Source organism: Paraburkholderia sp. J69-1 (assembly GCF_905220255.1).
In the GTDB taxonomy this organism is placed as follows: domain Bacteria; phylum Pseudomonadota; class Gammaproteobacteria; order Burkholderiales; family Burkholderiaceae; genus Paraburkholderia.
In genome coordinates this window covers 230687-287783 of sequence record NZ_CAJMZG010000006.1, presented here as the reverse complement: position 1 = coordinate 287783, position 57097 = coordinate 230687, and the positions used below count along the sequence as shown (strand labels likewise).

53 protein-coding genes, 1 tRNA gene, 1 pseudogene and 1 riboswitch (2 of these 56 cut by a window edge) are annotated in these 57097 nt (G+C 61.8%); of the genes and pseudogenes, 23 read left to right on the top strand and 32 right to left on the bottom strand.

What is annotated here, in order from left to right; all coding sequences use genetic code 11:
* Positions 1-1221, top strand: the 3' end of a protein-coding gene (gene ligD, locus U5A67_RS13440) for a DNA ligase D (RefSeq protein WP_321814766.1). The gene continues 1335 nt to the left of window position 1, outside the view; 1221 of the gene's 2556 nt are visible here — the last part of the coding sequence; its start codon lies off the left edge, out of view; it ends in the stop codon at positions 1219-1221.
* A gap of 27 nt (positions 1222-1248) precedes the next feature.
* On the opposite strand, the gene U5A67_RS13435 is transcribed toward ligD, so the two are convergent.
* Positions 1249-1719: an Lrp/AsnC family transcriptional regulator gene (locus tag U5A67_RS13435; protein ID WP_205986752.1), complete on the bottom strand. Its 471-nt coding sequence runs from the start codon at positions 1717-1719 to the stop codon at positions 1249-1251.
* A 120-nt stretch (positions 1720-1839) separates the two neighbouring features.
* Between U5A67_RS13435 and U5A67_RS13430 the strand changes: the two genes are divergently transcribed.
* The 5 genes from U5A67_RS13430 (at position 1840) to U5A67_RS13410 (ending at position 4296) form a co-directional block, all read left to right on the top strand.
* Positions 1840-2571, top strand: a complete 732-nt coding sequence (locus U5A67_RS13430; protein WP_321814767.1) for an AzlC family ABC transporter permease — start codon at positions 1840-1842, stop codon at positions 2569-2571.
* On the top strand, positions 2564-2872 hold the full coding sequence (locus U5A67_RS13425; protein WP_205986738.1) for an AzlD family protein: 309 nt from the start codon (positions 2564-2566) through the stop codon (positions 2870-2872). The genes U5A67_RS13430 and U5A67_RS13425 overlap by 8 nt, the downstream gene beginning before the upstream one ends.
* A gap of 44 nt (positions 2873-2916) precedes the next feature.
* Complete coding sequence (locus U5A67_RS13420) at positions 2917-3732, top strand: alpha/beta hydrolase (RefSeq protein WP_321814768.1); 816 nt, start codon at positions 2917-2919, stop codon at positions 3730-3732.
* A gap of 118 nt (positions 3733-3850) precedes the next feature.
* Positions 3851-3935: transfer RNA gene (locus U5A67_RS13415), tRNA-Leu, on the top strand.
* Positions 3936-4026: 91 nt separating this feature from the next.
* The gene (locus U5A67_RS13410; protein WP_321814769.1) at positions 4027-4296 is read left to right on the top strand and encodes a hypothetical protein; all 270 of its coding nucleotides are present in this window, start codon (positions 4027-4029) and stop codon (positions 4294-4296) included.
* Between the two features lie 96 nt (positions 4297-4392).
* On the opposite strand, the gene U5A67_RS13405 is transcribed toward U5A67_RS13410, so the two are convergent.
* The gene (locus U5A67_RS13405) at positions 4393-4707 is read right to left on the bottom strand and encodes a hypothetical protein (RefSeq protein ID WP_321814770.1); all 315 of its coding nucleotides are present in this window, start codon (positions 4705-4707) and stop codon (positions 4393-4395) included.
* 230 nt (positions 4708-4937) lie between these two features.
* Positions 4938-6356 (bottom strand): aldehyde dehydrogenase family protein, encoded by a 1419-nt coding sequence (locus U5A67_RS13400; protein WP_321814974.1) that lies wholly within the window; start codon positions 6354-6356, stop codon positions 4938-4940.
* 100 nt (positions 6357-6456) lie between these two features.
* Between U5A67_RS13400 and U5A67_RS13395 the strand changes: the two genes are divergently transcribed.
* The 3 genes from U5A67_RS13395 (at position 6457) to U5A67_RS13385 (ending at position 9582) form a co-directional block, all read left to right on the top strand.
* Positions 6457-7404, top strand: coding sequence for a LysR family transcriptional regulator (locus U5A67_RS13395; protein WP_321814771.1), 948 nt, complete (start codon positions 6457-6459; stop codon positions 7402-7404).
* A 165-nt stretch (positions 7405-7569) separates the two neighbouring features.
* Positions 7570-8253: a DUF2325 domain-containing protein gene (locus U5A67_RS13390; RefSeq protein WP_321814772.1), complete on the top strand. Its 684-nt coding sequence runs from the start codon at positions 7570-7572 to the stop codon at positions 8251-8253.
* A gap of 270 nt (positions 8254-8523) precedes the next feature.
* On the top strand, positions 8524-9582 hold the full coding sequence (locus U5A67_RS13385; protein ID WP_415767824.1) for a fatty acid desaturase: 1059 nt from the start codon (positions 8524-8526) through the stop codon (positions 9580-9582).
* Positions 9583-9618: 36 nt separating this feature from the next.
* Here the strand turns inward: U5A67_RS13385 and U5A67_RS13380 are convergent, their stop codons facing one another.
* From U5A67_RS13380 to U5A67_RS13370, 3 genes are all read right to left on the bottom strand, one after another.
* On the bottom strand, positions 9619-10932 hold the full coding sequence (locus tag U5A67_RS13380; RefSeq protein WP_321814773.1) for an Nramp family divalent metal transporter: 1314 nt from the start codon (positions 10930-10932) through the stop codon (positions 9619-9621).
* Between the two features lie 102 nt (positions 10933-11034).
* Positions 11035-11658: a superoxide dismutase gene (locus U5A67_RS13375; RefSeq protein WP_321814774.1), complete on the bottom strand. Its 624-nt coding sequence runs from the start codon at positions 11656-11658 to the stop codon at positions 11035-11037.
* Between the two features lie 45 nt (positions 11659-11703).
* Positions 11704-12192 carry a DUF2753 family protein gene (locus U5A67_RS13370; protein ID WP_321814775.1) on the bottom strand — a complete coding sequence of 163 codons (489 nt, stop codon included), beginning with the start codon at positions 12190-12192 and terminating at the stop codon, positions 11704-11706.
* A 451-nt stretch (positions 12193-12643) separates the two neighbouring features.
* Between U5A67_RS13370 and U5A67_RS13365 the strand changes: the two genes are divergently transcribed.
* Positions 12644-13555 carry a lipid A biosynthesis lauroyl acyltransferase gene (locus U5A67_RS13365; protein ID WP_321814776.1) on the top strand — a complete coding sequence of 304 codons (912 nt, stop codon included), beginning with the start codon at positions 12644-12646 and terminating at the stop codon, positions 13553-13555.
* A gap of 42 nt (positions 13556-13597) precedes the next feature.
* Here U5A67_RS13365 and U5A67_RS13360 read toward each other — a convergent pair whose 3' ends face one another.
* The 9 genes and pseudogenes from U5A67_RS13360 to U5A67_RS13320 all read right to left on the bottom strand — a co-directional run bounded on the left by U5A67_RS13360 (position 13598) and on the right by U5A67_RS13320 (position 22265).
* On the bottom strand, positions 13598-14347 hold the full coding sequence (locus tag U5A67_RS13360; protein WP_321814777.1) for a cation transporter: 750 nt from the start codon (positions 14345-14347) through the stop codon (positions 13598-13600).
* A 175-nt stretch (positions 14348-14522) separates the two neighbouring features.
* A pseudogene (locus U5A67_RS13355) lies at positions 14523-15887 on the bottom strand (alkaline phosphatase family protein); the annotation flags it as partial.
* 130 nt (positions 15888-16017) lie between these two features.
* Positions 16018-17598 carry an isocitrate lyase gene (locus U5A67_RS13350; protein ID WP_321814778.1) on the bottom strand — a complete coding sequence of 527 codons (1581 nt, stop codon included), beginning with the start codon at positions 17596-17598 and terminating at the stop codon, positions 16018-16020.
* Between the two features lie 295 nt (positions 17599-17893).
* Positions 17894-18061: a hypothetical protein gene (locus U5A67_RS13345; RefSeq protein ID WP_321814779.1), complete on the bottom strand. Its 168-nt coding sequence runs from the start codon at positions 18059-18061 to the stop codon at positions 17894-17896.
* Positions 18058-18777: an SDR family NAD(P)-dependent oxidoreductase gene (locus tag U5A67_RS13340; protein WP_321814780.1), complete on the bottom strand. Its 720-nt coding sequence runs from the start codon at positions 18775-18777 to the stop codon at positions 18058-18060. Before U5A67_RS13340 ends, U5A67_RS13345 begins: the two co-directional genes overlap by 4 nt.
* Before the next feature lie 172 nt (positions 18778-18949).
* Positions 18950-19069 carry a 3-hydroxyacyl-CoA dehydrogenase NAD-binding domain-containing protein gene (locus U5A67_RS13335; protein WP_415767830.1) on the bottom strand — a complete coding sequence of 40 codons (120 nt, stop codon included), beginning with the start codon at positions 19067-19069 and terminating at the stop codon, positions 18950-18952.
* A gap of 18 nt (positions 19070-19087) precedes the next feature.
* A complete protein-coding gene (locus tag U5A67_RS13330) occupies positions 19088-20008 on the bottom strand; it encodes a 3-keto-5-aminohexanoate cleavage protein (protein WP_321814781.1) in 921 nt (306 codons plus the stop codon).
* Between the two features lie 60 nt (positions 20009-20068).
* Positions 20069-21436 carry an MFS transporter gene (locus U5A67_RS13325; RefSeq protein ID WP_321814782.1) on the bottom strand — a complete coding sequence of 456 codons (1368 nt, stop codon included), beginning with the start codon at positions 21434-21436 and terminating at the stop codon, positions 20069-20071.
* A gap of 124 nt (positions 21437-21560) precedes the next feature.
* Entirely contained in the window at positions 21561-22265 is a 705-nt protein-coding gene (locus U5A67_RS13320; RefSeq protein WP_321814783.1) for a Crp/Fnr family transcriptional regulator, read from the bottom strand.
* Between the two features lie 113 nt (positions 22266-22378).
* Here U5A67_RS13320 and U5A67_RS13315 point away from each other — a divergent pair, with 113 nt between their 5' ends.
* A complete protein-coding gene (locus U5A67_RS13315) occupies positions 22379-22792 on the top strand; it encodes a thioesterase family protein (RefSeq protein WP_321814784.1) in 414 nt (137 codons plus the stop codon).
* A 35-nt stretch (positions 22793-22827) separates the two neighbouring features.
* The gene (locus U5A67_RS13310; RefSeq protein ID WP_321814785.1) at positions 22828-23601 is read left to right on the top strand and encodes an SDR family oxidoreductase; all 774 of its coding nucleotides are present in this window, start codon (positions 22828-22830) and stop codon (positions 23599-23601) included.
* A 129-nt stretch (positions 23602-23730) separates the two neighbouring features.
* Here the strand turns inward: U5A67_RS13310 and U5A67_RS13305 are convergent, their stop codons facing one another.
* The gene (locus U5A67_RS13305; RefSeq protein ID WP_321814786.1) at positions 23731-24183 is read right to left on the bottom strand and encodes an Lrp/AsnC family transcriptional regulator; all 453 of its coding nucleotides are present in this window, start codon (positions 24181-24183) and stop codon (positions 23731-23733) included.
* 123 nt (positions 24184-24306) lie between these two features.
* Between U5A67_RS13305 and U5A67_RS13300 the strand changes: the two genes are divergently transcribed.
* Positions 24307-24846 (top strand): RBBP9/YdeN family alpha/beta hydrolase, encoded by a 540-nt coding sequence (locus U5A67_RS13300; protein ID WP_321814787.1) that lies wholly within the window; start codon positions 24307-24309, stop codon positions 24844-24846.
* A gap of 121 nt (positions 24847-24967) precedes the next feature.
* On the opposite strand, the gene U5A67_RS13295 is transcribed toward U5A67_RS13300, so the two are convergent.
* The 4 genes from U5A67_RS13295 to U5A67_RS13280 form a co-directional block, all read right to left on the bottom strand.
* Positions 24968-25996: a GNAT family N-acetyltransferase gene (locus U5A67_RS13295; RefSeq protein WP_321814788.1), complete on the bottom strand. Its 1029-nt coding sequence runs from the start codon at positions 25994-25996 to the stop codon at positions 24968-24970.
* A 346-nt stretch (positions 25997-26342) separates the two neighbouring features.
* A complete protein-coding gene (locus U5A67_RS13290) occupies positions 26343-26558 on the bottom strand; it encodes a hypothetical protein (protein ID WP_321959707.1) in 216 nt (71 codons plus the stop codon).
* Positions 26559-27197: 639 nt separating this feature from the next.
* Positions 27198-28865 (bottom strand): Na/Pi cotransporter family protein, encoded by a 1668-nt coding sequence (locus U5A67_RS13285; RefSeq protein ID WP_321814789.1) that lies wholly within the window; start codon positions 28863-28865, stop codon positions 27198-27200.
* Between the two features lie 189 nt (positions 28866-29054).
* Positions 29055-29681 carry a DUF47 domain-containing protein gene (locus tag U5A67_RS13280; RefSeq protein WP_321814790.1) on the bottom strand — a complete coding sequence of 209 codons (627 nt, stop codon included), beginning with the start codon at positions 29679-29681 and terminating at the stop codon, positions 29055-29057.
* A gap of 214 nt (positions 29682-29895) precedes the next feature.
* Positions 29896-29966, top strand: a riboswitch (Fluoride riboswitch).
* 79 nt (positions 29967-30045) lie between these two features.
* Between U5A67_RS13280 and U5A67_RS13275 the strand changes: the two genes are divergently transcribed.
* A complete protein-coding gene (locus U5A67_RS13275) occupies positions 30046-31425 on the top strand; it encodes a voltage-gated chloride channel family protein (protein ID WP_321814791.1) in 1380 nt (459 codons plus the stop codon).
* Between the two features lie 205 nt (positions 31426-31630).
* Here U5A67_RS13275 and U5A67_RS13270 read toward each other — a convergent pair whose 3' ends face one another.
* Positions 31631-32185 carry a DUF3455 domain-containing protein gene (locus tag U5A67_RS13270; RefSeq protein ID WP_321814792.1) on the bottom strand — a complete coding sequence of 185 codons (555 nt, stop codon included), beginning with the start codon at positions 32183-32185 and terminating at the stop codon, positions 31631-31633.
* Between the two features lie 163 nt (positions 32186-32348).
* Here U5A67_RS13270 and U5A67_RS13265 point away from each other — a divergent pair, with 163 nt between their 5' ends.
* Together U5A67_RS13265 and U5A67_RS13260 are read left to right on the top strand one after the other, a co-directional pair.
* Complete coding sequence (locus U5A67_RS13265; protein WP_205986747.1) at positions 32349-32936, top strand: helix-turn-helix domain-containing protein; 588 nt, start codon at positions 32349-32351, stop codon at positions 32934-32936.
* The gene (locus U5A67_RS13260; RefSeq protein WP_205986708.1) at positions 32933-33463 is read left to right on the top strand and encodes a GNAT family N-acetyltransferase; all 531 of its coding nucleotides are present in this window, start codon (positions 32933-32935) and stop codon (positions 33461-33463) included. The genes U5A67_RS13265 and U5A67_RS13260 overlap by 4 nt, the downstream gene beginning before the upstream one ends.
* 147 nt (positions 33464-33610) lie before the next feature.
* Here the strand turns inward: U5A67_RS13260 and U5A67_RS13255 are convergent, their stop codons facing one another.
* Complete coding sequence (locus tag U5A67_RS13255) at positions 33611-34351, bottom strand: helix-turn-helix domain-containing protein (RefSeq protein ID WP_205986707.1); 741 nt, start codon at positions 34349-34351, stop codon at positions 33611-33613.
* 176 nt (positions 34352-34527) lie between these two features.
* On the opposite strand from U5A67_RS13255, the gene U5A67_RS13250 reads away from it, so the two are divergent.
* Positions 34528-36444, top strand: coding sequence for an MFS transporter (locus U5A67_RS13250; RefSeq protein ID WP_321814793.1), 1917 nt, complete (start codon positions 34528-34530; stop codon positions 36442-36444).
* A gap of 64 nt (positions 36445-36508) precedes the next feature.
* Positions 36509-38182, top strand: a complete 1674-nt coding sequence (locus tag U5A67_RS13245; RefSeq protein WP_321814794.1) for a long-chain-fatty-acid--CoA ligase — start codon at positions 36509-36511, stop codon at positions 38180-38182.
* A gap of 103 nt (positions 38183-38285) precedes the next feature.
* Here U5A67_RS13245 and U5A67_RS13240 read toward each other — a convergent pair whose 3' ends face one another.
* The 6 genes from U5A67_RS13240 to U5A67_RS13215 all read right to left on the bottom strand — a co-directional run bounded on the left by U5A67_RS13240 (position 38286) and on the right by U5A67_RS13215 (position 46345).
* Positions 38286-38918 carry a glycine zipper 2TM domain-containing protein gene (locus U5A67_RS13240; RefSeq protein WP_321814795.1) on the bottom strand — a complete coding sequence of 211 codons (633 nt, stop codon included), beginning with the start codon at positions 38916-38918 and terminating at the stop codon, positions 38286-38288.
* 157 nt (positions 38919-39075) lie between these two features.
* The gene (locus tag U5A67_RS13235) at positions 39076-40137 is read right to left on the bottom strand and encodes a porin (protein WP_321814796.1); all 1062 of its coding nucleotides are present in this window, start codon (positions 40135-40137) and stop codon (positions 39076-39078) included.
* A 154-nt stretch (positions 40138-40291) separates the two neighbouring features.
* A complete protein-coding gene (locus tag U5A67_RS13230; RefSeq protein WP_321814797.1) occupies positions 40292-42199 on the bottom strand; it encodes an alkyl/aryl-sulfatase in 1908 nt (635 codons plus the stop codon).
* 27 nt (positions 42200-42226) lie between these two features.
* Entirely contained in the window at positions 42227-43534 is a 1308-nt protein-coding gene (locus U5A67_RS13225; protein ID WP_321814798.1) for an MFS transporter, read from the bottom strand.
* Between the two features lie 62 nt (positions 43535-43596).
* Entirely contained in the window at positions 43597-44772 is a 1176-nt protein-coding gene (locus U5A67_RS13220; RefSeq protein ID WP_321814799.1) for an acyl-CoA dehydrogenase family protein, read from the bottom strand.
* Positions 44773-44794: 22 nt separating this feature from the next.
* Positions 44795-46345, bottom strand: a complete 1551-nt coding sequence (locus tag U5A67_RS13215; protein WP_321814800.1) for an AMP-binding protein — start codon at positions 46343-46345, stop codon at positions 44795-44797.
* A gap of 93 nt (positions 46346-46438) precedes the next feature.
* On the opposite strand from U5A67_RS13215, the gene U5A67_RS13210 reads away from it, so the two are divergent.
* On the top strand, positions 46439-47353 hold the full coding sequence (locus U5A67_RS13210; protein ID WP_205986698.1) for a LysR family transcriptional regulator: 915 nt from the start codon (positions 46439-46441) through the stop codon (positions 47351-47353).
* Positions 47354-47357: 4 nt separating this feature from the next.
* Here the strand turns inward: U5A67_RS13210 and U5A67_RS13205 are convergent, their stop codons facing one another.
* Positions 47358-49103: a response regulator transcription factor gene (locus tag U5A67_RS13205; protein ID WP_321814801.1), complete on the bottom strand. Its 1746-nt coding sequence runs from the start codon at positions 49101-49103 to the stop codon at positions 47358-47360.
* Positions 49104-49238: 135 nt separating this feature from the next.
* Between U5A67_RS13205 and U5A67_RS13200 the strand changes: the two genes are divergently transcribed.
* Positions 49239-49607: a hypothetical protein gene (locus U5A67_RS13200; RefSeq protein WP_321814802.1), complete on the top strand. Its 369-nt coding sequence runs from the start codon at positions 49239-49241 to the stop codon at positions 49605-49607.
* A 190-nt stretch (positions 49608-49797) separates the two neighbouring features.
* Positions 49798-50802 carry a diguanylate cyclase gene (locus tag U5A67_RS13195; RefSeq protein WP_321814803.1) on the top strand — a complete coding sequence of 335 codons (1005 nt, stop codon included), beginning with the start codon at positions 49798-49800 and terminating at the stop codon, positions 50800-50802.
* Positions 50803-50811: 9 nt separating this feature from the next.
* On the opposite strand, the gene U5A67_RS13190 is transcribed toward U5A67_RS13195, so the two are convergent.
* From U5A67_RS13190 to U5A67_RS13180, 3 genes are all read right to left on the bottom strand, one after another.
* The gene (locus U5A67_RS13190) at positions 50812-52041 is read right to left on the bottom strand and encodes an amidohydrolase family protein (RefSeq protein ID WP_321814804.1); all 1230 of its coding nucleotides are present in this window, start codon (positions 52039-52041) and stop codon (positions 50812-50814) included.
* Positions 52042-52075: 34 nt separating this feature from the next.
* Complete coding sequence (locus tag U5A67_RS13185; protein ID WP_321814805.1) at positions 52076-53368, bottom strand: MFS transporter; 1293 nt, start codon at positions 53366-53368, stop codon at positions 52076-52078.
* Positions 53369-53501: 133 nt separating this feature from the next.
* Positions 53502-54419 carry a LysR substrate-binding domain-containing protein gene (locus U5A67_RS13180; RefSeq protein WP_321814806.1) on the bottom strand — a complete coding sequence of 306 codons (918 nt, stop codon included), beginning with the start codon at positions 54417-54419 and terminating at the stop codon, positions 53502-53504.
* Positions 54420-54728: 309 nt separating this feature from the next.
* Between U5A67_RS13180 and U5A67_RS13175 the strand changes: the two genes are divergently transcribed.
* Both U5A67_RS13175 and U5A67_RS13170 read left to right on the top strand, forming a co-directional pair.
* Positions 54729-56462 (top strand): arylsulfatase, encoded by a 1734-nt coding sequence (locus tag U5A67_RS13175; RefSeq protein ID WP_321814807.1) that lies wholly within the window; start codon positions 54729-54731, stop codon positions 56460-56462.
* A gap of 1 nt (position 56463) precedes the next feature.
* Positions 56464-57097, top strand: partial view of a formylglycine-generating enzyme family protein gene (locus U5A67_RS13170; RefSeq protein WP_321814808.1) — the 5' portion only. 488 nt of this gene lie beyond the right edge of the window; the window shows 634 of its 1122 coding nt (coding positions 1-634); its start codon is at positions 56464-56466; its stop codon lies beyond the right edge, outside the window.

Genomic DNA, 57097 nt, shown 5'->3' with positions numbered 1-57097 from the left:
TATGACGACGACGGCGCGCTGCTTTACGCCGCACGTGTTGGCACGGGTTTCGACAGCGCGCGCCTAAAGACGTTGGCGCGCGCCTTGCGCGAGCGCGAACGCAAGACTTCGCCATTCGATGCCGTGCCGTCGGCAGAGCGTCGTGCTGGCGTGCATTGGGTGCGCCCCGAGCTCGTGGCCGAAGTGCGCTTCAAGACCTGGACCAGCGCGGGCGTGGTGCGCCAGGCGTCGTTCGTCGGCCTGCGCGACGACAAGCCGCCGAAGTCGATCATGCGCGAAGCGCGGTCGCCGCCGGTGCAAAAGAAGGCGCGCACCGTAAAAGGAGAAACCGAAGTGGCGGGCATACGCATCACTCACCCGGAACGCGTGATCGACGAAAGCAGTGGATTGCGCAAGATCGACCTCGTGCATTACTTTGAAGCGGTCGCGCAATGGCTGCTGCCGCAGCTACAGAAACGGCCGGTGGCGCTGGTGCGCGCGCCTTCGGGCGTGAGCGGCGAACTGTTCTTTCAGAAGCACGCAAGCAAGCTCGAGATTGCGCACGCCACGCAGCACGCGGGGCTCGATGAAGGTCACGCGCCGCTGTTGACCCTCGATAGCGTCGATGCACTCGTGGGCGCGGCGCAGATGGACACGATCGAATTGCACACGTGGAATGCGCTTGTCACGAGCATCGAAAAGCCCGATCGCCTGATCTTCGACCTTGACCCCGACCCGAAGCTCGGTTGGGACCGCATGATCGAAGCGGCGCAACTGACGCGCGAACTGCTCGACGCTTTAGGCCTGCGTGCATGGTGTAAAACGAGCGGCGGCAAGGGCCTGCATGTGATCGTGCCGCTCGCGCGCCACGCGCAATGGCACGAGGCAAAGGATTTTGCGCGTGCGGTGGCGGTGCATATGGCGGCGACCTTGCCCGATCGATTCAGCGCGAAGATGGGCCCAAAAAACCGCACGGGCCGCATTTTCGTGGACTATTTGCGCAATGGCCGGGGCGCAACTGCGATTGCCGCGTATGCGCCGCGCGCGCGGCCGGGGCTGGGCGTTTCAGTGCCGATCGCGTGGGAAGAGCTGGAAGCGGGCAACGTGCAAAGCGGCGCGCAATGGACCGTCGCGAATCTGCACGAGCGCCTGAAAGCGCTACACGACGATCCTTGGCAAGACTACGACACCGCGAAACAGCGCATTACCGTGGCAATGCGAAAACAACTGAACGCCGATTAAACGGGCCGCTTTCGCTCACGCTTCTGATCACATCGGAATTTCAGACGTGAGTTTGATTTTCTGCATCGGGATATCGGTTTTCACGCTTTGTACGCCGGGAATACGCGTCAGATATTCCATCAGGAAGCGGCGATATTCGTCGAGATCGGCGGCCACGATACGCAGCAGAAAATCGCAATCGCCGGCCATCAGGTGACATTCCACCACGTCGGGGAAATGGCGCACCGCTTCGGCGAAGCTGTCGACCGTATGCGCGTCCTGGCCCTTGAGCCAGACGCGCGCGAACACGGTCAGCGCCTTGCCCACCTTGGCCGGATCGAGCACGGCCACGTATTTTTCGATCACGCCCGCATCTTCCAGCAGACGCACGCGGCGCAGGCACGGCGAGGGCGAGAGCCCCACCTGCTGGGCCAGGTCGACGTTCTGCAAACGGCCGTCGCGCTGCAGGGCGTTGAGAATGCGCCGGTCGATGGCGTCGAGCTTCGGATGGCTTTCCATGTCGATATTCTGCTGATTCGTGGCATTGAATGCCAAATTCTCGCGCCTGCATGGCCACAACGCAACCCGATTCGAATGCATTCGGCAGAAAATATCGCCTTTGCAGGAATTGTAATTATTATGAGCAGTGTGCCTACCTCTGCCGCTTCCACGCGGCGTTCCATCGATACTTCCGAAGTCGCGCGCGGCATGCGTGCAGCCTTGCCCATCATGATGGGCTTCATTCCGTTTGCTCTGGTGCTGGGCGCGCAGGCCGCGCAAAAGGGCCTGAGCAATCTCGAAGTGCCGCTGATGACCGGCGTGAATTTCGCCGGCGGTTCCGAATTCACGGCGGTGCGTCTGTGGACTTCGCCGCCGCATATCGCGCTGATCGTCGCGATGTCGTTCCTCGTCAACGCGCGCCATATCCTGATGGGCGCGGCCTTCGCGCAATACATCCGCCACGTGCCGCTGCGCCGCGCGCTGCCCGCGCTCTTTCTGATGTGCGACGAAAGCTGGGCAATGGCGATGGCCGATGCTCGCACCAACGGCGCCGGACGCGTGAGCATGGCCTATTACATGGGCGTCGCCATCAATCTGTGGCTCACGTGGGTGTCGTTCACGGCGCTGGGCGCGGTGCTCGGTCCCGTGCTCGGCGATGTGCAGCGTTATGGCTTCGACATGGCGTTTACCGCGGTTTTTCTCGTGCTGCTCAAGGGCATGTGGAAGGGCGCGCGCGCGAGTCTGCCGTGGCTCGTGAGCCTCGCGGCTGCAGGCGTGACCTACCTTTACGTGCCGGGCGCCTGGTATGTGGCGGTCGGGGCGTGCGCGGGCCTTGTGACGGCCGTGCTGCGGGAGCCGGCCCATGCTTGAAGGATCGACGCTCGCTACGCTGGCGACCATCTTCCTGATGGCCGCAACCACTTACCTCACGCGCATCATCGGCTATGTGGCCTTGCGCGACCGCACGTTGAGCCCGCGTATGCGCGCCGTGATGGAGAATGTGCCGGGCTGTGTGCTGATTTCGGTGATCGCGCCCGCGTTCGTCTCGCGTGATCCCGCCGATCTCGTGGCGCTCGCCATCACGCTGTTCGCCGCGACGCGCTTCTCCTTGCTGCCGACGGTGCTGATCGGCGTGGCGGCAACCGGCATACTGAGGCACTTGCTCGGCTGAACGCTTCGGCCGCTTCCACTTCGCAGCAGAACGACCGCATAACAATGAAAGAGACAAGCGCTTTCACGCAGGACCATTGGATCGCGGGCCCCACGGGCAAGCTGTTCGCGCGTAGCTGGCAGGCCGATGGCGAAACTAATGACGCCGATTCCACGCGCGGGCCCATCGTGCTGCTGCACGATTCGCTCGGTTGCGTGACGCTATGGGGCGCGTTTCCCCAGACGCTTGCGCGCGCAACGAAACGCCGCGTGATCGCCTACGATCGCGCGGGTTTTGGCGCATCGGATGCGCGTGCGGATCGACTCGCAGCACACTTCGTGAGCGACGAGGCCGCGCGCTTTTTCCCCGCGCTGTGCGAGCAGTTAGGGATCGAGCGTTTTATCGCGTTCGGCCATAGCGTGGGCGGCGGCATGGCGGTCGAATGTGCGGCTCGCCATGCGGGGCAGTGCGTGGCGCTCGTGACCGAAGCGGCACAGACCTTTGTGGAAGATCGCACGCTGGCCGGCATTCGCGCTGCGCGCGAGCAGTTCCGCGATCCCACGCAATTCGCGCGGCTGGCGCGCTATCACGGCGACAAGACGCAATGGGTGCTCGATGCCTGGATCGATACCTGGCTCTCACCGGAATTTGCCGACTGGTCGCTCGATACGGTGCTGCCACGCGTGTCGTGCCCCACGCTCGCGATTCACGGCAGTCTCGACGAATACGGCACGCGCGTGCATCCCGAGCGGATCGCGGCGAGCGTAAGCGGTCCTGCACGGGCCGCGATCATGGAAGGCTTGCGGCACGTCCCGCACCGCGAGCAGGAAGCGCAGGTCGCGGCGATGGTGGCCGATTTCCTGCGGCCGCTCGCGCATTGATCGCGCACGCGGGCGCTTCGCAACGTAGCGACTTTTCAGGCCTTTTTCACACGCCTGAAAAAATTTTCGATATTGCTCTTCAAAAATTCGAAAAGTCTCGATACAATGCCGATCCCTTGCCGACGTGGTGAAATTGGTAGACACGCTATCTTGAGGGGGTAGTGGCGAAAGCTGTGCGAGTTCGAGTCTCGCCGTCGGCACCAAGGATATGGAAACCCGCAAAAGCGTCATGCTTTCGCGGGTTTTTTCATGGGCGCGCGAATCGCGCACCAGGCGCCAGGCACGGAGTACAAGTTGGGCAGGAAAAAGAGTGCGGAGAAGTTGAAGGTCGTCGCGGTTCGCGTCGATCCGTCCATCGAACGTCGATTGCGGCTGCTCGCGGAAACAAGCGGCCGCAAGCCTTCGTATTTCCTGCAGCAACTGATTGAAGGCGGTCTGGGCGCACTGGAAGACGCCTGGCTGCCTGCGGACGTACTCGCGCAGGTGCGCTCGGGCACCGTGCCCGAGCCGTCCGGTTCGCCATCCGAGCCGGATCTGTTCGGCGATATGGCGTCTGAGGATTGATGGGTTTTGCCGCGCATTGCCTGAATCCAACTCCCGCTTCACGAATCGAAGCGGGAGCCGGGTCGATCTGCGCTAATTGACCTGTTAGCTGCCCTGTTAATTGACCTTGTTGGCCTGCTCCTTCGCCAGCAGACGTTGCGCCTGCATATCGCCGCGATTGGCTTCCTGCGCAGTCTGAACGGATGTTTCCGTGGCTTCGGCCAGCGCCGCGCGTGCCGCGTTGCTGATCTTGACCGAATACGATGCCGACGACGTGCTTTGCGTCGCGGACGTGCCGCTTTGCGATTGCGTGGCGCTCGACGTCTGGTTCGTAGCGCTGGTTTGCGCGGACTGGCCGCTGCTAGTTGTGGTGGTATTCGTTGCCGCTACATTGGCGCTATTGAGCGGGCTGGAGACCGATTGAATGGCCATCAAATTTTCCCCTTTATATCTATTGAAGCACGGTGTTGTGATGCGATGCCGGAATACGGCAAGTGCTTTATCGGCGCCAATCTAAATACGCTTTAGCAGTATATTTTTTGTAACGGCGACGGTACTTAAGCAATAGATAAGGTCGGTATCAATCGGTCCGATTAAATAATAATCCTGAATAACAACGACTGTCGTTCAGTATCTGCAAACGCTTTTGCAAGTGATTGTGCTTATACGCCCAGAACCGATTTAGGCTCCAGAAATGCCTCCAGCCCGAAGCGTCCATATTCGCGTCCGATACCCGATTGCTTGAAGCCGCCAAACGGCGCGGCTGGTTCGTGTGCGAGTGTGTTGATCAGCACGCGGCCGGCGTCGATGCGCGCGGCAACGGCGCGTGCGCGTTCCACATCGGGCGAGCAGATATAGGCCTGCAATCCATAGGGCGTATCGTTGGCAATCGCAATGGCGTCTTCGGTGTCGCGATACGCGATGATCGAAAGGACCGGCCCGAAGATTTCTTCACGCGCAATCGTCATGTCGTTGCGCACGTCGCTAAAGAGCGTAGGGCGCACGAACCATCCGCGTTCGACGCTCGATGGCCGTCCTTCTCCGCCTGCGAGCAGACGCGCGCCTTCTTCGATCCCAACGCGGATATAACGCTGCACGCGCTCCCATTGTTTCTGGCTCACCATCGGTCCGATGCTCGTATGCGGATCGTGCGGGTCGCCCGATTGAAACTCTGCAATAGCTTCCACAATCTTCGCCTCGAATTCAGCGAGACGTGATTGCGGCACCAGAATACGCGTGCCGGCAATGCAGGCCTGTCCGCTATTCATGAATCCCGCTTGCAACGCGAGTGGAACGACATCGTCGAAATTTGCATCGTCGAGCACGATCACCGGCGATTTGCCGCCCAGTTCCAGCGTCACGCGTTTGAGCGTTTGCGCGCCCGCGCTGAGAATCGCCTTGCCCACAGCGGTCGATCCCGTGAACGACAGTTTCGCGACATCGGGATGCGTGCAGATTTCTGCGCCCACGATATCGCCGCGACCGGTGACAATATTGAATACGCCCTTGGGCAAGTCCGCTTCGTGCAGCGCTTCGGTGACGATGCGCGTTTGCATCGCGCTCATTTCGCTCGGCTTGATCACGGCCGTGCAGCCTGCCGCCAGCGCCGCCGCGAGTTTGCCGCAGATAAAGCCCGCGTCGCTGTTCCAGGGCGTGATCAGGCCCGCCACGCCCAGCGGTTGCATGACGACGTTCGCCGTGCCCGCGCGGCTCGCGAACGAATACGCTTCGAGCGTATCGGCGGCCTGCTGCAGCACGTCGCTCGCGTGGCGCGCCATCCAGCGACCGCGCGACACCGGCGCGCCGTATTCCTCGACGATCGCTTCGAACAACGTGTCTTCCTTCGCCAGCACGGCTGCGTGCAGGCGTCTGAGCAGGGCGACGCGCGCGGCTTTATCGGTGCGCGAAAAAGCCGGGAAAGCGCGTTTCGCGGCGGCGATGGCGGCGCGCGCGTCTTCGGCATCGGCGAGGCGCACGCGACCGATCACCTGCTCGGTGGATGGATTGAAGAGATCGAAATATTCGCTGCCGTGCGGCACCACGAAGGCGCCGTCGATATAGATGTGCTCGATGATCTGCATGGTCTTGAAGTGAATGCGTTGTCCAGATCGCAAGATAGGCCGATGCGATTGACCTGACTAGCCGTACAATCCGGGACGACGTATTGAGGAATCCAGGACAATGAAAACCTCGGGATTGAGCGAGCTGGAAGCCGTGCTGGCCGTGGCGCGCAGGAGCAGCTTTCGCGCGGCGGCCGACGAGTTGAGCGTTTCGACTTCGGCGTTGAGTCATGCGGTGGCGGCGCTCGAAGCGCGCATCGGCGTGCGGCTCTTCAACCGGACGACGCGCAGCGTGTCGCTTTCGGAAGCGGGCGCGCAGTTCGTGCAGACCGTGGCGCCGGCGCTCGCCACCATCCAGAGCGCTTTCGACCAGGCCGGGAGCTTTCGCGACACGCCTTCAGGCACGCTGCGCATCAACACTTCGGCGGGCGCGGCGCGGCAGGTCATGCCGGTTTTTATCGCCTTTCTGAAGCGCTTTCCCGAGATGAAGCTCGATATCGTCACGGAAGGGCGCTTGATCGATATCGTCGTCGAAGGTTTCGATGCGGGTATCCGGCTCATCGAAACCGTGCCGCAGGACATGATCGCGGTGCCGTTCGGCGATCGTCAGCGTTTCGCCGTGGTCGGGAGTCCAGAGTATTTTTCTCGTCATAAGCCGCCGCGCACGCCCGCCGATCTCGCGCAGCATCGCTGCATACGCAGCCGCATGCCGAGCGGCGCGATCTATCAATGGGAATTCGAAAAACGCGGCGAAGTCGTGCGCGTCGACGGCGAAGGCGCGCTCACGCTCGACGAGCCGCATCTGATGCTGGAGGCCGCCCGCGCGGGTCTCGGGCTGACCTATCTGACCGAGTGGAACGTCCACGCCGATCTCGCGGCCGGCGCGCTCGTGCGTGTTCTCGAAGACTGGACGCCGGCTTTGGACGGGCTCTGCCTCTACTATCCCGGCCGTCGTCACACGCCCGCTGGCTTGCGCGCCTTGATCGAGATGATCCGCGAGCATGCCGAATCGCGCCGCGCGCGCGTGGCGAGGCGGGCAGGACGCGGCAAGGCGAAGCCGCGCTCCTGAGGCTGGCGGCCGGTCAAAGGACCAAAGGACGTCTCAGCTCGCGTCATCGCGTCTCGATCGCCGTCACCCAACCCGCATATCCCGCATCGCCCATCTTTTAGTAAATGAGAATCATTGCTAATATGGAGGGGCTTTGGGCGCGGATGCCAGCAAGGACGGAATGCAATGACGGCGACAGATCGAGACTGGGGACATTTGTGCGACGAGCACTGCCGGGTGGTTGGGGAATTAGGACGTGCGCAGCGGCGCGCGTCGGCGGTCATCGTTGAGCAGGCGAAGCAGATTGCCGCGCTGCAAGCCCAGGCGATGCAGTTGCGCGCCACCGCGATGATCCGCGAAACGGCGCTTGCATGGGCCAGGGAAGAACTCGCCGAGGTGAAGTCGGCGATTGCCGGTTTGCCGAAACGCCTCGCGCTTGCACAGCAGGTTCGGGTGCTCGAAGAGCGGGTGAGTACGCTCACGCGCGGAGCAACGCGCGGCACGTTCAACGCGAGCCGCCCTGCGGTGGAGGCAACGTCCGTAGCCGCCGCGTCGCCCGGCGGGCAGCGCAAGGTCGTCATGTGGATCGCCCAGGACCGTCAGCCGACGGAGCGAACCGATCTCGCGCTCGCCGAAACGGGCGTGCAACTCGTGCGCACCGATGCGGGCGACGCCGAGCAGCTTAATGCCGGTCTCGCCGATGCCGATCTCGTGATCTGCCAGGCGGGATGCGTGAGCCACGGCGACTGGTGGCGGGTGAAGGACTATTGCTCGCGCACCGGCAAGCAATGCGTGCTGGTGATGCAGCCCGACGCGCTCGACCGGGTGATCGCATCGAGAGTGGCCGCATCCGCCGATGCCGACGATTAGCCACGCACAGCAAAGCGCCGCCAGACGTCGCCCGCCTGCACCCATGCGGCCAAACGTCGCCGTTATCGGTCTCTTGATCGCAATCAAGACCTGTTTTGGACGACTGATCGAAAGTCCCACAGCACGGCGAAAATCGCCGACTCATTCCGCCTGAGCGCGCGAGCCCCGATGTTCTGTGCGCTCGCCGCGTCTGCGCCCTTTACGTCTTTTGTGCCCTTTACGCACATTGCACTCATCGCTCCCTGTTCTTCTTACGAGGTGAATCGACCTATGACCATGCCTGTCCAGCCCGTGCCGCCAGGCGATCCGTTGCCGCACCGGAAAATCCTGCGCTCGTGGCTCGAATCGCTGTCCGGGCGCACGACCGCCTATCCCATCGTCCTGCTTTTGATCGACTATGCCGTTTTCGCCGCGTTGATGGCGCTGGTCGTGCTCGCGCATAGCGTAGCGCTCAAACTGGTTGGCGCACTCTGCATGGGTTTCGTGATCGGGCGGCTGTTTATCATCGGACATGATGCGTGCCATCAAAGCCTCACGCCGCGCCGCGGGCTCAACAAATGGCTCGGCCGCATTGCGTTCCTGCCGTCGCTTACGCCGTACAGCCTGTGGGAAGTGGGACATAACGTCGTGCACCACGGCTACACGAACCTCAAGGGTTTCGATTTCATCTGGGCGCCGCTCAGTCTCGCGGAGTTTTGCGCGCTGTCGCGTCCGCGCCGCTGCGTCGAGCGCCTTTATCGAAGCGGCTGGGCGCCGGGCCTCTACTACATGGTCGAGATCTGGTGGAAGCGCATGTTCTTCCCAAGCAAGACCGCGATGCCGACGCGCCGTCCGGTGTTCTTCCGCGACTGCAGCCTGGTGGCCGCGTTCGCGCTCGTCTGGCTGGGCGCGCTCGCGGCGGCCGCCGTGGCGACCAAGCAATCGGTGCTGCTGTTGCTGGTGTGCGGGTTTGGCGTGCCGTTTCTGTTCTGGTGCTCGATGATCGGCTTTGTCGTCTATGTGCATCACACGCATCAACGCGTGCGCTGGTATGACGACCGCACGGCATGGGCCAACGCGCAGCCGTTTATTTCGACCACCGTGCACCTGACCTTCAAATGGCACTTCGGCGCGATGATGCATCACATCATGGAGCACACCGCGCATCATCTGGATATGAGCATTCCACTGTACCGGCTGGAGGAGGCGCAGGCGCGGCTCGAAATGCTGCTGCCCGAGCGCATCGTGATCCAGCCGTTTTCGTGGAGTTGGTATTTCTCCACCGCGCGTCACTGCAAACTCTACGATTTCAGTGCGGGACAGTGGACGAATTACGACGGCCGCGCCTGATGATGAACACCTTCGGCGCGTCGTGAGATAGCGGGCTTAAGCCGCGCCGGTGAAACCCGGCAGCGCCACGCCGAAGGTCTGAAGCAGCAGGACGCCGTTCAGGAGCAGGATCACCCCGGTTGCCGCGATCGCGGCAACATCGGTCATGCGGCTGTTGGCGAATTCGCCCATGATGTCGCGGCGGCGCGTAAAGCACACGAGCGCGACCATCGGCACCGGCAATGCGAACGAGAGCACCACCTGGCTGACGACCAGCGCCTGCGTCGCATTCACGCCCAGCGCGACGACCGCGAACGCAGGCGCCATCGTCACGAGTCTGCGCAGCCAGACCGGAATCCGGAAGCCGACAAATCCCTGCATGATCATCTGCCCGGCCATGGTGCCGACCACCGAACTCGACACCCCGGCGCTCAGCAGCGAAACCAGAAAGAGCGAGGCCGCGCCTGCGCCTAGCAGCGGTGTCAGCGTTTGATACGCCGTGCCGATTTCCGCCACGTCCCGGTGGCCCGTATGAAATGCAGCGCTGGCCATGATCACCATCGCCATATTCACCAGCCCGGCGACAGACAGCGCGACGATCACTTCTAGATTGGAAAAGCGCACCAGCAGGCGGCGCTCGTGCGCCGTGTTGCTGGCGATACGGCCTTGCGTTAGCCCCGAGTGCAGATAGATCGCGTGCGGCATCACCGTAGCGCCGACGATACCCGCCGCCAGAACCAGCGCACCGCCGCCCGGCAGTGACGGCACGAGCGTGTGCCGGGCCACCTGTGTCCAGGCAACCGGCGCGATGAACATCTCGACGAGATAGCAAAGGCTGATCACGCTCACGAGCGCGCCGATCACGATTTCCATCGGACGGAAGCCGTTTTTCTCGAACAGCAGGATGCCGTAAGTGACGATTGCCGTGATCGCCATTCCGGCGATCAGCGGCATTTTGCAGAGCAGCGCGAGTGCAATCGCGCCGCCGAGGAATTCGGCGAGATCGGTGGCCATCGCCGCGATTTCGCTGACGCCCCACATCGCGTAGACGGCGGGACGCGAAAACTGCTCGCGGCACAGTTCCGCCAGGTTGCGGCCGGTGACGATGCCGAGTTTCGCGGAGAGCGCCTGGAACAGCATCGCCACGAGGTTGGCGGCCAGCACGACCCACAGCAGCGCATAGCCGTATCCGGCGCCGGCCTGGATGTTGGTCGCGAAGTTGCCGGGGTCCATATAGGCGATCGAGGCGATCACCGCCGGGCCCGCGAACAGCAGCAGCGCCCGCGGTCCGCGCGGACCGCCGGCAAGCACTTCGCGGATCGCGCTGGTTGCACGCCCGGTGAGCGTGCAGGAGTCTGTCGCCGTGTTCATCGAAACCTCCCGTATGACGTTGTGTGTCATACGATCAATGACTACTTAGTGTTCCTGATCATGCGGCGAGCGATCCGGAGTGCCTGAGATGCCTGCTTGCGCTTAACCGCGTGCGGCGGCGTAACGGCGCGCCACTTCCTGCCAGTCGACCACGTTATAAAACGCACCGATATATTCGGGTCGGCGGTTCTGGTACTTCAGGTAGTAGGCGTGTTCCCAGACATCGAGGCCAAGAATCGGCGTGTTGCCCGACATCAGGCCCGCCATCAGCGGACTATCCTGATTGCCGGTGCTTTCCACCACCAGCTTGCCTTTGGGATCGACGCTCAGCCAGGCCCAGCCGCTGCCGAAGCGCGTCAGCGCAGCCTTGGTGAAAGCGTCCTTGAAGGCGTCGAAGCCGCCCAGATCGGCGTCGATGGCGGCTTTGAGCGCGCCGTCCGGCTCGCCGCCGCCGCGCGGCGACATCACGCTCCAGAACAGGCTGTGGTTGGCATGACCGCCGCCGTTGTTACGGACTGCCAGGCGCAAGGATTCAGGAAGCGACTCGATCCGGGCGACCAGCGCTTCGACCGGCAGATCGTGGAATTCGCTGCCTTCCAGCGCGGCATTGAGATTGTTGACGTAGGTTTGATGGTGCTTCGAGTGATGGATCTCCATCGTGCGGGTATCGATATGCGGTTCGAGCGCATCGACCGCGTACGGCAGGTCCGGCAAAACGTAGGGCATCGAGGTAACTCCTTGCGGGCGGGCTGAAGGGAATCAGCGGGTGGATCAGTGCCGCGCCGGACCGTCGACGTTCAACGCCAGACAGCCCGCGCGCAGGACACGGGTGACGAGGGGATGGGGCCCATGGCTGGCCACATGCGAGATCAGGGCAAGGTGGGTTTGCCGGCTGTGATGCAGCGCAGCCTGGCGAAGCGACGCGGACCGGTCGGTGTCGACCATCAGCGCGATGAGCGTTTCGTGCGCGCGGCACAGATAGCGCGCGGCGGTGTCGGTATCGCCGTGGTCGAGGTGCAGATCGGCGAGGTTGTGACAGGAAACCACCAGAGCGGCGACGCAATCTTCGGCATGGCCCGGCGGCGGCGCGGCCAGCAACTGGCGTGCGATCGACAGGGCGCGTTCGTAGCCGTCCAGCGCGGCGCCTGCGCCGGCTTCGCGCGTGGCGGCGATCGCCTGACGGGTGATCGCTTGCCACTGGGACAAGCTCTGGTCTCTGGCTGGCGAGCCGCCGGTGGCGGGCGTGGCGTGCTGGTGCATGGGCGTGCCTCCTGTTTGCGCCGTGTTTGATCCTGTGCGCAGACAGTGCGTCTACGTCATCTGGATTTGTAAATGATAACCATTACTATTTAGATTGGCCAGAATAACCGTGGTGATAGTTGGGGTAAGGGGTGACGGCTGGCGTCGATGGGGACGCAGTAGTAGCGTGTCTGGCCGGTGCTTCGGTGTGCGTTATGCCGTGACGCTGCTGCGCCGTTACGGCTTGAGGCAGGCCGTGAGCAGGCCAATCGTCCTTTACCGGGGACAAATCCCTATGGTGCGTAGCGACATAGCCTGTCACAAAGTGGCACGTGCGAAGCCGGCCTGAAATTGGTACGCTTCGTTCACCTCAAGACAATGGCGTCGCAACGTCAATTTTTTCGTTCCAGCTTCCCGCCACGGCGCTGAGCCTAGCAAGGATCGCTCTCCATCAGTGTCGATACTTTTCCAAATGGCGATAGACGAAACGCATAAGCAGGAAAAATTCTTGGGGCGAGCAGGCTTTGCTGCGATGGTGGCGCTGCTACGCGTTCTTTCTATCCTTCCTTACGGGCTGGTCGCGAGGCTTGGCAGCTCGCTCGGTGCGATGCTGTACCGGCTTCCGAGCTCCCGCAAACGTATCGTTCACGTCAACCTGCGGCTGTGCTTTCCAGACCGCTCGGAACGCGAGTACGACGACCTCGCGCGAAATCACTTTCGCCATGTCATCCGCAGCTATCTCGAACGCGGCATTCAATGGTTTGGCAGTGCGAAGTCCTTGCTGAAGCTGGTGGACATCGAAAGCCGGATTGATCTGGACGACCCGAATGCGCCACCGACCATCTTCCTGGGCTTTCACTTTGTGAGCATCGAGGTGGGCTGCATACTGTATTCGACGCAATCGCCCGCCGCCTCGTTGTACACGCGGATGTCGAACGCGCGCCTGTGCGCGCTGGCGAAGCGCCAACGTGGCAGATTTGGCGCGGAGATGATCGAACGTTCGACCAGCGCGAGGAAGATCGTTGGGCTGCTTCGCTCGGGCAAACCGGTCATGCTGGCCGCGGACATGGATCACGGCATCCACAATTCCGTTTTTGTGCCGTTCTTCGGCGTTCCCGCCTGCACGCTCACGTCGGTTTCGCGCCTGGCGCGCCTGGCCCATGCGCGGGTGGTGCCGTTCGTTACGGAAGTGCTGCCGGATTATCGCGGATACAAGCTCACCATCTTCGAGCCGCTCGGCGACTTTCCATCGGAATGCGACACACAGGACGCGCGTCGGATCAACGAGTTTCTGGAAACGCAGATACGGAAGTGCCCAGAGCAGTACTACTGGGTGCATCGGCGCTTCAAACATCGTCCGCCGGGCGTACCCAGCGTGTATTAGTGGCTGATGCAGCCGCGCAGAGGCGCGGTTGCGCTGGCAGCTCTAGCGTCCTGCGCCACGCTCCGAAGCCGCAGCCTGCGCGCGAGGCCCCATGCGCAGCGAGCACATCCGCCATGCAGACGCCTTGAGGAAGCTCAGGCCTTTGCGAATCGGGCTGTCTTTCGGAAAGATCGCCGTGGCGAGCATGATCGCGCCGATCAAAGCCGTGGCGATATGGTCGAGGTTGCCGAAGCCCGCCAGAATCCCGCCCGCGCCAGCCGCCGCAGCACAAGCCGACAACGCATCGATGCGCGCATGCCACGCACCCGCGCTCAATACGCTTGCGGCGCGCGAATCGGTATCGGCGACTTTTTCCGCAGTGGCGCTCAGGCGTCGCGCCGTGTATTCGCGGATGGCGATCACCAGCAACGCCGCTGCCAGCACCCAGCTCTGCGTCGCGCCGCTGGTGGCGGCCGGAATCGTTGCGTCCGCAACCGACATGCCGCAGCAACCCTGAGCCAGCAATGCAGCGCCCGCGAGGGCTGAGACTGTGGTGCAGAAGGTCGCTGGCGTGAAGGACGCGGCCATGCGCGGCAGCTTGCGCAACTGACTGGCGCGCAGGAACAGCGAGGCAAAAAGGAGTGCATCGACCAGCAGATCGATGAAGGTGTGGACGCCGTCGGCGAAGATGGCGCGCGAATCCGCGCACCAGCCGATCGTCAGTTGCACGGCCACCAGCGAGGCGCTCGCGAAGACACTAAGACGGGCGGCGCGGACTGACGCCCGGTCACACTCTGAGGTGACGGGTTGCATGCGGTGCTGGGATCTGAGTTCTTGTACGCCCAGCGTACCGCGTGCAGATTGCGGGTTGATGACGGTGGCGCGAGTCGCCGCACGGTGCCGGTCAGTCCTGTGGCGATGGGCTTGCCGGTGCGGTCTCGCTGGCGGGATCGGCGGGCTGCGGTGCAGGCGGGCTGCCGCCCGTCAGCTTGTGGAAGAAGTCCAGCGCGTGCTGGCCGGTGGACATCGAACCGAGCGTCGCCGCCGGGTTCAGTCCCGCTCGGCGCGCGGTGCCGCTCACGAGGCTCTGCTGCAGATCGTTGAGCGGGCGCGCAAGGCTGGTCGCGGTAAAGCCGCTGGCGGGCGGCGCGGCGATTGCCGGCAGGTCGGTGCGCGGCGTGTCGAGCGTGAGCAGGGGCGCGAGCGTCGGCGCGGCGGCGACGCGTTTGCTCGCGAGCATGTCCGTGGGCGCGATGGCGAGCCAGTCGCGCAAGGTGGCGAGGATCGAGGTGTGGTCGTAAGGCGTGGGCTCCGGCGAGCGGAGCACGGTGCCCGGCGCGATCCACGGCGAAACGACCACGGCGGGCACGCGAACGCCAAAGCGGTCGAATGCGAAGTTCTGGTCGCCTGGGTCGCTCGCGGCATCGGGCGACACGGCGTTGGCGGGCGGCAGCACATGATCGTACGTGCCGCCGTGTTCGTCGTAGGTGATGATGAACAGCGTCTCGGGCCACGCAGGCGACTTGCTGATGGCGTGCCAGATATCGTAGAGAAAGCGCTCGCCCGCGTAGACGTCGTGAGGCGGATGCTGATCGTTGGGATCGAGCAGAAAGCGCGGCTCGATAAACGCATACTGCGGCAAGGTGTTGTTCTGGCAAGCAGAGACAAAATCGCCGAAGCGCTGGAAATTCGGCTTGTATTTCGTACCCCAGAGCGTCGGGAACATCGTGACCGTGAGCGAGGGGGCAATCAGCGCATCGCTATATACGGCCCAGCTCGCGCCCACGTCGCTCAGCACGTTGAAGATGGTGCGCACCTGCCAGTCGAACGGATCGGGCGGATGGCCGTTGTCCACGTGACCGTTCGAGGTGCCCGCGTGGACGAAGGCGCGATTCGGCCAGGTCTGGCTGGGCACGGAGGCGAACCAGGCATCGCAGACGCTGTATTCGCGCGCGAGCGTGGACAGCACGTTCAACTGTTCCGGGCTGTGGCACTGCATGACCTGGCTGGGGTCTGCCGTGGTGGTCGTTTCGTAGTTGAGCACGAAGCCGGACATCGGCGCCGCGCCTGCCGCGCCGCCGAGCAGTTGCTCACTTACGTTCACAAACGTTTCCTGCGGGTCGGGATCGGGCAGGGTGGCGGTGGCGGCCGGCGTGGTTGCGAAGATCGTGCCGCCTGCCTTGGTGGGATTCGACAGTCCGGGTGTCAGGCCATCGAATGCTTTCTGCGCAGTCGATGCAGGCAGAAATTGCGCGGGACTCGCGCCGTTGCTGTAAAGACCGCCGAGCATGGTATCGAACGAGCGGTTTTCGAACATCACGACGACGACATGCTTGATGCTCTGCAGGGACATGGTGCTCTCCGTTGCCGGGTTTGACGAAGAGTATTGGTGCAGCCGCGTGTTTTCGGCAAGGCGGATCAAAAAACGCCAACCCGGCTGGGCTGGCGTTTTTGCGTGCTGTTTGCTTGCGAAATGACCGTTCTTAGAACTGGTTCATCGTGTTGTCCTTGCCTGCTGCCTTCAGCGCTGCTTCGCCGCTGAAGTATTCCTTGTGATCGTCGCCGATATCCGAGCCGGACATGTTCTGGTGCTTCACGCAGGCGATGCCCTGGCGGATTTCCTTGCGCTGCACGCCTGCCACATAGCCGAGCATGCCTTGATCGCCGAAGTATTCCTTCGCGAGGTTGTCCGTCGACAGTGCGGCTGTGTGGTACGTCGGCAGCGTGATCAGGTGGTGGAAGATGCCGGCTTCACGCGACGCGTCGGCCTGGAAGGTGCGGATCTTCTCGTCGGCCAGCGTGGCGAGTTCGGTCTGGTCGTATTCCACGCTCATCAGCTGGGCGCGATCGTACTTCGACACGTCCTTGCCGGCGGCCTGCATCGCATCGTAGGCCTGCTGGCGGAAGTTCAGCGTCCAGTTGAACGACGGGCTGTTGTTGTAGACCAGCTTGGCGTTCGGGATCACCTTGCGGATTTCGCTGACCATGCCGCCGATCTGCGCGATATGCGGTTTTTCGGTTTCGATCCACAGCAGGTCGGCGCCATTCTGCAGCGCGGTGATGCAATCCAGCACGCAGCGCGCTTCGCCCGAACCGGCGCGGAACTGGAACAGGTTGCTCGGCAGGCGCTTCGGACGCAGCAGCTTGCCGTCGCGCTTGATGATGACGTCGCCGTTGCCCAACTGGTCGGCGGACAGTTCTTCGCAGTCGAGGAACGCGTTGTACTGGTCGCCCAGATCGCCCGGCTGGTGCGTCACGGCGATCTGCTTGGTCAGGCCCGCGCCCAGCGAGTCGGTGCGCGCCACGATGATGCCGTCGTCCACGCCCAGTTCGAGGAACGCGTAGCGGATCGCGCGGATCTTGGCGAGGAAGTCCTCGTGCGGCACGGTGACCTTGCCGTCCTGGTGACCGCACTGCTTTTCGTCGGAGACCTGGTTTTCGATCTGGATACAGCAGGCGCCCGCTTCGATGAACTGCTTGGCCAGCAGATAGGTCGCTTCAGCGTTGCCGAAACCGGCGTCGATGTCGGCGATGATCGGCACGACATGGGTCACGTGGTTGTCGATCTTTTGCTGGATCGCGGCCTTCGCCGGACCTTCAGCGCCGTCGAGCTGGCGGAACAGACCGCCGAGTTCGCGTGCATCGGCCTGACGCAGGAAGGTGTACAGCTCGCGGATCAGCGCGCTGACGGAGGTCTTTTCGTGCATCGACTGGTCCGGCAGCGGGCCGAATTCCGAGCGCAGGGCGGCGACCATCCAGCCCGACAGATACAGGTAGCGGCGCTCCGTGCTGTTGAAGTGCTTCTTGATCGAGATCATCTTCTGCTGGCCGATGAAACCGTGCCAGCAACCGAGCGACTGGGTGTACTTCGCCGGATCGGCATCGTAGGCAGCCATGTCGGCGCGCATGATCTTTGCCGTGTACTTCGCGATGTCCAGGCCCGTCTTGAACTTGTTCTGGGCGCGCATGCGGGCGGCGTATTCGGGATTGATGGCATCCCAGGCGCTGCCTTGTTGTTCCTTCAAACCGGCAACTGCCTGGATGTCTTCTTGATATTGGGACATGTGTATCTCCTGAGAGGAAAGCGCGTTTGACTGGTGAGTCCGGCGTGTCGCTGCGTGTCTCGAAGCGCACTGCATGACTTAATAGTAAGCGCCGTTCGCTCAACTCTTATATAAGACATAAGACATAATTTATTCTTATATTTCAATGAGATACGAGAGAAATTTTGCGATGCAAAACACCTTTTCAAGCCGCGAAAACGCCGCGACGCAGAAAATCGCTCGGAATTCCGCAATATGAAACGCGCTTTCGGCTGCTGGAGAAACGGGCGGGTGCGGGCGGCCCGCCAGAGCGCTATTAGTCGAGCAGGAAAACGGCCATTGCCGACCAGTCCAGATCGCCCATGCCGGCGTCCACGGTCTGTGCCATGCGGCCATGCACGGCCGCGAGCATCGGCCAAGCTGCGGCCGGCCGGTTGCGCGGCCGTTCGGCACGGCGCGCGGTCAATGGGTTCGATGAGTTCAATGCCCGGCGCTCTGGCCGCCATCCACGTGCAGGATCTCGCCGGTGACGAAGGCGGCGGAATCCAGATAGAGAATCGCATCGACGATCTCGCTCATTTCGCCCATGCGCCCCATCGGATGCAGCGCGCTCAATGCCGCGTGCGTTTCGGGCGCGTGCATCGGCGATTTGATGACGCCCGGCGACACCGCATTGGCGCGAATGCCCGCGGCGGCGTATTCGATCGCGAGCGACTTCGTTGCCGCATTCAGGCCGCCCTTGGTCAGCGAAGCCAGCACCGAAGGTACGTTGTGGTTGGCCTGATCGACAAGACTCGTTGTGATGCTGAGCACGTGGCCGCTGCGTTGCCTGAGCATCTGCTCGACGGCCAGTTGCGTGATGTGGAAGAAGCCGTTGAGGTTGACGCGGGTGATTGCCGCGTAGTCGTCGGCCGTGTATTGCGTGAACGGCTTGGCGATGAAAATGCCGGCGTTATTGATGAGCGTATCGATGCGGTCGAAGCGCTCGATGGCGGCATCGACTACTCGGCGCGCGGTGGCCGGGTCGCCGATATCGCCGGCTACCGTGACGAGATTCGCGTCGGTAGAGGGCGCGATGGTGCGCGACGTCGCAACCACGCGATGGCCGAGTGCGAGAAACGCCTCGACCGTTTGCGCGCCAATGCCTTGCGACGCGCCGGTGACGATGATGACTTTCGAATTGCTGCTGGGGGTGTTCACGGGAGTGTTCACGGGGGTGTTCACAATGGGCCTCGCTGGAAGTGAGTTTCCGGTCTGCTTGCCGGGCGGATCGAAGCGATCCGATGGATGCAGACTCTAGGCGTATCGGCGCAGGATTCGAACACCCGCCATGGACTATGAGTTTTGCGTCGGGGGAACAAATGAGGTGGAATCAGGAGGGCGACTCGGCCCCCTCGCCGGGATCGGTCGCTGTGACGGCAAAACCCTGCGCCAGGAAGTATGTCGCCCAACCTGCGTTAATGACACCCGCGCCGACAACGGCGACCTGGATGGCCCGCGCTGCTATTGCCTACGCTTCCTGACAGGCCGCGCGGCTGGTTTCGCGCAACGGCCGCAGTCCAATGATCTCCCGTGCTTCAGCGGGCGTGGCCGGCTCATAGCCCATCTCGCGTACCAGGCGCACAAGCCGCTCGACCAGTTGCACATTGGTGGCCAACTGACCTTGCCGATAGTAGAGATTGTCTTCGAGCCCGACTCGCACGTGCCCTCCGAGCAACAGCGAATTCATCGCGGCGGGCAACTGCGCCGCGCCGATGGCGCTGACATTGAAAACGGTGTCGCGGGGCAGATGATCGACCATCGTCTGCAACAACCGGGGCGTGTAGGGCAAGGCGCCCTGAAACGCATTGGCGCCGATCACGATATTGATAAAGTGCGGCGCCTCGTCGAGCCCCTCATGAATCGCACGCTGCACATCCTGGACAATATCGGCGAGGCCGAACACTTCCCACTCCGGCTTGATGCCGCGATCCTTCATCATCTGCGCGATCTGCCGGATGCGCGAGGGCGGTGTCGCCACCAGTATTTCCTTGCCGCCAAAACTCGCAATCACGGTCTGCGCATCGAGCGTGCACATCTCGACGCCGTCGCCCTGCATGCCCTTCAGCCGTTCTTCCCACTGGATTTCCCACAGGCCGTTGTCGAGTTCGCGAACCATGTCGCCATTGATACCGCCGCCGGTGGAGTTGTTGAGGATGATGTCGCATTTGTCGCGAATCAGCCGGTTGATCTGGCTATAGATTGCCGGATCGCAGGTGGCCTCATCGTCGGGACGCCGCGCGTGCACCGCAACGACGCTGGCACCGGCGTTATAGCAACGATAGGTGTCGTCCGCGATCTCCTGCGGCTGCGTCGGCAGGTTCGGGTTCATTGTCTTGCTGGCCATGCCGCCGGTCGGGGCAACGGTCACGATAACTTTGGGCTTGCTCATGATGGGTGACTCCAGATTTTGAATGGGATGCAAAGAACAGGAATGGCGATGGCAATTCGATCAAGGCGCGTTCGAATCGTCGCCGGGACCAACCCGGACTGCGCTTTTGGGCAGGCCCAGCAGGATCGTGAGACCGCCGCCGATGACAACCGCGGTCAGGGCAAGCAGGCCCATCTGGATGCTGCCGGTCGCGCTTTTGATCCAGCCGATCAGCGTCGGGCTGAAGAATCCGCCGAGGATCCCCAGCGAGCTGATGACGGCGATCCCTGCCGCAGCCGAGTCCCGGCCAAGGTAGGTCGGCGGGATCGACCAGAACAGCGAGCCGCCGCCGAAGATGAAGAACGAGGCCACGCACATCAGGACCATCACCGGTACGACAGCGGTGCCGAGGAACGAGGTCAAGGCGAGCACCACGACGCCCAGAACCAGCGTGCCGCCGACATGCCAGCGGCGCTCCTTGAAGCGATCCGAACTGCGGCTGATGACGAGCACACCCAGCGCACCGAAGAGATAAGGCACGGCCGTATACCAGCCGATCGTGGCAAGCGGGGCGATGCCCAGCCCTTTGATCATCGTCGGCAACCAGAACGTCAGCGTGTAGACGGCGCAGGCGCAGCAGAAGTAGACGAAAGCCAGCACGTAGGTTTTCGGGTCGACCAGCGCCGCGGTGAGCTTGCCATGATGGCCAGAGCGGGATTTGCCGCCGTGATCGGCATCGAGGACCGACTGCACGAGCGCTTTCTCGGCATCGTTCAGCCATGGAGCGCTAGCCGGGCGGTTTGGAAGCATGCGATACAGCACAATCCCCAACAACACCGTCGGCAAGCCTTCGACGAGGAACAGCCATTGCCAGCCGTGCATGCCGCCGACGCCTTCCAGGCGGCTCATGATCGTGCCCGAAAGCGGTCCGCCGAGCACGCCTGTGATCGGCATGCCGAACAGGAACAGACCCGTCACGCGGCCGCGGCGCTGGCTCGGATACCAGTACGTCAAATAAAGAATGATGCCGGGGAAAAAGCCCGCTTCGAACAGGCCGAGCAATAACCGGATTCCATAGAATTGCCACGGCGCCGTGACGAATGCCGTGGCGGCGGATGTGAGGCCCCACAGCACCATGATCCGCAGGAAGGTGAGCCGCGCGCCGATCTTCTCGAGCAGCAGATTGCTTGGCAGTTCGAACAAAAGATACGTGACGAAGAAGATACCGGCTCCGAGTCCATAGACCGCGTCGGAGAAGGCAAGGTCCTGCTTCATCTGCAACTGCGCGTAGCCGATATTGATGCGGTCGAGGAATGCGCAGACGTAGGCGATCAGAATGAGCGGCATCACGCGCCAGCTGATCTTTTGAAAGACGGCATCTTCGGCCAGTCGGCCTGACGGGCTCTCGAGCGGCGCGGCTGCTGAGGACAGCGAATGGGCGCGATTCATTGCGTGTCTCCTGATGTATGACACGCATTATTTCGGGCCGGCGTGAGCGCGACTGTCTATGGCGCGACAGTTCGGGACAGCGTAAACACCGATCCGTGCGGGCACCCGAGCACCCGAGGCGACGTTATCCGGCCAAAGCGCGCAGCCCGGGCAAATCGACCACGACGATGCCCCCGTATTCGGTGTGCACGAGGCCTGCGTTCTTGAAGCGGGTCATGGCCTTATTGCACGTCTGTCGCGACACGGCGGCGAGATTGGCGAGTTCTTCCTGCGATAGCGCCAAATGCGCGACGCCACCCGGATTGGACAGCGGCTGCACCATTCCCACCAGCGCCCGGGCGACGAGACTGTCGGTGTCGAGCAGGCCGTTTGCGGCAACGGCGCCCATGAACCAGTGCAAGCGTTCGTTAACCTGAAGTAGCAGGAACTCGTTGAACGAGGGTTGCTGCTCGCGAAGCCAGTTGAAGGTCGTGCGGGGAATTTGCGCGACACGGCTGTCACGCAGGGCGATGAGATCCGATTCGCGCGGCGCGTTGCGGATCAGCGTGCCCTCGCCGAACCAGCTGCCGACCGACTGCCCGCCCAATGTCACCGTTTGTCCGTCGCGAGCGGTGATCGACCACTTGATGAGGCCTTCAAGCACGCCAAACCAGGCGTGTTGCCGTTCGCCGTGAAGGCTCAAAGACTGACCCGTTGCAACGGCGCGCTCCGACGCTTCGGTGCGTACGCGGGCCTGCGCGGTTGCATCCAGGCGGGCAAACCACGGCGATTGCGTGAGCAGTTCGTCGAGCGTAAGCGATAGCGTGACCATCCGCTTTTGCCGGGTCATTGCGATCCCTCCGCATGGAGCGCAGAGCCGCCGACGCGAAATGTCGCCGCATCGACAGTGTGGCGCGGACAACGCGCGCACAATGGCTGGACTGGAATCAGGAGCATGGATTCGTGAGTAAAGTGACTATCTATCGTATCGACGTGCAATTCGGCGATTGCGACCCGGCGGGCATCGTGTTTTTTCCGAACTTTTCGCGCTGGATGGACGCCGCGTCGCACGATTATTTTATACAGTGCGGCCTGCCGCCATGGCGTGAAATGCAAGCGCTGCCGAATTGCATCGGTGCGCCGCTGCTGGAGATTCACACGCGCTTTCACACGTCTGCGACTTACGGCGAACGTCTGGCCGTGCATACGCGCGTCGAGGAATGGCGGGGCAAAGTGTTCATTCAAAGCCATCGCATCATGCGCAACGATACGCTGATCTGCGAGGGTAGCGCGACTCGCGCCCTGTGCATCAAGCAGGACGATGGACGGCTCAAGGCCGTCGGTGTGCCTGAATTCATCCGCGCCGCGTGCGATTGAGCGGCGATCATGATCGAACTGGAAAGGAGGGTTTCATGACCACATCGACAGGACTGCGCGTGCTTGTCACCGCCGGCGCCGGCGGAATCGGGCGCGCGATCACCGAAGCTTTCGTAGCGGCAGGCGCGAGCGTTCACATCTGCGATATCGACGAAGCTGCACTGCAGCAGATGCAGGCGCAATTGCCGGGCCTCACGACATCGGTGTGCGACATCGCCGATCGCGCGTCGGCGTCGCGTATGGTCGCCGACGCGGCGTCCGCCCTGGGCGGCCTGGACGTCCTGATCAATAACGCGGGCATTGCGGGACCGACCGCGAGCGTCGCGGACATGGACCCGGACGCCTGGGAAGCTGTACTGCGTTTGAATCTGACCGGCACGTTCACGGTGACGCAACACGCCATTCCGTACCTGAAGCAATCGCGCGCGGGCGTCATTTTGATCATGTCATCGCTGGCGGGCCGCTTCGGTTATCCGAATCGCAGTCCTTACGCCACCACCAAGTGGGGCCTCATTGGTTTCACCAAAACCTTGTCGCGGGAACTGGGTGAATTCGGCATACGCGTCAACGCGATCTTGCCAGGCGCCGTGGAGGGGCCACGTATCCAGCAGGTGCTCGCGGGTCGTGCGTCGGCAAACGGCCGCACAGTCGCGCAGGAAGAGGCGGCTGCGCTCGCCAATCAGTCGATCAAACATTTCGTGAATCCGGCGGAGATCGGGGCGCTCGCTGTCTTTCTGGCATCCGATGCCGGACGTTCCATTTCCGGGCAATTGATTCCCGTTGATGGCGATTCGCAAAGCGCGTCCTGAAGCCAGGGCAAATATTCGTGACTCTTTTTTGTGGCTGGCTCATTGATTTCAACGTTGGCCGCAAAGTCGCGAACGCAGGAACGCTCAGATAGCGCGCAAGGGGCCTCGCTACAAGCCGGCCCCTCAAAGCTACGACCCTCGGATTACTTTCGGTGGATAACTCGCCAGCACCACGCTGGTCGTTACCGGCCCAAATTTCGCCAGTGAGTCGATCGCAGCTTCGAGCTGCGCCATATCCTCGACCACAATGCGCACCACGAAGCAGTCTTCGCCAGTGATGCGATGCGCCTCGACGATTTCCGGCGAGGCTTCGAAAGCGCTCAGGCAATGCTTGATCTGCGCATGAGTCGTGCGAATCCGGACGATGGCCGCAATACCACGGCCCACGAGGCCTGGGTTGATCCGGGCCGCGTAGCCCTCGATGACGCCGTGTGCCTCCAGTCTTTTGATACGCGCGGTAACGGCCGGCTGCGAAAGTCCGATCTGCTTGCCGAGTTCGGTATTGCTGATTCGCGCGTTACTCTGGAGAGCCTCCAATATCCGCCAGTCGAGCCGGTCCAACGTTACCTGCTTAGGTTTCATTTGTGCACCCCGCCAAATTCGTTATCTTTGACGGCTTTTAGCCGTCAATTCATTTGATCTGGGATGTTGCCAGAATCCGTGCGCTTTTACACTGGATGTTCATTCACCACGGAGATCTGGCAGATGGACGACGCTGTTTTTATTGTTCCAGGGATTGGCAATTCCGGGCCATCTCATTGGCAAAGTATCTGGGAAACGCAGCATCCCGAGTGGCGGCGACTTGCTGTCGAAGATTGGGATCGGGTTGCGTGTAGCGAGTGGGTGACTGCAATCGATCGACAACTTGCGCAAAGCGCAGAAGAGCCTGTCATCGTTGCACACAGCCTTGGATGCCTGGCGGTCGCGCATTGGGCGTCTCGCCATTTTCGGCGGATTCGCGGTGCTCTGCTTGTCGCTGTGCCCGATCCCACGGCACACGCCTTTCCCGTTGCGGATGCAACCGGATTTTTGCCGCTACCACTGGAACGGCTGTCGTTTCCCACTATCGTCGTGTCCAGTTCCAACGATCCCTATGGAAGTTTGGATCTTGCGCGTCGTTGCGCTGCTGCGTGGGGAAGTCGATTCGTCGACGTTGGAGAAAAAGGCCATCTCAATGCGAATAGCAATCTGGGCGGCTGGCCTGAAGGATTCGAATTGCTTCAATCTCTCGATCAGCGAAGGTGAGCTTTTCAACAGTCAAAGGCGCAAGGTCGAGTGTCGATTCAACCTTGCCGGGAACCGACTTGCAGCGCCTGATAAAAGGAATGACTCTGTTGTGGGCCCAGTCCTTCCTTTAACACGGAGTTCAGAGCGTGGGCGCAAACTCCTTGCTCGGCGCAATCCGTCGTTTGACCGCGCGCGCTAACGAGTAACCCGTGCCAAGCCGCTCGACGGCCAGGCGCTGGCGCAGCGTGGCGCCGAAAGCGCTGAGGAAGTGAAACGTCGAAGGGCTCGCGAAGCCGTCGAAATCAAATGTGAGCTTGCTCTCCAGCGCGCGCTGGATGCCGGTCCAGAGCAACAGGCTGATCGAGCCGCAATGTGCGTCTTGCACCCGCGATGTCAACAGATAATACGTCGCGTGACGGTCCCACACCAGGCCAATGGCCGCGACCAGCCTGCCGCCCGTTTCGTACACGCCGAGCAGGGTGCCTGCCTTGCGCTCGACGAACGCTTTGACAAGCTGGCGCATGACCTCCGACGAATAAGCATTGGTGCGCGAACGGGAAGCCAGATTGGCTTCGTAAAACTGAATGAATTCGCGCGGAGTTTCTATCGGCGCGACTGTGAGACTGCGTTGGGCGCCGCGAATCACATTGCGGGTCTTGGTGTCGAGACTCGCCCACGCATCGTCTGTCGAGCTGTTTGCATCGATCTGGAACGTGTAGCGCGCCGAGACCGAAAAGCCCTTGAGCGCAAAGGCAATCGCATCGTCGATACGCGGATCGAATACCTGAAAAAAGCTGTCGCAATCGGGAAGCTGCTCGATCAGTTTCGCCGTGACATCGTGACGATGATGCCGTTGGCACGCGTCGCTACCTGTCACCGGTTTGATCACGGGGCCGAGCGTGCGCGTGAGCGGCGGAAGATGCGCCACGCGCCACAGATGCTGACGCGTCGGCGTATAAGGCATTTCCCCGATGATCTGATTGTTGCGATTGACTGTTGCGAGTTTCCAGTTCCCTTGCGTGGCGATGTCGAGCCACCAGGGTTCGTGGAATATCGATAGTGCGCCGCTGGACGACAGCGGTGTAAACGGTGCAATCGTCGATGGCGCAATGATATCGCACGTTCTTGCGCGCTTGCCGAGTGAGGAAATATTATTGTCGCGTTTCACGAGTGACTCGCATGTTCGGCGCTAACGGCAAGCAGCGTGCGGATACAGCAGCGCCAAACCCACTTCCCCGACATCGGCTCTATGCAAGACATTCCCCGCAGATTCCCTGCCCGATGCACGACGCTCCCGCACGTTATCCGTCAGTTCCTTTAGGTATTTGTTCGATGGCCGGGTGACCAGGAATCATGAAAGGCAGTGTGTTTCTCCTGTGTCCAATTGCCTTTCGTGTTTAGTGCTCTCCGCCTCCTTCTTTTGCATTCTTCTGGGGATTACTTGCGCTTTGAATGGGTTCGACGCCAATGATTAAGCTTGCGAACCAGCGTTTCGCGTCGTTCGTTTCACGCAGCTAGCATATTTTATTGGCGACATTAGCGCAGCGTTTCCTGCCGCCTTTTACCAGGGCTATTCCGCCAAAATCGGCATCCACATGGATTCGCCTCGCCGTGAAGTAGCCGGAGACGCGCCAGTTGTCGCTGCGGTTTTGTCGTCGGCCGGTCAGGTCAAACTCGCGGTTGAAGTACGGCAGCCGTTGGCCAGGCAGGCACACGACGCCGATATTCAACGCTCAGTGACAGGCATTTGCCTGCGCGACTCGAACGCCCCAAGCTTGCTTCCATGCCGATGGGAGCAGCAAGCGGAAAATGTACTGGACGAGGAATAATGGCGCAGTTACTGTGAGCGACGGTTTTGTTAGAGCGATGGCGTTGTAGTATCGGCGGCTGGTCAACGAAGGCCAGAAGTCGCATCCTGCCATCGGCGGGGAACGGGAAGGCGAGACAACGGCGTCTCGAAGCGTGGGCACAGGGAAGCATTCCCGATGCGCGCTTCGGGGCGTTTTTTTTCATCAGTCGGAAACGCAACGACGCGCGCACGATGGATGAACCGGGTGGGGCACAGATGCGAACCAGTTGGATCGATTTTTTCGTTGTATTGGCAACCAGAACGCTATTGCCGGCGCGACCTGCGACGGGCGATGCCCCTGACTCAGGCTTCGTGCCGGATGTCGATCGATCGCAACGCGAGTCGGCAGACTGGCGGCCGGCATCGCTACGTCTGCGTGGCAGGGGACATCGCGCGGAACCTCACCGCCGATTTCGCGCGGGGAAGATGGGCCGGTCTTTGCCGGTGGTCTGTACGCGTGGCAACTGAAACGCCTGCATTGCAGGGTTTTTCCTGATCGCCCGAGGCATTGCGAATCCGATCATTCCTTCTGATGCAGGCTGTCTAGCGAACGCTTGCGAAGCCGGGTCTCGTGAAGTGCGCCTGCCGCGTCGAGTACCGGGTAGGCCGTCGAGCAAAAGAGTGAATTCAGCCTTTTCATATTGCTGATCAGATCCAGGTGCAAGGCACTCGTTTCCACGCTACGCAGTGCCTGTCCCGCAAGCCGGTCCAGATGCTTGTGGGAATAGACGCGCTCCAGATCCCGAAACCGTTCTTTTTCGGCGAGAAGCTGCTCGGCGCAGCGTAGATCGTTGTTGAGAAACACCGACAGCCCGAGACGGAGATTGCTCACGAGGCGCGCATGCAGATCGTCGAGTTCGCCCAGACCCTGCTCGGAAAAGGCAAGCCGCTGCGAGATCTTCTTCTCTTCGATATCGCTGACAATGCGTTCGATGATGTCGCCCGCATGCTCGAGATTGATGGTGAGCGAAATGATATCGGTCCAGCGGCGGCTCTCGGCTTCGTCGAGTTGCTCACGTGAGATCAGCGTCAGATAGTTTTTGACTTCGGCGTAGAGCTGGTCGACGTCATCGTCCATCCGCATGGTTTCGCGGGCGACGGCAAGATCATTGCGGCGGAGCAGTTCGGACACATTGTCCAGCATCACGCTGACGATGTCGCCAATGCGGAGCACTTCCCGCGAGGCATTCGCAAGGGCAAGTCCCGGCGTGACGAGCCCGGCAGGATCGAGATGCAACGGACGAAGTTCGCCGCTCGTCTGAGGACGGTCGGGCAATAATCTGCGGCTGATGGCAGCGACCCGGTCGACCACCGTGAGACACGCGCAACAGCGCACCGTGTTGTAGATGAGATGGAACCCGACCACTGCCTCACGCGGATTCGCAATCAGCACGGGCAGCACTTTGGCGAGCAGCGAAGCGAACGGCAGGATGATCAGCGCGCCGATCAGTTTGAACGCAAAGCTTCCTGCAGACAGGCGACGGGCCGCGGCGTTCTGCGGCAGGGCACTCATTAGCGCAAGCAGTCCGCTTCCCAGGTTCGCACCAACCACGAGGCACAACGCGACCTTCAGCGAAATGACGCCTGAAGAGGCAAGCGTCGCCGTTAAAAGAACGGCAGCGAGGCTCGAATACGAGAGCATCGCGAAGGCGGCGCCGACCAGCGCATCGAGCACAGTGTCGCCGGTCAGGGCGCTGAACATCACGCGCACACCCGCGCCCTGCATCATGGGTTGTGCGGCCTCTACGATCAGATGGAGTGCGAGCAGGATCAAGCCGAGCCCGATAATCGCTCGCCCCGTTTGCCCTGCGCGTGTCTGCTTGCGCGTGAGGAAAAGCGGTACACCCGCGAGTATCAGCAGCGGAGAAAGCCAGGACAGATCGAGCGTCAGCACCCGCGCCATGAGTGCGGTGCCGACATCGGCGCCCAGCATGATCGTCAGTCCGCTGGCGAGCGAGACCATGCCTTGCGCGGCAAACGACGTGATGATGACCGCCGTGGCGTTACTGCTTTGAACGAGGCTCGTGACGCCAACGCCGGCGAGAAAGGCCTTGAGCCGGCTACCGGTGCTGCGGCCCAGAATCGCGCGAAGGTCTGCGCCGAACACGCGCAGAATGCCGGTACGCACGATGTGTGTGCCCCATACCAGGAGCGACACACCGGAGAGGAGATTCAGAAGGATCAACACGATAGTCGACCGTCACATCATGGTTCATGCAACCTGTTGCTGGAATGCTCCTGGAACAGCGCCTGAGTGTGACAACAGTGTCACATAGATTGGGCGATTATTCGAGAATATTGCGGGCTGGGTTTCGCGTATCAAATCAGCCGGGTTGCAATCCACCATGCCATTGCGCCGGCTCCCAAGATCGCTCGCTCAGGCGTTTTCCAATACGATGCCCTCGATGATCATGGCGGCGTCCTCGCATTTGTCGGTGATGGTTTCAAGCAGTTCGTAGACGCTCTTCAGCTTGATCAGCGTCTTGACGTCCTCTTCTTCACGAAAGAGTCGCGAGATCGCAATACGCAGCAATCTGTCGACATCCGATTCAAGCTCGTCGATTTGCTTGCAGCATTGCAGGATCTGTTCTGCCTGTTTCATGTCGGAAAGCATGCTGACTGCCTGCTGAACCTGAATGGCGGTTCGTGTACTCAGACGCGCGAATTCGATTGCATCGTTGGGCAGCGCTGTTACGTCATAGAGCGTAATGGTGTTCGCGACGTCTTCGATGACATCGATGATGTCGTCCATCGTGTTGATGAGTTGCTGGATCTGGTCGCGATGGAGCGGGGTGATGAACGTCTTGTGCAGCAGATCGTTGCAGTCGCTGGTGAGCTTGTCTGCGGATTTCTCGATGACCTTGACGTTACGCCGGTGATGCTCGGCGTCCTCGATATTCTCAATGAGTTTTTCGAGCGCACGGCTGCCATCCACGATATAGCGGGCGTGAGCATTGAAGAGTTCGAAGAAATTGCCTGCTCCAGGCATGAATCGGCCGAACATAGGGCATCACCTCGGGTTCGATGAGTGCTCGCGCATCGTCACAAAAATGCCACATCTTATACTGCCATGAGTGTGATGCCCGATGTCGCCAAAATTCGCCGGCGAGTGATAGGCAGATAGCACTGATCCGTGGCCGGCCCGAGTAACGCGGATGAACTGGAACGCGTTTGGCACGTTACCAACGGTTGTTCGCTTCAACGCGTTCCTGTATATTCCTGCTACAGGAGATGGCGTTCCTCCTTTAACCACCGCGCTCAACTCGCGGTTAATGACGCCTACAGTTACCTGACTTTCGTTGGGGCTGTAGGCGCTCGCGTCCACATCTTCCCGTTGGTCAGGCCCTGGAACATCGGCTTATTGACCAATGCACAAATTCCCTCGTTTTGAACAACTTGAACTGCTGCCGTTTTTCGGCAAGTGGTTGCTGATTGCTTGCCTTGTTGCGGCGCTCGCGGGCAGCGCGTCGGCATTTTTTCTTGTCGCCCTCGATCATGCGACTGCGTGGCGCGAGGCCCATCGTTGGGCCATCTGGCTGCTTCCCGTTGCGGGATTCGGTGTGGGCTGGCTCTATCACAAGCTGGGCAAGCCAGTCGATGCGGGTAACAACCTGCTCATCGACGAAATACACGACCCGAAGAAGGTTGTGCCGCTGCGCATGGTGCCGCTCGTGCTGGGCGGCACGATCGTCTCGCATCTATTCGGCGCTTCGGTCGGACGTGAGGGTACTGCCGTCCAGATGGGCGGCGCGCTTGCGGATCAACTCACTCACGCGTTTCGCCTCGAACATGAGGACCGCAGAACTCTGCTTATGATCGGTATGAGTGCGGGGTTTGCGTCGGTATTCGGCACCCCGCTGGCCGGCGCGATTTTTGGGCTTGAAGTGCTCGCCATCGGGCGCATGCGTTATGACGCGCTTTTTCCCTGCATCGTCGCTGGCATCGTTGCCGATAAGGTTTGCCTCGCGTGGGGCGTTCATCATGTTCAATACGTTGTCGGCACGATTGCACCCATCGGTGCCTGGAGTATTGCCGCCGTTGTTATCGCGGGCATTCTGTTCGGTCTGACCGGCATGGCGTTCGCGACCAGCGCGCACAAACTGGGCGCGTTCGTGAAGAGCAAAGTCACTTATCCGCCATTGCGCCCGTTGATCGGCGGGATCTTGATTGCCATTGCGGTGTGGACGTTTGATGCCTGGCACTACATCGGCCTGGGTATTCCGGACATCGTTCGCTCGTTTCAACAGCCGATGCAGCCATGGGACTTTCTGGGCAAATTCGGCTTTACCGTTGCGTCGCTTGGGACGGGGTTTAAGGGTGGCGAAGTGACGCCGCTTTTCTATATTGGAGCCACGCTCGGTAATGCGCTTGCGCCGCTGCTGCATATGCCGTTTGCCATGATGGCCGCGATCGGTTTCGTCGCGGTGTTCTCCGGCGCCGCCAATACGCCGATCGCCACTACGATCATGGCCATCGAACTCTTTGGCGCTGATATTGGCCCGCTTGCTGCAATCGGTTGCGTGACTGCCTTTCTGTTTTCCGGTCACGCCGGCATCTATCGCGCGCAGCGCGTTGGGCATGGAAAGCATCGTAAATACAGGCGGTCGGTAGCTGGCGAGATGCGGATTGCTGAAGCAGGTCGTTTTCGTCAACAGACGCTAGCGACGGGAACACTTGTGACGAAGGTGGATGAGTCTCGTACTTCATCGGATGTAGCGGTGGAGGAAGTTCGGATAACTACTGAATAGTCGGCGTCTATGCGCTGCGAACGCTAGCGCATTTCCACAGGACCGGATGGGCGGCAAGCTGCATTGAGCGACGATCTGTGCATCTGCCTTTGCACGCCGCATCCGCTTGGCGTCGGCAACCGGTTCGTAGTTGGCAGCATGTTTTCCCATGAAGGTCGGATACCGTTGCGCCGTGAGCGCCTATACACATGCGCTCACAGCACATTCATTCGAGAAACACATACTCCGCGAGATAAGGGCTTCGTCCTTCCTCGCCCTCGCGCACGCAGGCGTGTGCAGGTGCCGCACCGCCGTGCGTGGCAAGCCGCTGCACGTAGCGCACGGTGCTCAGGAGGCCCGCGCCGCCCGCATTGGTGGCCGAGAGGAGGAGCATCGGGATCGCCGCGCTGTCTTCGGGATTAGCGGCGTGCTGCAGCAGTTTGCCCGTGATCCGGCTGCCATCAGGCGCTTCCCACGACGGCCCCGCGCCATGCCTGACGACGAGTTGGCCGTAGGCGTCGTAGAGATCGGCTTGCGGCGCCTGAAAGGTCCACGTTAGTTGATTGGCGGCATCGCGCTTGCACACGTAGATCTGCACGCCCGTTGCCGCGAGCGAGGCTACCACGTGGGTCACGCCGGCAGGCTGCAGCGCCGCTGGCACCGGCGTCTGGGCGTGCGCCAAAGAAAGCACTGCGCTGCCGGCCAGCGCCGTCGCGATCGCAAAGGTGCGCCGCATTGCCAGGCGCGCGCTACGGCCGCCTCTACGAATCGATTGAATCATGCCCTTTGTCCTCGATGAATGTCTCAGCGTGCCAGCCGATCATACCGGGAAAGCGCGGCAACACGCGGGCGCCATCGCGCCGAGGCCTTGCCGGAAGCGCTCGACGCCCGCCGCGAAACACAATTTCCATTGCAATGGAATAAAAATCCATTATACTGGATTCATGAATGTCGAAGCCCTGCTTGCCAAACGCGTGCGCGATCTGCGCAAGGGGCGTGGCCATACTCTGGATGAACTGGCGGAAGCGAGTGGCGTCAGCCGTTCGACGATCTCGCTGATCGAGCGCCAGGAAATCAGCCCTACGGCGGTTGTGCTCAGCAAGCTGGCCGACGCCCTGGGCGTCACCATGGCCGCGCTGTTTGCCGACGAACCGGAAGGCGTTGCCGAAGAACCGCTCGCGCGCCACGCGGATCAGCCCACATGGACGGACCCCGCCACTGGTTATCAGCGCAGGCACCTGTCGCCCGTGGGTTTTGAGTCGCCGCTCGAACTGGTGGAAGTGCGTTTTCCGCCTGGCGAGAGCGTGAGCTTTCACAACGTTGCGCGCCATGTGGTCACGCATCAGCAGGTCTGGATGCTGGAAGGGGAAATGGCCATCAGCGTGGGCGAGCAGGAATGGCACCTGAAAGCCGGCGATTGCCTCGCCATGGTGCTCGACCAGCAACTTGTTTTTCGCAACCCGGGTCGCAAGCACGCGCGCTATGCCGTGGCGTTGACCACAGTTTCAATGACACAAAGGACAACGAAATGAGCGATCACACCATCGTGCAATGCACCCATGAACGCCATGCCGATGCGATTCTGGCGATCCTGAACGACGCGATCGTCAATTCGACTGCGCTGTACGACTACAAGCCGCGCGACGCGCAAAGCATGGTCACCTGGTTCAATACGAAGCGCGCGGGCAATTTCCCGGTGATCGGTGTGGAAGATGCGCAAGGCACGCTGCTCGCGTTTGGCAGCTACGGCACGTTCCGCGCGTTTCCCGCTTTCAAATACACGGTCGAGCATTCGGTGTACGTGCATAAGGATCATCGCGGCAAGGGTCTGGGCCGCGTGATCATGGAAGCGATTGCCAACGCCGCGCGCGAGAACGGCGTGCACGCCTTGATGGGCGCCATCGACGCAACCAACGCCGGCAGTATCGCGCTGCATGAGCGGCTGGGCTACAGGCACGTTGGCACGCTGCCGGAAGTGGGTTTCAAGTTTGGCCGCTGGCTCGATCTGGCGTTTTACCAGTTGCTGCTGGAAACGCCGTTGAATCCTGTGGATGGCTGAAAACCAGCGCGTTGCGCTCTGGCGGCCGGATCGGTTTCGATCCGGCCGAAATATCGTTCGATTTTCAGATTCATACGATTAGATGATTCGGCATCTGAATCATATTTCCCGATGCGGAATGACGGGTTACGGATCTGGCGCACGCCACTAATCCGCTACACGTCTTAATTCCGCAAACATGCGCGGCTCCCATTCGCGCGTGCCAATGAGCAGGCCCGTACCCCGCCGGTGCGTCAACGGCGCCGATGCCGATTCGTCATGCAGCGCCGCGAACTTACTGCGCAGCCGCCGCAATTCCACCGACAGTTCCGCACGTGCCGCCTCGGTCAACATGCCCTGGGTGAATTCCAGCGATTCGCCCGCGCCGCCAAAACTATCTTCGAGAAAATCCCCAAGGCCGCGCGCCTTGAAATATTGCCGGATCGGGCCGCCCGGAATCCAGTCGAAGTCACGCGCCACCATCAGGCGAATGCGATCGCCGGGCAGGAGTGCAATCAGGCCCATGCGATCGAGCGCGAGCAGCAGCTTCAGACATTCCGCGCGCGTGAGCCGGTAAGTCGCGACGATATCGTCCACGGCCCAGTGGTTGAGCGCGCAAACCGTGACCAGCAACAGGCGTTCGTTCGACACCAGTTGCGCTTCCTGCGCCTGCGTGAGGATGCGCAGTTGCGGCACCGTTGCGGCCGCCTCCTGTACCAGTTCGGCCAGCGTGAAACCGAGCAGCCCGCAGATTTCCTCGAGCCGGTCGAGCGTGAAGCGCCCCTTCGAAAAGAGCCGTTTCACACTGGGCTCGGACACGCGCAGCGCGTGGGCGACGTCGCGATAGGTCAGGCGTCGCGCGCGTAACTGGCGCTTCAGCGTCTCAACGAGTTGGGTCGTTTCACTCATCGTAAAGTATTAAAAATTGATACTCGTGGTGATATTGAAGGCGACTCTACCACGTATGTGAGCGCCATTTGATCCTGGTCGGCATACTCGCTTCGTCTCCTGTCCGGACGCGCCTTTCGGTGGCAAGCTGCACCGCGCGTTCACGATCGACCTCTCTGGAAGCACACGAGTCACCCATGACCTCTAAAGCAAGCCGCGAACACCGTGACGAACCTTCGCAATTCGCCCTGCTGCGCGAGCGCCGCTTCGCGCCGTTCTTCTGGACCCAATTCCTGGGCGCGCTCAACGACAACGCCTTCAAGATCGGCTTCACGTCGCTGGTGACCTACGAAGCGTCCAGCTTCGCGGGCGTCGATGCGAAGACAGCCGCCTTTGTCATTCCCGCGCTGTTCGTGCTGCCTTTCGTGCTGTTTTCGGCAACCTCCGGGCAGATTGCGGATCGCTTCGACAAAGCAGCGTTGACGCGTTTCGTGAAGAGCTTCGAGATCGTCGCCATGTTGATTGGTGGCGCGGGTTTCATGTTGCATAGCGCCGCGCTGCTTTATCTCTGCACCTTCCTCATGGGGCTGCATTCGACGCTGTTCGGGCCGGTGAAATACGCGTATCTGCCGCAACATCTCGCTGATGCGGAACTGGTGGGCGGCAACGGACTCGTCGAAATGGGCACATTCGTGGCGATTCTCGCGGGCACGCTCGCCGGTGGTGCGGCTGCCGCTGCGGGCGCACATGGCGCGATGCTGCTTGCCGCGCTGTGCGTGACGCTGGCGATCGTGGGGCGTTTCGTTTCTTCGCGTGTGCCGATGTCGCCCGCGCCGCAGCCCGATCTGCGCATCAACTGGAATCCGCTCGACGAAACGTGGCGCAATCTCAAGATTGCGCGCGAAGATCGCGCGGTGTTTCTCAGCCTGCTTGGTATTTCGTGGCTCTGGTTTGTGGGCGCGACGTTTCTCTCCTCGTTTTTTGGCTTCGCGAAAGAGGTGCTCAGCGCGAATCCCGATGTCGTGACCGTGTTGCTGGCCACGTTTTCGGCGGGCATCGGGTTGGGCTCGCTGCTGTGCGAACGTCTTTCGCGTGGACGCATCGAAATCGGTCTCGTGCCGCTGGGTTCGATCGGCATGAGTGTGTTTGCCATCGACCTGTTTTTCGCGAGTCACGCATTGCCGACGCACTCGCATCTGCAATCGGTCAGTGAATTCATGGGCGCATTCACGCACTGGCGCGTGTTTGCCGATCTTTTTCTACTCGCGATGTTTGGCGGCTTTTATAGCGTGCCGCTTTATGCGCTGATCCAGAGCCGCAGCAAGGCCACGCATCGCGCGCGCATCATTGCCGCGAATAATATTCTCAATGCATTGTTCATGATTGCTTCTGCGTTGATGGGCGTGGCGCTGGGCGCTGCAGGTGTGGGTATTCCGGGGCTTTTCCTGATCACGGGGTTGTTGAATATTGTGATTGCCGTGTACATTTACTCGCTCGTGCCGGAATTCATGCTGCGTTTTATTGCGTGGGTGCTGGTGCATACGTTCTATCGCGTGAATCGAATCGATATGCAACGCATTCCGCAAGAGGGCGCTGCGGTGCTGGTCTGCAATCACGTGAGTTTTATTGATGCGATCGTGATCATGGCGGAAAGCCCGCGTCCGATTCGCTTCGTCATGGATCATCGTATTTTCCGTTCGCGTCTGGTGGGCTGGTTGTTCCGCCATGTCAAGGCGATTCCGGTTGCGCCCGCGCACGAAGATGCTGCGCTGCTTGAACAGGCTTATACGCGCTGCGCGCAGGCACTCGAGCAAGGCGAACTGGTCTGCATTTTTCCCGAAGGCAAGATCACGCGTAATGGCGAAATCAATACGTTTCGGCATGGCGTGATGGAGATTCTGCGCCGCGTGCCCGCGCCCGTCGTGCCGATGGCCTTGCAAGGTCTGTGGGGCAGCGTGTTTTCACGCGACGAGCAGGCGCGTACGCCGCGTCCGCTGCGCCGCCGGGTTATGAGCCGCCTGACCTTGTCGGTGGGCGAACCGCTCGCCGCCGCCGATGCCACGCCGCAGCGGCTTCAGGAAATCGTCCATGCATTGCGCGGCGTGCAGCTCTGAGCGACGCCGCGTGCCAACCAACACAAGCAATCTGCCAATTCTTTTAGTTTCTTCGAACCTCATCATGAACAAACCCTGGCTTCATTCCTATCCTGCGGGCGTGCCGGCCGAAATCGACATGTCGCGTTATCGTTCGATTACCGCGCTATTCGAAGAGAGTTTTCGTCAATACGGCGACCGGCCCGCGTTTGCCTGCATGGGCAAATCGATCAGCTATGCGCAACTCGACAGGTTCTCGCGCAATCTCGCTGCGTGGCTGAAATCGAAGGGGCTGGAGCGCGGCGCGCGCGTGGCGATCATGATGCCCAATGTGTTGCAATACCCGGTTGCGCTGGCGGCGATCCTGCGTGCGGGTTATGTGGCCGTGAACGTGAATCCGCTTTATACGCCGCGCGAACTCGAACATCAGCTCAAGGATAGCGGCGCCGAAGCCATCGTCCTGCTGGAGAACTTTGCGACCACGCTCGAAGCGGTAATCCCGCAGACGTCGATCAAACACGTTGTAGTCGCAACCATGGGCGATCTGCTGGGCGTGAAGGGTTGGCTCGTGAACTTCATGGTGCGGCGGGTCAAGAAGATGGTGCCCGCATGGAATTTGCCCGGTCACACGCGCTTCAGCACCGCGCTCGCATTGGGTGAACGTCTGCCATTCAGGCCCGTGCAGCAAGGCCCGGACGATATCGCGTTTCTGCAGTACACGGGCGGCACCACGGGTGTATCGAAGGGCGCGGTGCTGCTGCATCGGAATCTGATCGCCAATCTGCTGCAGACGCAAACGTGGCTCGAACCGGCGCGCGCGAAGCGCCCCGATGTCACGCAGAACGTCACCGTTGCCGCGCTGCCGCTTTATCACGTGTTCGCATTGACGGTGTGCGGGTTGCTGAGCATCCATACCGGCGGCCTTTCGGTACTTGTGCCGAACCCGCGCGATATGGCCGGCATGATCGAAACGCTGCGCGGCTATCGCATCACCATGTTCCCCGCCGTGAATACGCTTTATAACGCGATGCTCGATCATCCCGACTTCGACAAGCTCGACTTTTCGCAGCTCTTTGCCGTGGTGGGCGGCGGTATGGCCGTGCAGGAAGCCGTGGCGAAGCGCTGGTTCGAGAAGACCGGCGTGCCGGTCACCGAAGGCTATGGCCTGACTGAAACCTCGGCGTGCGTGACCTGCAATTCGCCGGTTTCCACCACATGGAGTGGCACGATCGGCTTGCCGCTGCCTTCGGTGGACGTATCGATTCGCGACGACGACGGCAACGTGCTGGGCATGGGCGTCGCGGGCGAGCTTTGCGTGCGCGGGCCGCAGGTGATGGAAGGCTATTGGCAGCGCCCTGACGAAACCGCCAGGGTCATGACCGCCGACGGCTTCTTCAAATCGGGTGATATCGCGGTGATGGACGAAAGCGGTCTCGTGAAGATCGTGGACCGCAAAAAGGACATGATTCTGGTCTCGGGCTTCAATGTCTATCCGAACGAAGTGGAAGACGTGGTGGCGCAGCATCCCGGCGTGTTCGAAGTGGCCGCAGTGGGCGTGCCCGATCGTCACTCGGGCGAGGCCGTGAAAATCTTCGTGGTGCGGCGAGACCCGGCACTGACCGATGCAGAGATTTTCAACTGGTGCAAGGAACGCCTGACGGGCTACAAGCGGCCGAAAATGGTCGAGTTTCGCGAGGGCTTGCCGAAAAGCAATATCGGCAAGATCTTGCGTCGCGAATTGCGCGATGGTCGCGCGTAAGCGTAATAAGCGCCTATAAATAAAAAGCGGCGTGCGCTTCTGGCGCCGCCGCTTTTTTCGCGCGAATAATCAGCATGACTGATGATTTTTCAGCGCGGTGCTATCAATAGCGCGCCAACTGGCTGCCGTTGACCTGAACGCGATCACCGGGATGCAGATCGCCGGGCGTCGGCACGTCGAAGGAGCGCGAGGAACCGTCGCTCATCTGCACGTCGATGCGATAACCGGCCGGGCCGCCCATCTGCTGGCCGATCTGGTTGCCTGCGTAGGCGCCGCCGAGTGCGCCGATCACCGTTGCAGCATCGCGGCCGTGGCCGCGTCCGATCTGGTTGCCGAGCACGCCGCCAACCAGCGCGCCGACCACGGTTCCGCCGACACCCGAAGCGCTCGTCGCGCTCGTAACCGGGCGGATCGCGGCAATCGTGCCGTACTGCGTGCTGTATTGATTGTTGTACTGCGGCGCGTTGTATTGTCCGCTGTACTGGCCGTTGGTTTGCGTATCGTAGGGCTGTGCGGGAGCGGGCGGCGGTGCGTAGACCGGCTGCTGCACGGTAGCGGGCTGCGCGTAGACCGGCGCTGCGGCCGGGCCCTGATAGCCCTGCTGCGAACCATATGACGAATAGCCCGAAGCATATCCCGGTGCATAGCCGGGTGCCACGCAGGCGGACAGCGAAACAGCGGTAGCAGCGACCAGCGCGGCAGTCAGGGCGGAACGGGTAGAGAGCATGGGCATCACGGTGTTTTGAGCGGCGCTGCGCGCGTAATTGGCGCGACGGGTCGCTTGTCGGTAGCGGATGCGGCGGAGTATAAGGAATGCCGCTGCGGCCGTCCGCTACGCGCGGGTAACAACGTGTAAAGTCTGTAGCCGGTCGTGCGCCGCGCCCCGTTTGCCCTTAAAAACGCGACATGAAACCGATCGAAAACCCAGTCGTCGAGTAAGTGCCGGAACGAATGCCGAGCGCGGCGATATTCAAGGCATCGGAGCGATAAGCGCCGGATAGGCCGTTGAAATCGGCCTCTGCGTAGATTTCGGTGCGCTTGGAGAGATAGTACTCGGCGACGGCATAAGTCGTTAGTTTGTGCCCGTCGCCCTGTTTCGCGTTTGCCAGATGGGTCGCGCGGTCGTAGTAGAGCGCGGCGGTCAATTGAATGGCCGGCGTAGGCAGATACACGATGCCCACGCCCGGCATCTGGTCGTGGCGATTGGGCGCACCGGCTGCGCTGGCGCTCACATTGAGATCCGCGTAGCTGAGAAAGACGCGCGCCGGGCCGAACACAAGCGAGCCGCCGCCCTGGAAGGTTTCGGCCCACTGCGTAGCCGCGGCATTCCATTGCTTCTGATAGCCAAAGCCCGCGAGCCCGCCGCTCCATTGATACAAGGTCATGAAGGAGACATTGGTGCCCGCGCGCGCATTGCCGGCCACGCCACCGGGCGAATAACTCGCGCCATAGCGCAGACCGCCCACGCGCCCGAGATAACTGATGGTGTTATTGATGCGCGTATCGTAGGTGAAATAGTTAAAGTAATAGAGTGCATTGGGCGCGACGGCCAGCGTTTGCCCCTGCCCATTGAGCGGATCGATCAGAATGGAAAAGTACTCGTTCGAACTGACCTGACGCCCGAACGTGAGCCGCCCATATTCGCCATTGAAGCCAACATAGGCCGCCTGCGAAAACAGCACGCCAGCATTCTTCAGCGCGCCGGTGCCGCTATTGAAGGCATTTTCGAGCTTGAAGATCGCTTTGATGCCACCGCCCAGATCTTCCTCGCCGGAAATGCCAAAGCGATTGCCCGCAAGAATATTGTTATTGAACGCGACCGAACTGCCGCCTTTGAGACCGTTGGTCCAGCGCACGCCGCCGCCCAGATACCCATAGAGCGTGACGCTCGATTGCGCGCAGGCCATGCCAGGAAGGATCGCGCCAGCCACGGCGACGAGTAGAAGCTTTTTCATATGTCTCCGTACTTCATTTTTAATTGATATGGATGACTAATGACGTGTCACCGATATTCAGTGTGTCGGAGCGCTTCCGGGCGCGCAATCAAGCGACTGGCATATAGACATTCCTCGCGAGCATGTCCGCAACGACCCCAATGGCTGCGAGCCGTTACGGTTCGACCACGTTGAAGCGGCCATCCGGCTTTTCCAGCGTCTTGAGAAACGCGCCGAACAAAGCCTTCGCGCCTTCGAGCACGATCTGGCCTTCGGCCACGGCCGCGCCAAACTGGGTTTCGCCCAGCAGGATGCGATCGAGCGTGGCTCGCGTCATCGCGACGCCCAGATCGTGGCCGTTGCGATGCGGCGTCGTCGACCAGCTCAGTGCGCCGTGCTTCAGATAGAGCGCGTATTGCGCGCCGCGATCGGTGAAATGCCAGCTCATGCGGATATCGAGCGCCTGCGCTTTGCCGCCGTCCACCATCACGGCGAGATAGTCGAAGAACGCGCCATCGCTGAGCGAGCGCACGAGGTCCTGACTGCGCATGACGTGCCCTGCCTGCGCTCCGGGCCCTTCGCGCAGCTCGCGTGCGCCTAGCAAATAGGCGTTGCGCCATGTCGCCGATTCGGCCTGAAAGCCCATTTGTTCGAGTGCCGCCGCGCCCAGTTCGCGCGCGGCGCGCAACTCCGGTCGAGCGAACACGAGCCGGTTCATGATCTCGGCAACCCAGCGATACTCGCCGCGCGCGAAGTCGCGGTGCGCCCGCTCGAGTATGGCCTCTGCGCCGCCCATATAGTCGACGTAGCGTGGCGCGGAAAGGTTATCGGGCAAGGCATGCAGATGGGCCGGATTGCCGTCGTACCAACTCAGATAGCGTTGATAGATTGCCTTGACGTTATGCGAGACCGTGCCGTAATAGCCGCGCGTATGCCATTGAGCGGCCAGCGCATCGGGCAGGGTGAGTGTTTCGGCAATCTCGGCTGCGGTCCAGCCGCGATTCATCAGACGCAAGGTCTGGTCGTGCAGATATTTGTAGAGATCGCGCTGTTGTTCGAGAAAGGTCGTCAGGCGCTGTGTGCCCCACGTCGGCCAATGGTGCTGCGCGAACACCACATCGGCTGCGCCGGCGTAGCGCTCGATGGCCTGATTCAGATAGTGCGACCACAGTTTGGCGTTGCGCACTTGTGCGCCGCGCAACGGGCAAAGATTGTGCAGCGTGCGCGTGCCGTTTTCGGCGACATTCAGGGCACGCAATTGCGGAAAGAAAAAGTGCATTTCGGCTGGCGCTTCGCTGTCTGGCGTCAACTGAAAGACAATCTCTACACCATCGATACAATGTGTTTCGGTTTCCTCACGAATCAATTGTGTGGGTTCGATCAGCGTAACGGTGCCGTTCGGCATGGTCTTGCCCAGCCCCGCGTCGATCTGGCAGCACGCGCTGCGCGCGAGCGTCTGTCCGAACTGGAATTGCGAGCGCCGCTCCATCGCGGTGCCGGCCAGCACGTTCTCGGACACGGCTTCTTCCATGAAGCCTTCCGGCGCGATGATCGCGCATTCGCCTGCGCGTACACGCGCTTCGTCGATCACGCCTTTTACGCCGCCGAAGTGATCCGTGTGGCTATGACTGTAGAGCACGGCGACAACCGGCCGATGGGGACGGTGCGCGTAATAGAGTTCGAGCGCAGCATGGGCGGTTTCGCGGCAGGTGAGCGGATCGATGATGATCAGCCCGTGATCGCCTTCGATCAGCGTCATGTTCGACAGGTCGAAGCCACGCACCTGATAGATGCGCTCCGTGACGGCAAAGAGCCCGTGCAGGCGATTGAGGCGCGCCTGGCGCCAGAGCGCTGGATGCGCAGTTGGCGGTGAAGTTTCGTCATCGAGGAAAGCGTAATCGGCCATGCTCCAGACGAGACGACCATAGGCATCGCGAATTTCCGCCTCGGGAATCGTGCCGATAAAGCCGCGTTGCGCTTCTTCGATATCGAGCGGATCGTCGGTGGGCAAACTCAGTTGCGCGGCGCGTTGAGCGTCGATAGTTGGCTGCGTGGCGCGCTGAAAAGGAAGGATGTCGTGCATGGAACGGTCGATGCCAGAAAATGAGGTTTAGTGCGTGGTGTGCGAAGCGGCGAGTTCCGGCGCGCGCATCGCTTGCAAGGCGGCGCGCGAACGTTTCGGATCGAGCCAGCGCGCACACAATCCAGCGCAAGCGATCAGCACGAAGCCGCACAGCACGCACGATTGCTCGAAGCCGATAGCGGTATTGCCGTACGCGCGCTGGATCAGCACGCCGGTCAGCAGCGGGGCGCTCAGGCCCGCGAGCGACCCAATCGCGTTGCTCAAGGCGAGAATCGCGCCACGTTGGCCTGCGGGCGCGACTTCGCTGAGCATCGCGGGGCCGACCGAATACATCGCCAGCGTGAGGCCGCTGCTCAGCGTGAGCAGCAGGACTTTCTCGAACGAACCAAGGGCAGGCACGAACACCGCCATACGCAGCAGGCCAGCGATGCCCAGTGCAACGGCGATAAAAAGGCCCCGCGCGCGGCGTGAAGGCATGCCCGCACAGAGCATCTGTTGCGATAGCCAGGCGAGGCCGAGGCCCATCGGCGTGGTGATCGCCACGAACAGCGCGAACAGACGGCCCGACGTGCTGGCGCTATAACCGAGCCCTGCCTGCAGATAATGCGGCATCCACGTGAGCGAAGTGGCGAGCACCCAGTTCGCCGCAAAATGGCCGCAGAAGTTGCCGACGATAGTGCGGTCCGTCAACAGCACGCGCCAGCGTACGCGTTGCGCCTGTTGTTCGATCGAAGGGCGTCGCAAGGGATCGAGCGGTCCTTCGCTGCCGAACGCCAGCCAGCACACGCACCACACAAAGCCGAGCACGGCGAGCACCGCAAAGTTCGCGCGCCAGCCCCATCGAGCAGTGATCAGCGGAATCACAAGACCGGCGATGAAAAGCCCAAGCGCGCTGCCCTGATAAAGCACGGCGGCGGGCAGGCCGCGTTTTTCGTCGGGAAACCATTTGTAGAGCGCGTGCAACGAGACCGGCGAGGCGGGGCCTTCGCCCGCGCCCAGAAGCACACGCAGCAGCAGGATCACCGTCATCGAACTGGCGAACAGCATCGGCAATTGCAGCAGCGACCACGACAGCGCCATCAGCAGCAGAATCACGCGCGTGGCGATGCGATCCGAAAGCACGCCGCCCACTACGGCCGAGATCGCAAACAGCCAGTTGAGGCTGCCGCCGATCAGGCCGAACTGCGTCGGTGTCAGGCCGAGGTCGTGCATCATCGGCACGGAAACCATGCCGAATACGATTTTGTCGAGGAAATTCACCATCATCATCAATGCGAGCATGATGGCGATCGACCACGCGCGCGCGGGCCGGTAATCGCTGCCGTTTGCGGACATCCTTGTCTCCAGTCTTTTTGTGCGTCTATTGCGCGTGATTTTTCAGTGGGCGAGTTGTGTGTCTACGCGGCAGTTGGTTCGAGAATGGCGCGCGCGATGGTGTTGCGCTGAATCTCGCTGGTGCCCGTGAAAATGCGGAACATGCGCAGTTTGCGGAAGGCCTGTTCCACCGGATGATGGCGCGTCACGCCCACATTGCCGTGAATCTGCACGGCTTTATCGGCCACTTCGAAACAGCGCTCCGAAACGAAGACCTTGCATGCTGCGGCTTTCATGCGCAGATCGCCGCCTGCGTCAGCGAGCGCGGCGGTCTGCGCGATCATGCTTTCGCAGGCCCACAACGTAGCAGCCATATCGGCGAGCATGTGCTGGATCGCCTGAAAACGCGCAATGGGTCCGCCGAACTGACGGCGGCTACGCGCGTAATCGAGCGACGCTTCGTACACCGAATTTGCGAGACCCAGCATCGTCGGGCAGTGCAGCAGGCGGTTCACGTTGATGCGCGACATGCCCAGTTTGAAGCCATTGCCCGCGCCGCCGAACAGATTCGCGCGCGGCACGCGCACCTTGTCGAAGCGGATGTCCGCGTCGATATGCTGGCCCGACATTGGCACGTATTCCTGCTCGACCGTGACGCCTGGCAGATCGAGATCGACCAGTACCGCGCTAATTGCAGGCGGCGTGGCTGTGGCGTCGGTCACGCACATGACGATGGCGAAGTCCGCGAACGGCGCGCCGCTGATGTAATGCTTGTGACCGCTGATGATCAGATCGTCGCCATCTTCAGTGGCCGTGGTGCTGATGCTTTGCGCGTCCGAACCCGAGTGCGGTTCGGTCAGCGCGAAACAGGTCGATCGTTCGCCGCGAATCACCGGCATAAAGTAGCGCTGCAATTGATCGGGCGTCGCGTACTTGAGCATATTGCCCACGCGCGGCGGACCGCCCAGATCGCCCAATACGTGGATGGCGAGTGAACAACCGCTTGCGGCAAGGTCGGCTTTGAGCGCGCATTGCTGAAGCACCGAAAATCCCTTGCCGCCCAGTTGTGCGGGCAGGCAGGCGGAATAGAAGCCCAGTTCCGCCGAGCGCTTCCAGACGCGCCGCAGCACCTCGCGCGGCCAGACGCTTTCGGAATCGAGGCCGAGTTCACGCTCCATCGGTGCGAGTTCTTCGGCAACGAAGCGGCGGATGTTTTCGCGTGTGGCGTCGAAAACGGGATCGGTTACGTAGTCGAACATGATGCGGTATCCGTAATAATAGTTAATTCACGCGGCGATCGGAACCGGCCCAGTATTGTTCGCGCACGATCTTGCGGGCGATTTTGCCGCTTGCGTTGCGCGGCAACTCGCCTACGAAACTGATCGAGCGCGGCAACTTGTAATCGGCCAGCAGCGTGCGGCAATGGGCGACCAGATCGTCGGCGCTCGTAGCGCGTTGCGGCTTGAGCACGATAGCGGCCTTCACGCCTTCGCCCCAGCGCTCGTCCGGCACGCTGAATACACAGGCTTCGAGCACATCGGGATGCTGGTACAGCACGGCTTCCACTTCGGTCGGATAGACGTTGAAGCCGCCCGAAATGATCATGTCCTTCTTGCGATCGACCAGATAGAGATAGCCTTCTTCGTCGGTGCGCGCGAGATCGCCGGTCAGCAGCCAGCCGTTCACGAGGACTTCGGCGCTGAGTTCCGGTGCGTTCCAGTAGCCCTTGAAGACATCGTCGCCGCGGATGGCGATTTCGCCCACTTCGCCGGCAGCGAGCGGCTGGCCGTTTTCGCCAATCACGCGGACTTCGGTCTCGCCCATCGGTCGCCCGCATGACGCGAGACGTTCGGGGCGCGCGGCGATTGCGTGGGCGTGGTCGGCCATCGAAAGGCGGGTGACGCCGGATGTCGATTCGCTCGCGCCATAGCCTTGCGAAAGAATCGGGCCGAAGCGCGCCCACGCTTCTTCGATGCGCGCGGGCGCCATCGGCGCTGCGCCGTAAGAGAGCGATTTCAGTGCGCGCAGATCGGTACGGGCGAGTGCCGGTTCGTTGAGCAGCATGTTGATCATGGTCGGCACCATGAACACGTGCGTGACCTTTAAACGTTCGAGATCGGCGAGAAAGGCTTCGGGCTCGAATTTGTCGAACAGCACGAGCGTCGCGCCGCCGTAGAGGAAGGGCTGCATGAGCATGCCGGAGGCGTGTGTGATCGGCCCAACCAGCGCGAGGCGGTCGCCGGGGCGCGGCTGGGCATCCATGCCCATCAGCAGCTTGCGCAGCGAAGCCATACGGTTGCCATAGCTTTGCATTGCGGCCTTGATCTTTCCCGTCGACCCCGATGAAAAGTGAAGCACGGCGAGGTCGTCCGCGGCGCTGATGATATCGAGCGGCTGTGAAGAAGATTGCGCGAGCAACGATTCATAGTCGAGATAACCCTCGGCACCGCCGATGGCGATAAACGCCTCCACGCTCTCAAAACCCGGCGTTTCGCGCGTATAACCGGCGTAGCCACGTCCCGCGATCAGTAGGCGCGGCGTGCAGTTGCCAGCGACGTCGGTGGCTTCCGCCGCAGTGAAACGCGGATTGAGTGCGGCCTTGACGAGCCCCGCCTTATAGAGCGCAGATTCGATTTCGACGAGTTCGGTGCAGTTGCGCGATTGCACGGCCACGCGGTCGCCGCGCTGCAACCCGAGTGCCAGTAGCGCGTGTGCAAGCTGGTTCGAGCGCGCTTCGAGTTGACGGTAGCTGAGCGGACGATCGCGATGGATCACGGCGGGCACGTCGCCCCAATAGGCGGCCGCGCGCCGCAGAAAATACGGAAAGCTCATTCAGGTCTCCAATGAATGTCGGCCCAGTGTGTAATATGTCGGTCATCACCGCAATGAAGTGGTGGCTATAAACCCATAACCAAAGGGAATGCCATGGAGACACGCGATCTGGACTATCTACTGGAGGTCCAACGTTGCGGAGGAATCGGCAAGGCAGCAGAGGCGCTGGGCATGAGTCAGCCGGCGCTGACCAAGGCGATCAAGCGGATCGAGAACGAAGTGGGCCTCGCGCTGTTTCACCGCAGCCCGAACGGCGTGGCGCTCACGCCGGGCGGTACGGTGTTCGTCGAGCGCGCACGCCGCATCGCGCTCGAGTACGAAGATGCACTCAAGGAATTGCGCGCGATCCAGACAGGGGAGCAGGGTATTCTGCGCGTGGGCTATTCGCCGACGGTGCCGGATTCGATCGTGCTACGCGCCTGCCGCCAGTTGATGAACGAGCGTCCGGCCGCGCGGCTGCGTTTGCGCCGCCGCCTCGCCAGCGATCTGTTCGCGCTGATGAGTGCAGGCGAACTCGATATGGCGGTCGCGCCGGAGCCGCCCGAGGTGGGTGGAGAGTTCGCCACGGTGTCGCTATTCGACGACCGCCTGTACGTGATGGCCGATGAATCGCATCCGTTGCAGCGCAAGACGCGCCTGAAGTTGCGCGACTTGGCGGGCGAGCACTGGTTGCTGCCCGGCATGAATGTGCCGCTGCGACGACAGCTCAACGATGCATTCCGCCGCCAGGGGCTGCCCGAACCGGCCTTGCGTGTGGAAACGGACTTCGCGGTGCCGGCCCTGCTGGAACTGATGCGCGGCTCGCGCATGCTCTGCATTGCGGGCAATGTGTCCGCGAATGCGAAGCGCGGCATCTTGCGCCTCAACGTCGACTCCGCCGAACTGGAACTGGGCCGCAGAGTGGGGGCGATTACGCGGGCGGGCAGTTATGTGTCGCCGCTCGCGCAGCGGCTCGTGGAGTTGTTGCAGCGCGCCAAGCCGGCGTCCGAAGCGGTATCGATGGAGTGATACGTTATCCGCCGATGTCGTCCTGTGTGCGTTGCAAGTGCATTTTCAGCACCATGCGGCAGCGCGGGCCGTCATCGACGCTTTCGAGCGATGCGTCGATTTTCTCCGCAATCCTTCTGCAAGCGGGCAAGAGCCAGTCGTCGCGTGTGCGCGTCGTAGCGCGCGTGGTACGCATCGCCTCCCTACTGCCGGGCGGCACAGCTTGCACGACGAGTTGCAGATCGAGCAGACCGCGCGAGCGTGCCGATGTCTGCAACGCTATGCTCACGAGTCGCATGACGGGCGCTGCGCCCAGCGCTGCATCGATCATCAGCCCGAGCAGATCGTCAAACGCCGGTCTGTCGATGAGCGCCGCGCGTGCGGCGGAACGTGGCGCGGCGATATCCAGATCGATCTGTGCCTGCGGATGGCGCGTGCGTGCCTCCTCGATGGCGGCGCGCACGATATCGGCGGGCGCGCAGCGTTCGAGCATGCGCGCAGAACCATCCTCCTCGATGCGCGCGAGCAGCGCGTAGCGATTCAAAGTCGTGCGCAGCGATGCCATGACCGCATTTGTGGCATCGGTGATTGAGCTTGTTGGCGCGTGCGAATTTTGATTGGCGATCAACGCGCCCAGGCGTTCGACGTCGGGCGCAAGCGTCTGCACGAAATGCTGGAGCAGGCCGTCTTTTTGCCTTGCTTCGCGCTCGGCATCTGCTAGCTTCTCGCGCAGCGCAACGAAGGCCTCTTCCTGTTCCGTGATGTTGATGCTGCCGCACAGCATCGTGTCATTCGCATTGCCGTCGCGCAACGGTGCGCCCCAATGCAAGGCCGCGACGATTCTGTTCGCACCATCGACCATGATCTCGCTGCGATAAGGCACACCGTTGCGCACGGCGTCGCTGAATGCGCGCTGAAGCTCGCTCGCCTGATCCGCAGATACGCCCAACAATTTCGCGTGCTCGATAAAGTCGGTGCCCGCGATCCATTGCGCGCGCGTACCCAGCGCCTCGTGGCCATAGCGATTCAGAAATAGCACGCGCCCGGTGCCGTCGCGCACGGTCACATGAAAAGGCAATGCGTCGACGATGAGGCGCGCGAGGTTCCGATCGGCGGCGATGGCAGGTTGATCGTGTGCGGACGTATCCGCTTCGCTACGCCGCACGATTTCCGCGAGTTCGACCACCGAGGTCGCATTGAGTTTTTGCAGCAGACGCCGCTTATACGTGCTGACTGTGCTTTCGCTCAACGAGAGTTCGGCGGCGATGTAGCGCAGGCGTTCGCCCTTCACGAGATAGGACAGCACGAGCCGTTCGCGCGCCGAAAGCGCTTCGAGTTGCGCCGCTTCGGATGTTGTCGCGCCGGGCGCTGGCGCAAGTCCATCGGCCGTGACGGGAAACCAGCTACGCCCGCGTCTCACGGCGTCGAGCGCAGCAGTGAGTTCGGATAGCTCGCCGGACATGCTGACGAAGGCCGTGGCGCCCGCCTGGGCGCATACGCTCATCGAATGCGCGCTGTCGAGCGCGGACAGCACGACGATGCGTGTAGAGGGCAATTCAGCGTGAATGCGCCGTATCGCTTCGAGCCCGGAAAGACGGCGCATCTGCAATCCAAGGATCGCGATATCGGGGCGCTGTTGCAACACGCGCTGCACGGCGCTGAAACCATCCGCTGCTTCGGCGAGTACGCGATAGCCCGCGCGCTCGACCAGCAGGCGCACGGCCTGGCGCGTCACGGTCTGTCCTTGCGCGATAACGACGCTCGTACTCATTAGGTTTCCTGACATGTATCGAATGCAAAAGCCTAAATCGAGTGTAGCAATTTCTTTACACGAGTATCGCGATTCTGTGATATCCCGAAGCGCGGCGTCCGTTCATAATCGGCGGAGAGCATAAGGAGAAATTAGATGCCCACCCGAAATGTCATTACGCCATTCTCTTATGTGGGCCGCATATTGCGGCGTTGGTCGCGCCATCTGTTGGCAACGCTCGATGCCTACCCCAATCTCATCTCCGTCGCCGGTGTGTTATGCGCCGTTGTTGTGCTTGCGGGCACAACGGCGTGGTTGACCGCCGACCGCGCGGGCCGTATCGAGCGCGCTCACGAGCGTGCGCAGAGCGTGGCGTCCGTGGTGGCGAGCGGTCTGAACGCCAATATGAATATCTACAGCGCGCTGCTCGACGATATGGCGTCTGCGCCGCGCAACGCCGCTGCTCCGCCTATCTCCGACAATGTTCGCGAAACGTATTCGCTTTGGGCGGGCGGTGTCGCATGAATTGCTCGACGATGCTTTTATCATCGATGCGGATGGCACGGTAGAAGGGCCGTTCGAAAATCCATCGGCGGCCAGGGTCAATCTCAGCGACCGTGATTATTTTCAGGCCTTCGCGCGTGGCACGTCTCACGGTCTTTATGTTTCGGAACCTCTGGATTCGCGCATTCGCGACGGGCGGCGTTCAATCGCCTTGGCGCGTCGTATCGAAGGGCCGGGTGGCGTATTCGATGGCGTTGCGGTGCTGATCGTGAGGCTCGACAATCTGCAGCGCTTCATTGGCGGCTTCGAGTCGCGCGATGTCGAGGCCGTGCATGTGGTGCGCAACGATGGCGTCGTGCTGGTCGACGCCCAGCGCCCTAATGAGAATCTGTCGCTGGCTCTGCACGAAATTCGCGGCGAACGCATCGATCTCGCTGGCGTGAAATGCTGTAGTGCACGTGTGGATAGTGCGCCGCTTGCGGTGGTGGTGGCGCCTTCGACGTATCGAACATTGCGCGTCTGGCGGCATCAGGCGTGGTGGCAAGGACTGCTGGCCTCGGGTTTTGCGCTCACGCTGGCTGTGGGATCGATGGCGCTGGAAAGTGCGCTGCGCTCGCGCTACAAGGCGTTGACCAGGCTACGCGAGATGTCGATGACTGACGGCCTCACGGGACTGAGCAATCGCCGCGCGCTGGATATCCGGCTCGACGAAGAATGGCGCCGGGCGAGCCGAAAAAACCGTCAGTTATCCATACTGTTTATCGACATCGATAAATTCAAGCTGTTCAACGACGAATACGGGCACGCGGTTGGCGACGATGTGCTGCGCAACGTAGAGCAATGCATCGGTGCGCAGGTGAGTCGCGCGCAGGATATGGCGGCGCGCTACGGCGGCGAGGAGTTCGCGGTGGTGCTGCCTGATGTGGGCGCGGAAGAAGCCGCAGGGCTCGCCGAGCGTATCCGTCATGCAGTGGAAGGCTTGCGCATCGCGCATGCGAAGAGCGATGTGGGTGCGGTCACGGTCAGCGTGGGTTGTGCGACCGGCACCGCGAGCCTGGAAAACGTGGCGGGCGGCGCCGAGCAAGTATTGCAGGCCGCCGACGCGCAACTGCTGATTGCGAAGGCCAGCGGGCGCAACCGGGTGTCGTCGTGTGTGCTGGGCGAAGCGGTACGCAACCAACCGGTACGCAACGAACCGGCCGAGACGCGCACTTGAGGCCTTGTTTCAGCGCTCCTTCACAATCTTGCCGCGCTGGAGCACATAGGCGACATGCTCGCCTTCGCCGGCGATAACGTTGATATCGGCGAGCGGGTTGCCGTCGAGCACGAGAATATCGGCGACGGCGCCCGCCGCGATCATGCCGAGCTTGCCCTTCATATCGACGATTTCCGCCGCGACTGTCGTGGCCGATCTCAACGCTTCCAGGTTACCCAGCACCTCCGCGCGAATGCGGAATTCGCCGCACTGGAACGCGTGCATTTCGCCGAGCAAGTCCGAACCGAAGCCCATCGGCACGCCTGCCTTCGCATAGAGTTCGAGCGATTCGCGGCCCGCCTGCTGGACCGCGGCCACTTTGGCGACCGATTCGGGCGGCAGGCCGAACTGCGCGCCATGCTTCGCCAGCGCGTCATACGTGACGAGTGTGGGCACGACGAAGGCGCCGAATTCATGCATCACGCGCGCGGCGTCTTCATCGACGAGATTGCCGTGTTCGATCGTGCGAACCCCGCAACGCACGGCGCGCGCGATGGCGCGGCCCGTATACGCATGCGCCATCACATAGGTATTGGCGGCCTGGGCTTCTTCGACGATGGCGCGAATTTCCGCTTCCGAATACTGCGTATTGGCGATGGGGTCGGTGGGCGATGCTACGCCGCCCGACGCCATGATCTTGATCTGCGTGGCGCCTTTCTGGATTTCCTCGCGTACGGCGAGCCGCACGGCGTCCACGCCGTCAACCACGCGTGCGATCGCGCCGGTGCGGAAGCAGCACGAACAGGGTTCGAGCAGATCGCCACGCGGGCGGAAGTCGCCGTGGCCGCCCGTCTGCGAAAGCGCCTTGCCAGACGGGAAAATTCGCGGGCCCGGCACGAGACCGGTTTCGACTGCCTGCATGAGTGCCCAGTCTGCGCCGCCCGCGTCACGCACGCTCGTAAAGCCGCGCGCGAGCATGGCGTCGAGAATCGGCAATGCGCGAATGGCGGCGAGAATATTGGGCTGTGCGGCGTTGCTGCCCAGATTGGCGTTGGAGGCCAGCACGTGAACGTGGCAATCGATCAGACCCGGCATGACGGTTTTGCCGCGCACGTCCACACTATGCGCGTTCGGGAGATCGATGGGCCGGTCGCTGACTTCGACAATCATCCCGTCTTCGATCACGACATGATGATGTTCGAGCAGCACGCCGCGTTCGAGGTCGAGTACGTTGCCGCCTTTGAGGATGGTTGCAGTCATGTGGGGAATCCTTGATATCGGGTTCTGGATCGCGTCAGGCGCTTTTGACAAAGCGCGTGCCGACCAGGCTAATGGCTGCCGCGGCGATCACGTAGAGCGCGGGCGCCATATTGCTGCCCGTGCGGGCGATCAGCCAGGTGATGAGGAAGGGCGCGAAGCCGCCGAAGATCGTCACCGCGAAGTTGTAGGCCACCGAGAGGCCGGTGGACAACACGCGGGTGGGGAACAGTTCGGCGAGCGCGGCGAGAATCGGCCCCGTGTAAATGGCGATCAGCACGCCGAACACGGCCTGGAAAGTCAGCAGCGAAGCGAGGCCGGGCGTGTGGTTGATCCACGCGAACATGGGCCATGCCAGCACGAGAATCGCGAGCGCGGCACCGGAGAGAAACACGCGGCGGCCAAACCGGTCGGCGAGCTTGCCGACGAGGGGCGAGCAGCACAGGATCATGAAGCCGCCCATCATGCCCGAGGCGAAACCCGTCGCCTGTGGCAGATGCAGCGTACGCACCGAATACATCGGCATATAGAACAGCAGCACGTAGGTGCAGACCGTCCAGAGAATCACCATCGAAAAACTCGCAAAGGTTTCGCGCGGGTAATGCGAGAGCACTTCCTTGAGCGGCGAGTTTTCTCGCGCCTGTTCTTCGACGGCACTGAACGCCGGAGTTTCGTCCATCTGACTGCGGATAAAGTAGCCCACGGGGCCGACCACAATGCCGAGCAGGAAGGGCACGCGCCAGCCCCAGCTATGCAGGGCTTCCGGGCTGAGCGTGGTGGTGACGAAGGTGCCGGTGGCGGCGCCCAGCAGTACCGCGAAGCCGATGCTTGATTGAATCCAGCTCGAGTACCAGGCGCGCTGTCCGGGCGGGGCATATTCGGTGAGAAAGGCGGTGGCGCCGCCCATTTCGCCGCCTGCTGAAAAACCTTGCAGCAGACGCGCCATGACGATCAGGAGCGGCGCGGCGATACCGGCCTGCTCGTAGGTGGGTGCGAAGCCGATCAGCGCGGTGCCGAGCGCCATCAGCAGAATCGTGAGCGAGAGCGCTGCCTTGCGGCCCGCCTTGTCGGCGTAGACGCCCAGCACGATGCCGCCCACCGGCCGCATGAAAAAGCCGACGCCGAACGTGGCCACGGCCATCAGCACGGAAGTCAGCTCGCTGCCGCTGGGGAAAAACAGCTTCGCGATGGTGACCGCGAAGAAACTGTAGACAGTGAAATCGAACCATTCGAGGCCGTTGCCAAGCACGGTCGCGACGATGGCGCGGCGGCGCTGCTGCGCGGCGCTCCGGACAGAACCCGCTGCGCGCGGTGAAAGCGTTCCTTGCATGGCCTCCTCCTCTTGTGGAAGGCGGGATGTACCCCGCATGTCTCCAGCATAGAGAAATCGGCATTTTTTTCTGAAACGATAAATTCGCATGCTTGCATGCGTGGCGCGCATGCATCGCGAGCTTAGTGCTTTTTCACGCGCTGCGTTGCGCCTCCGCCTGCTCGAACAGCCAGCGCGTAAAGAGGCGCGCGGCCTGACTCTGGGCACGATCGTTGGGCGAAATCACGTAGTAGCCGCCGCCGTGGCTGGCGCTGGCTTGCGTCACGCGCACGAGCAGACCTTCGGCGAGGCATGCGTCGATCATGTGGCGCCAGCCGAGCGCGACGCCCTGACCGAGGATCGCCATCTGCACGAGTTGGGGATAATGATTGATGGTGATGCCATGCTGCGCGCGCGGCGCTTTCGGCAAATTCACGCCGTTGGCGGCGAGCCATTCGGGCCAGGACATCCATTGGCGCTGGCCGTCTTCGAGTAGCAGCAGCGTTTCGCCTGGCAGATCGGCGGGCTTCAACGTGCGGCCCGCCAGATAGGCGGGCGAGCAGACCGGAAACACTTCTTCTTCGAACAGCCGCCGCGCCGTGTAGTCGGCGCTTGCCTGATGCCGCACGTAATAGACGCCGACGTCGAACTCTGCGGGCGACATCGAGGCAAGGCCGTCGCGTACGACCAGACGCAACTGGATATCGGGGAAGGCCGCGCGAAAGAGCGGCAGGCGCGGCGTGAGCCAGAGCACGGCGACGCCCGACGAACACGCGACGGTCAACTCCAGTGCGGCGTGTTGCTTCATCACGTCGAAGGTGGCTTCGGCGCATTGCGTGAGCAGGCGCTGCACCTGGGCGGCGTAGTGCTCGCCTGCAATGGTCAGACGCAGCGCGCGATGCTCGCGCACGAAGAGCGAGCGGCCGAGAAATTCCTCGAGTTGCTGGATCTGGCGGCTGATGGCGCTTTGCGTGAGATGCAGTTCGGCGGCGGCGCGCGTGAAGCTCGCATGACGCACGGCGGCTTCGAAGGCGACGAGGCACTGCAGGGGAGGAAGTGGCGTGATGCGCATGGTGCGAAGCCGCTGGAATGGAAATAGCGGACATGATGCAATCGCAGCGCACGGTCGTCCACATTTTGCTCTGCGTGTTTTGATTCTGGTGCCGGTCGCCGGGCATGAAACGCGTATGCGTGTGCGCGAGCGATGCATGCGCCTCGCGCATGCAAGGGAAAACCCGCTTGTGCAAACGCGCGGTGCCGGGTATTCACCTTGCCGCGGGACGGTTTGCCGATTTGTGATACTGCGTGGCCTTATTGGCTCCTTATCGTAGACGTGCGAATCAGATGTTCTCGCTACATAACCACGATAACGGAGATAACCTTGGGTTTTCGACTCGACCCGGCCGCCGCACAGCGCGGTCGCGCGCCTCTCGCTGCTCTTCTCGCCTCTTTATTTGCGGCTTCATTTGCCGCCACGCTCGCTGCGCCGTCGTTCGCTCAGACAAATGCGGGCGGTGCCACGCGTCCCAATGTCCTGCTGATTGTCGCCGACGACCTGGGCCGCTCGGACCTCGGCGCATTCGGCAGTGAGATTCCCACTCCGAATCTCGACGCGCTCGTCGCGCAGGGCCGTTTGCTCGACACCCTGTACGTCGCGCCTACCTGCTCGCCCACGCGTTCGATGCTGCTCTCGGGCATCGACAATCACCTCGCGGGCGTCGGCAATATGGCGGAGATGATCACGCCGCATCTCACGCCCGAGGAGGTCAATCATCCCGGTTATGAAGGCGGGCTCAATCATCGCGTGGCTGCGCTGCCCGAAGTCATGAAAGACGGCGGTTACTGGACCGTGATGGCGGGCAAGTGGCATCTGGGCGCCAGCGACGGCATGCGGCCCGACCAGCGCGGCTTCATGCGTTCCTACGCGCTCATGAACGGCGGCGCGGCGCATTTCCGGCAGAAGGAAATGCGCATTACCTCCGATTCGCCGGAACCGACTTACCGCGAAGACGGCAAGAAAATCGATTTGCCCGAGGACTTCTATTCGTCGCGCACTTACACCGACAAACTGATTGAATATCTGGGCGACAAGTCGCGCGACGGGCGGCCGTTCTTCGCGTATGCGGCCTATACGGCGGCACATTTGCCGCTGCAGGCGCCCGACGACGCGCTGCGCCGTTTCCATGGCCAGTACGACGTGGGTTACGACGTGATCGCGCAACGCCGCATCGACAAGATGAAGCGTCTTGGCCTCGTGCCCGCCGATACGAAGCCCGCACCGCTGCCGCAAGGCACGAAAGCGTGGAATGCGCTGAGCGATCAGGAGAAGGCCCGTTCGGCGCGCACGATGCAAGCCTATGCGGCGATGGTGAGCGAACTCGATCGCAATGTGGGACGTTTGATCGACTATCTGAAAGCGAGCGGCCAGTACGACAACACGCTGATCGTGTTCCTCTCGGACAACGGCCCCGAAGGCAACGAATGGGATAAGGACAGCGGCAACGCACAATGGATCGCGCACGACTTCAATAACGCGCTCGACAATATCGGCCGCCCCGATTCGTTCGTGTTCGAAGGTCCGGCGTGGGGACAGGTGAGCGCGCAACCATTTCGTCTGTTCAAGGCTTATACGAATGAGGGCGGCATTCGTTCGCCGTCGTTCATTTCGTATCCCGGTCATATCCAGCCGGGCAAAGCCGAGCAGATGCTGACCGTGAAGGATTTCACGCCCACGATTCTGGATTTTGCGGGCATTCGTCAGCCGGGTATTGAATTCCATGGTCAGACCGTGCTGCCGATGCAGGGCATGTCGATGAAGCCCTGGCTCACGGGCGAGCGCAAGCGCGTGCATGTGGCCGATTACGTCTACGGCATGGAACTGATGGGCCGCAATGCGCTGCGCAAAGGCAACTGGAAGCTCGTCTATTCATACGACAACGGCAAGGGACATTGGCAGCTTTACGACCTCGCGCACGATCGCGGCGAATTGCATAATCTATCCGCGAAACGTCCCGAAGTGGTCGAAGAACTGCTGACCGAATGGTCGCAATACGTCCAGCAGAACAACGTCGTGGAGACCGGGCGCGATACGTCCTATCCGCGCGCGGACTACTGATATGGCGCGCCACAGCAAGGCAAACACGCGGGCCTGGTGGGGCAAACGCGGCGCGCCGGTCGCGCTGCCGCTGCTGGGCGTCGCGCTGGTCTGGGCCGCGGTGGCGGGCGGTGTCGCTGGGGCACAGCGCGCGCAGGCCAGCGTGCCTGTCGCGCCAGCACCCTCACTCGGCACCGTGAAAGCTTGCCGGGCGTTCGGCGGTCTGCCGCCCGCAGGCGCAGCGGCGGATCAGGTGAAGGTGCCGGCGGGCACCTTTGTGATGGGTTCGGACAGCGATTATCCCGAGGAGGCGCCCGCGCGGTCCGTGAAAGTGGGCGCCTTCATGATCGACCGTTACGACGTGACGAACGCCCAGTTCGCGCGCTTCGTGGCGGCGACCGGTTATCGCACGCTCGCCGAACGCGGCCTCGATCCGGCGCGCTATCCCGGCGTGCCGGCGGCGATGACGCGGCCCGGCTCCACCGTGTTCCTGCCGCCGAAGGATCTGCTGGTGGGCGCGATGCAATGGTGGCACTACCTGCCCGGCGCGGACTGGCGGCACCCGGACGGCCCGGATAGCTCGATCGAAGGCCTCGATAATCATCCGGTGGTGCAGATCGCCTATGAAGACGCACAGGCCTACGCGAAGTGGCTCG

Coding starts and splice junctions, on each gene's coding strand:
- U5A67_RS13435 (WP_205986752.1), bottom strand. CDS start 1,719: ATGGAAAGCCATCCGAAGCTCGACGCCATCGACCGGCGCATTCTCAAC.
- U5A67_RS13430 (WP_321814767.1), top strand. CDS start 1,840: ATGAGCAGTGTGCCTACCTCTGCCGCTTCCACGCGGCGTTCCATCGAT.
- U5A67_RS13425 (WP_205986738.1), top strand. CDS start 2,564: ATGCTTGAAGGATCGACGCTCGCTACGCTGGCGACCATCTTCCTGATG.
- U5A67_RS13420 (WP_321814768.1), top strand. CDS start 2,917: ATGAAAGAGACAAGCGCTTTCACGCAGGACCATTGGATCGCGGGCCCC.
- U5A67_RS13405 (WP_321814770.1), bottom strand. CDS start 4,707: ATGGCCATTCAATCGGTCTCCAGCCCGCTCAATAGCGCCAATGTAGCG.
- U5A67_RS13400 (WP_321814974.1), bottom strand. CDS start 6,356: ATGCAGATCATCGAGCACATCTATATCGACGGCGCCTTCGTGGTGCCG.
- U5A67_RS13395 (WP_321814771.1), top strand. CDS start 6,457: ATGAAAACCTCGGGATTGAGCGAGCTGGAAGCCGTGCTGGCCGTGGCG.
- U5A67_RS13390 (WP_321814772.1), top strand. CDS start 7,570: ATGACGGCGACAGATCGAGACTGGGGACATTTGTGCGACGAGCACTGC.
- U5A67_RS13385 (WP_415767824.1), top strand. CDS start 8,524: ATGACCATGCCTGTCCAGCCCGTGCCGCCAGGCGATCCGTTGCCGCAC.
- U5A67_RS13380 (WP_321814773.1), bottom strand. CDS start 10,932: ATGAACACGGCGACAGACTCCTGCACGCTCACCGGGCGTGCAACCAGC.
- U5A67_RS13375 (WP_321814774.1), bottom strand. CDS start 11,658: ATGCCCTACGTTTTGCCGGACCTGCCGTACGCGGTCGATGCGCTCGAA.
- U5A67_RS13370 (WP_321814775.1), bottom strand. CDS start 12,192: ATGCACCAGCACGCCACGCCCGCCACCGGCGGCTCGCCAGCCAGAGAC.
- U5A67_RS13365 (WP_321814776.1), top strand. CDS start 12,644: ATGGCGATAGACGAAACGCATAAGCAGGAAAAATTCTTGGGGCGAGCA.
- U5A67_RS13360 (WP_321814777.1), bottom strand. CDS start 14,347: ATGCAACCCGTCACCTCAGAGTGTGACCGGGCGTCAGTCCGCGCCGCC.
- U5A67_RS13350 (WP_321814778.1), bottom strand. CDS start 17,598: ATGTCCCAATATCAAGAAGACATCCAGGCAGTTGCCGGTTTGAAGGAA.
- U5A67_RS13330 (WP_321814781.1), bottom strand. CDS start 20,008: ATGAGCAAGCCCAAAGTTATCGTGACCGTTGCCCCGACCGGCGGCATG.
- U5A67_RS13325 (WP_321814782.1), bottom strand. CDS start 21,436: ATGAATCGCGCCCATTCGCTGTCCTCAGCAGCCGCGCCGCTCGAGAGC.
- U5A67_RS13320 (WP_321814783.1), bottom strand. CDS start 22,265: ATGACCCGGCAAAAGCGGATGGTCACGCTATCGCTTACGCTCGACGAA.
- U5A67_RS13310 (WP_321814785.1), top strand. CDS start 22,828: ATGACCACATCGACAGGACTGCGCGTGCTTGTCACCGCCGGCGCCGGC.
- U5A67_RS13305 (WP_321814786.1), bottom strand. CDS start 24,183: ATGAAACCTAAGCAGGTAACGTTGGACCGGCTCGACTGGCGGATATTG.
- U5A67_RS13300 (WP_321814787.1), top strand. CDS start 24,307: ATGGACGACGCTGTTTTTATTGTTCCAGGGATTGGCAATTCCGGGCCA.
- U5A67_RS13280 (WP_321814790.1), bottom strand. CDS start 29,681: ATGTTCGGCCGATTCATGCCTGGAGCAGGCAATTTCTTCGAACTCTTC.
- U5A67_RS13275 (WP_321814791.1), top strand. CDS start 30,046: ATGCACAAATTCCCTCGTTTTGAACAACTTGAACTGCTGCCGTTTTTC.
- U5A67_RS13270 (WP_321814792.1), bottom strand. CDS start 32,185: ATGATTCAATCGATTCGTAGAGGCGGCCGTAGCGCGCGCCTGGCAATG.
- U5A67_RS13265 (WP_205986747.1), top strand. CDS start 32,349: ATGAATGTCGAAGCCCTGCTTGCCAAACGCGTGCGCGATCTGCGCAAG.
- U5A67_RS13260 (WP_205986708.1), top strand. CDS start 32,933: ATGAGCGATCACACCATCGTGCAATGCACCCATGAACGCCATGCCGAT.
- U5A67_RS13255 (WP_205986707.1), bottom strand. CDS start 34,351: ATGAGTGAAACGACCCAACTCGTTGAGACGCTGAAGCGCCAGTTACGC.
- U5A67_RS13250 (WP_321814793.1), top strand. CDS start 34,528: ATGACCTCTAAAGCAAGCCGCGAACACCGTGACGAACCTTCGCAATTC.
- U5A67_RS13245 (WP_321814794.1), top strand. CDS start 36,509: ATGAACAAACCCTGGCTTCATTCCTATCCTGCGGGCGTGCCGGCCGAA.
- U5A67_RS13235 (WP_321814796.1), bottom strand. CDS start 40,137: ATGAAAAAGCTTCTACTCGTCGCCGTGGCTGGCGCGATCCTTCCTGGC.
- U5A67_RS13230 (WP_321814797.1), bottom strand. CDS start 42,199: ATGCACGACATCCTTCCTTTTCAGCGCGCCACGCAGCCAACTATCGAC.
- U5A67_RS13225 (WP_321814798.1), bottom strand. CDS start 43,534: ATGTCCGCAAACGGCAGCGATTACCGGCCCGCGCGCGCGTGGTCGATC.
- U5A67_RS13220 (WP_321814799.1), bottom strand. CDS start 44,772: ATGTTCGACTACGTAACCGATCCCGTTTTCGACGCCACACGCGAAAAC.
- U5A67_RS13215 (WP_321814800.1), bottom strand. CDS start 46,345: ATGAGCTTTCCGTATTTTCTGCGGCGCGCGGCCGCCTATTGGGGCGAC.
- U5A67_RS13210 (WP_205986698.1), top strand. CDS start 46,439: ATGGAGACACGCGATCTGGACTATCTACTGGAGGTCCAACGTTGCGGA.
- U5A67_RS13205 (WP_321814801.1), bottom strand. CDS start 49,103: ATGAGTACGAGCGTCGTTATCGCGCAAGGACAGACCGTGACGCGCCAG.
- U5A67_RS13200 (WP_321814802.1), top strand. CDS start 49,239: ATGCCCACCCGAAATGTCATTACGCCATTCTCTTATGTGGGCCGCATA.
- U5A67_RS13190 (WP_321814804.1), bottom strand. CDS start 52,041: ATGACTGCAACCATCCTCAAAGGCGGCAACGTACTCGACCTCGAACGC.
- U5A67_RS13185 (WP_321814805.1), bottom strand. CDS start 53,368: ATGCAAGGAACGCTTTCACCGCGCGCAGCGGGTTCTGTCCGGAGCGCC.
- U5A67_RS13180 (WP_321814806.1), bottom strand. CDS start 54,419: ATGCGCATCACGCCACTTCCTCCCCTGCAGTGCCTCGTCGCCTTCGAA.